The sequence below is a fragment of the Hymenobacter aranciens genome, from assembly GCF_030580865.1.
Lineage (GTDB): Bacteria > Bacteroidota > Bacteroidia > Cytophagales > Hymenobacteraceae > Hymenobacter > Hymenobacter aranciens.
Map to the genome: position 1 here is coordinate 1 of NZ_JAUQSY010000023.1, position 57,671 is coordinate 57,671.

Here is a 57,671-nt window from a genome sequence, read left to right on the forward strand (position 1 = left end):
GCCCCCGCCGGGCCGGGCCAGCACGCGGCCAGCGGAGTGCCGGGCGCGGCCGCCGGCCCCAGCAGCTGCCGGGCGGCGGAGTTGAGGTAGCTCAGCACGAGGGCGGCGGGGGCGGCAGCGTCCCCTGGGCCGGGCGTGCAGTACACCACGCCGGTAGGCAGCAGGTCGAGCAGGGCCGGCAGCAAGTCGGCTGGCAGCGAGGGCTCGGGGGGGATGGGCGCGGCGGCGGGGGGCATAAGGGGAGAGAACGAGGCCGGACAGCCGGCGGCGCAAGGTACGTTAGGATGGGAGGCCAGGGTTGCGGTGGTGGCCCCGGGCCCGGGGTTGCCTCACCGCCCGGCCCCGGCACCTCACCCCCTGACCCCCTCTCCAAAAGAGAGGGGGCACCGGTCTTGCACCTTATGGGAATCGTCAGGCTCCCCCTCTCTTTTGGAGAGGGGGTCGGGGGGTGAGGTGCCGGGGCTGGGCGGTGAGACAACCCGCCCCGCCCCGGCACCTCACCCCATGCCTTTCTCCCTCGCCGAGCTGCGCCACCGCGCGGCCGACTTCGCCCGCTCCCACGCCGACGACGGCGACGAGAAATCCCAGGACCAGAACTTCGTGCGCGACCTGCTCGACGTGTTCACCCCGCAGGGGCGGCGCCGCGTCCAGTTCCAGGTGCGCGTGAAAAAGCCCGACGGCAGCCAGGGCTACGTGGATGCGCTGTGGCCCGGCAATTACGTAAAGGTGGCTCTCGTGCTCTAGTGAGGGCTGACGGCCCCTTGCTGCGTCGCAGGGGGCGCGGCGGCCAACGTCAGCAGCCAGGCCAGTGCTGTTTCCAAGCGCCGGAATGAGCGGCACTCGGCCGACGCCAGGGCGGGGTCGAGGTGGCGCGTAAACTCGGGCTGATGCAGGGGCGGCTTATAGGCTACCTCCATATGCGTCTGCAGCCATCCTTTCACATCGCGCTTGCCTTCCGCAGGGTAGTCGCGGCGCAGGCTGTCGGGCAGCAAGGGCGTGTGCGGCGCGATGGTGGGCAGGCTGGCCACCAGCCATTCCTCGTATTCGCGGCGGGCCAGCACCACGGCCACCGGCACGGGCAGCCGGTAGGTGGCCAGCGTGGTAGCCAGGCCTTGCGCCTCGGTCACGGGGCAGGCCTGGGCGTCGTCGAGGTCGAGCAGCACGAGCACGGCGTGGCACACTCCGGCGCGGGCCTTGATGCCGACCTCAGCCGCCCGCTTGGGCAGCACCTTGCGCAGTTTGGGCATTTCGCCCACCTTAATAGGTTGCGGTACATTCCAATCGAAGCGCTGGGCGCGCTTGAGCAGCTTCTTCAGCAGCAGCGGCGCGGCGGCCTGGTCGCCATCGCCCTCTACCCAGACAAGTAAGTGGTGCATCTAGCGGGTGGGGGCAGTAGGTGACGCCGGGGCGAGCTGCCGGTGCAACCCCTCGGTACGCAGCAGCTCCCCGGCCGTGAAGAGCTGCTGCCGCACGGTTTCGACCTGGTCCTCGGCCAGGGGGCCCACGCGCGTTTCGCCCTGCTCCTTCTCCACCACCAGAAACGACTCGGGCGGCAGGTAGTCGAGCAGCTCGGGCGAGTGAGTGGTAAGCAACACCTGCCGGCGCTGGCTGGCTTCCTTGAATAGCTCGGCCAACACGGCCAGCATGCCGGGATGGATGTTGACTTCGGGCTCCTCGATTGCCAGCAGCCGCCGGTAGGTGTAGTCGCCATCCCCGAACAAGGCAGTGCTGAACTGCGCGGTGGGGTCGGACTGATATAGCGCCGCTAGGATGCCCAGCACCCGTAATGTGCCATCGGACTCCGAGCCTAGGTCGGCCTTGCGAATGCGCCCGCCTGCGTTCTTGTAGTGCAGGTAGGTTACCAGGTAGCTGCCGGCGATTTCTACCGAGAAGTCGGTGATGTCGCTCACCAGTCGGCGCAAGGTGGCCTGCACCTCGGCGGTGCTGCGGCGGGAGTGGCGCAACGAGCGCAACACAGCGGCTAGGTTCTGCCCTCCCTCATCAAAAGGCACTTCCCGTACTATTTGCTGGGGAGCCCGGAGCTGGGTAGGCTGTAGGGCATAAAACAATGCGTTGCTGACCAACTGCTGAAAGTCCCTAGCCAATTCACTGTAGAAAAGAAACTCTGGCAGTTCACTGTCTTCATCCATTTCGGTATGCGCAATCGGAAACGCATACAACTCGCCATGTAGTACCTGCGGCCCCAGCAGTAGATTGGCAGTACCTAGCCTGCGCCAGCCGCTTTGCTCATCAGCGATGTGATTCTTACCGTTGCGCTTCAAAATGGCTTTTCCATCCTGCCAATTGATGCGGTAGTGCGGCCCGTTACCGGCGTGTACCTCCAACACCTCCCGTTTCACCGTGTGCCCGAGGCGGGGGTCGGCGGCGAGGGTGAAGTCGTAGGCGATGAAGTCGGCCGGGTTGTCGCCGATGGTAGCCGTCACGCCCAGGCTCACGTCGAGGGGGCGGCCGCCGGGCGTCCAGCGGCGCAGGGCGTTGAGGCCGTTGCGGTCGAGCAGGGCCTGGTCGAGGCCGCGGGTGAGGCAGTCGCGCAGCAGCCGCAGGGCATCTACCACGTTGCTCTTGCCCGCACCGTTAGGGCCCACCAGTACCGTGAGCGGCCACAGCGGCACGTCGAGCTCCCCGATGCTGTGCAGGTTACTGATGCGGAGGCGGGTAAGGCGAAGGTCGGGTGTGGTGGCAGCCATGGCGAAGCAATGAGGGCGCAAAGTACGATACAAGCCGTCATACGGGCCGTAGCGCTATGGCGCACTGCCAGAACAGTCAGCGCTGCCCATGTGGCATGCATAACAGTCGGCTCGCGGTCGTTAGTTGCCTGGGATTATCTGTTTCTACCCCTTCCCCCCCGCCCCTACCGCCGCGCAGCAGCAGGCCGTGGCCGCCGCCGAGGCGGTGCTGGCGGCCCGGGCGCAGTTCCCCACCGAGAGCCTGGCGGCCCTCTACGACCCCGCGACCATGCCCCCGGCCCTGGCCCGCGCCCACCAGGCCCTCGATAGGGCCGTGGATAAGTGCTACCGCCCGGCCGCCTTTGCGTCGGAGCTGGCCCGGCTGGAGTTCCTGTTCGGGCTCTACCAGCAGCTGAGCGCCCCGGTGCTGGGCGCCCCGGCCCGCAAGGGGCGCAAGTAGGCACGGGGCCGGGCGCACCCGTTTGCCTGTTTCGCTAACGCTCCTTACCTTCACAGCGCTACGGCACCCCGGCCCCGCGCCGGGGCACGCCGCAGCGCCAACCTTTTTTTCTGCAAGCCTGATGAACCCCACTCCCGCGCCAGTAGTGCTACTGGTAGAAAACGACCCCGTGTGGGCCGAACTGCTCGCCACCGTGCTGCGCCAGGAAGGCGCCACCGTGCTGGGCCCCGCCGCCACCGCCGCCCAGGCCCGCGCCCTGTGCGCCGGCCCCGGCCCCGCCCCCACCCTGGCCGTGCTCGACATCGGCCTCGAAGACGGCTTGGGGCTGGGCCAGTGGCTGCGCCAGCGTGGCCCGCTGCCGCTGCTGTACCTGACGGGCCTGGAGCAGCCCGGCCTGTTTGAGCAGGCCCGGGCCACCGCCCCGCTGGCTTTTGTGGCCAAGAGCTGCCAGCCCACCGAGCTGCGGCACCACCTGGTGCTGGCCCTCGACGCGGCCCGGGGACTGGCCGCCCCCGCGCCGCTGCTGCTGCTGCCCGGCGCCACCGGCCAGGAGCGCGTGCTGGTGGCCGACATTGCGTTTGTGAAGGTGCGCGCGCGCCACTGCTGGCTGCACACGGCCACGGCCCGCTACGTGTGGGCGCAGCCGCTGGCCAAGGTGCTGGCGCTGCTGCAGCCCAACGGCTTCCGGCGGGTGCATCGGAACTACCTGCTCAACCTGGCCCACCTGCGCAGCCTCGACAAGCGCTGCCGCACCCTGGTGGCGGGCACGGCCACCCTGCCACTGGGCAACAGCTTTCGGGCGGCGCTGCTGCGCGAGCTGCCCCGGCTAGGCTAGCCCCGGGCCGGGCCCACGGCCGGGCTTGGTCGGGCAAAAGCAGGGGTTGGTGCAGTTTAGGAGGGCGTTGGTGCTGGGGGGGCTTGCGCCGGGCGGAGCGGGGCTGCACCTTTGACAATGCCGGGCCACTCAGGGCTGGGCACGCTGGCATGGTCGTCCTGGTTCTGCTTCCTGTACATTGGCCGCCAGGCCGCCCCGCGGGGCGGCCTGCGCCGGGCGAGGCATGCGTCGGCGGACGGGAGGGAAACGCCTTTGGACGGGCGGGACAGCCTTTCGGACGGGAGGGACAGCCTTTCGGACGGGAGGGAAGCGCCTTCGGACGGGCGGAACAGCCTGTCGGACCAGTGGAGCAGCCCATCAGATGGGCGGGACAAGCCCTGCCAGGCGCGGCCAGCGCTGCTGCCGGGGCCGGGCAAGCCGCACCCGCCGGGCGGGGCCGCGCCAGGCGCCACCGGGGCACCGGGTGGCGACGGCGGGGCCGGGAACCGCCGGCCCGGCTCGTCGTGCCTGACTTCTTATTTCTTACGTTTACTTTTTCGTACCATGAACCGCTTTCTGCTTACCGACTTCAGCATCTACCGGAAAGACAAAATCGGCCCGCTGGCCACCGGCTGCTGCACCAAGCTCACCGGCAACAAGTACTTTACCGCGGCGGGCACCTACGTGGCGGCCATTGAGGCGGCGCTGGCAGATTACCTGCCCGCGGCCGCCATCAAAAACCCCATTCCCGAGCAAACGGCCCTGCTGGCCCAGTACCGCAAGGCCCTGAACGCCGCCCTGACGGCCTTTGCCAAATACGCCAACGAGCAATATCCCGCCGACGAGGCCGCCCTGCTCAGCACCGGCCTGGAGCTCAGCAAGGAGCGCGAGCGGCACACCACCCTCGACCCGCCCACCAAGCGCAGCCTCACCGACGGCACCGAGGCCGACACCATCTGCGCCCGGTTTACGCGTACGCCCCACGCCGTGGCCACCGAAATCCGCTACACCGACGACCCCAGCCTGCCCTGGGAGGACTGGAAAACGGTGGTGACGACCAAAAACAGCGTGCTGCTGCGCGGCTACAAGCGCAAGACGGAGGTGTTCGTAATGTTCCGCTCGGTGGGCGGCGACACCGACGACCAGCCCTTCTCGGAGGTGCTGAGCCGCATTGTGCAGTAGGCGCTTTGTTGGCATACCGGCCGGCCCGGCTGCTCCCCCGGGGGCGGCCGGGCTTTTGCGTGGGGCGGGCGCCGCTACCGCCTGCGGGCCAGCGGCCCCGCCCGGCGGCTGGTTGTGGAGCAGCCCGCTGCCGGCCCCCCGCGCCGCGCCGCCCGGCGGCAGGGCCGCGCCCCGGCCGGCCGCACCGGGCGGGAAGATAAGCCGCCGGGGCGGGCTTTCCGCCCCGCCCTCAACCTTTGAGGTTCGACCTCAAAAGCCTTTCCGCCGGGGCCGCCCGCGGCGGAACTTTGCGCTACGGCAGTACTTCGGCCGTGTTCGTCCGGTATGCGCTTCCTCTGTTCTACGCTTCGTACAAGCGGCCTGGCCCCCTGGCTGGGGCTGTTGATTGGGCTCCTGGGCCTCGGCCCCCACGCCCAGGCCCAAACCCCCGCGTGGCTGGGGGTGGTGGGCGGCACCGCCGCCACGGGCGTGAGCTGGGCCCGGGCGACGGCCCTCGATGCCCGGGGCAATACCTTCGTCGTGGGCAGCTTCGGGGGGCAGCTCACGCTGGGCAGCACCGTGCTCACCAGCGCCGGGGGCACCGACGTGTTCGTGGCCAAGTGGGACGCCGCCACCGCCGGCTGGGCCTGGGCGGCCCGCGCCGGCGGCACCGGCAGCGATACCGGCCTGGCCGTGGCCGTGGATGGCAACGGCGACGTGGTGCTGACGGGGCTGGTGACCAACGCCGCCACCAGCGCCGCCAACCTGGCCAGCAACCCGGCACAGGCCGTGCAGGTTGGCGGGGTGCTGTTGCCCAGCGCCAGCGCCAACACCACCGCCAACCAGGACGTGCTGGTGGCCAAGTACAGCGCCGGCGGCACCTACCTGTGGGCGGCCAGCGCCGGCGGCACCGCCGACGATGGCAGCACAACCGTGGCCGTGGATGCCAGCAACAACGTGCGCCTGGCGGGCATCGTGCGCAATGCTGCCACCAGCGCCACCAACCTGGCCAGCAACCCGGCGCTGGCCGTGCAGTTTGGCGGCGTGGGCCTGAACAGCGCCAGCACCAACAGCGACAATAACCAGGATATCTTCGTGGCCGGCTACAGCGCCAGCGGCAGCTACCAGTGGGCCACCAGTGCCGGCGGGCGCAACTCCGATGGGGCCCTCGACCTAGCCGTGGATGGCAACGGCGACGTGGTGGTGGTAGGCTCAGTGGCCGACTTTAACAACGGCGGCACCTCGGGCGAGGGCGTGCGGTTTGGCACCCTCACGCCCCCCATCGCCAGCACCAGCTCCGTACTCGGCTTTGACGTGTTTGTGGCCAAGTACCGCATCGGCAGCGGGTGGCAGTGGGCCGTAACCGGGGGCGGCCAGGAAGACGACGCCGGCTACCGCCTGGCCTTGGACGGCAGCAACAACGTATTCGTGTCGGGCTACGTGACCAACGCCGCCACCAGCCGCACCAACCTGGCCAGTGGGAGCTACTACACCGTCAAGTTTGGCGGCGTGGGCCTGAACAGCGCCAGCACCAACACCGGCCCCAGTCAGGACGTGTACCTGGCCAAGTACAGCAGCAGCGGCACCTACCAGTGGGCCACCAGCGCCGGGGGCAGCGGCGACGACCACGTCCGCGGCCTGGCCGTGGACGCAGCCGGCAACGTGCTGCTGACGGGCTACGTGACCAGCAACAGCAGCGTCAAGTTTGGCGGCGTGGCCCTGGCCAACGCCAGCAGCAGCAGCTCCGCCAACCAGGACGTGTTCGTGGCCCGGTACAGCAACGGCGGCACCTACCAGTGGGCCGCCAGCGCCGGGGGCAGCGGCTACGACTCCAGCGAAGACCTGGCCGTGGACGCCACGGGTACCGCCGTGCTGGTGGGGCAGGCAGTGCCCACCGCCACCTTCGGCCCCTGCGCGCTGAGCACCCCGGCGGGCACCCCCAGCCTGTTTGTGGCCCGCTACGGGGTGCCGCCCACCCTCACGGCCGTGGCCCCGGCCGCCGAGCTGCCCGGCCAGACCGTGACGCTCACCGGCACGTACTTCGGGCCGGGCACGGCCGTCAGCTTCGGCGGGGTGGCGGCGGCCAGCGTCGGCTACGTCAGCCCTACCCGCCTCACGGCCGTGGTGCCCGCCGGGGCCACGCCCGGCAGCAGCGTGGTGGCCGTGGGCCCGGCGTGCGCAGCGGTGGGCCTGCCCGCCAGCGCCTTCGAGGTACTGCAAGTGTACCGCAGCGCCGCCGCCAGCGGCTGCCTGGCCACGGCCGGCACCCCCGTGAGCGGCACGGGTGGGGCGGGCAAGTGGGTGTACCTGCGCCTGCCCGGCACGGGCGGGGCCGTGGTGGCCGCCATCGAAGACACCCGCAACCTGGGCACCGTGACGGCCAGCCTGGCCGTGCTGGGCACCGCCACCACCGCCGCCGTGCGGGCCGACGGCCGCATCGGCCGCCGCTACCTCGACCGCAACTTTGCCCTCACGGCCACCAGCCCCAGCTTCGCCGGCAGCACCGTGCGGGTGCGCTTCTACGGCTTGAGCAGCGAGCTGGCCCGCCTGACGGCCGTGGATGCCGCCGCCACCCTGGCCGGCCTCCAGGCCAGCCAGTACGACGGCCCCAACGTGGACTGCCAGCTGAGCAACAACAGCCCCGCCGGGCAGCGCCGCCTCGTGGCCGCCCCCGCCACCGTAGTGAGCGGCGCCGACTGGTTTGCCGCCGAGGTGGCCGTGCCCGACCACTTCTCGGAGTTCTACCTCACCGGGGCCAGCAGCCCGCTGCCGGTAGAGCTCACCACGTTCACGGCCACGGCCGAGGGCCCGGCCGTGCGCCTGGCCTGGCGCACGGCCTCCGAAAAGAACAGCGCCCACTTTGAGGTGCAGCGCTCGGCCACCGGCGAAGCCTTCGAGCCGATTGGGGAAGTAGCGGCGCAGGGCACGAAAGCCACCCCTACGGACTACATCTTCCGCGACCCGCTTGCCCTCCTACCCTCCCACCCCCATACCCTCTACTACCGCCTGCGGCAGGTAGACCTGGACGGCACCGCCAGCTACTCGCCCGTGCGGGTGGTGACGGTGGGCGGCCCCGGCGAGCTCCGCCTCTATCCTAACCCCGCCAACGCCGCTGTGGCCGTGGCCGGCCTGCGCCCCGGTGCCCCGGTGCAGGTGCTCGACGCCCTGGGCCGCCCCGTGGCCCGCGCCACCGCCGAGGCCCGCGGCACGGCCCGCCTGGTGCTGCCCACTGGCCTGGCTCCCGGTGTGTATATCGTAAGGAGTGGCGCGCAGGCCCGGCGCCTGACGGTGGAGTAAGCCCCCGACCACGACGACCAGCCCGGCCGGCCCGGCTGCTCCCCTGGGGGCGGCCGGGCTTTGGCGTGCCCGGCGGCCGGGGCAAAGATGACGCATTTGTGCTATGGCACCGCCCTGGGGGCGGGGGTACCTTTGTGGGGCCGCGCGCGGCCACCGGCCGTGCCGGCCTCACATCCTTCCCTTGCTTTCTGTATGACAACATTCTTCGCCTCCCTCACCGGCGCGGCCCGCCCCGTGCTGGCCGCCCTGGCCCTGGTGCTGGCCGCCTCCGCCGCCCAGGCTCAGATGGCCACCAGCTACGCCTACACCGGCGGCGTGCAAACCTACACCGTGCCGGCCGGCATCACGGCCGTGCAGGTGACGGCCACCGGGGCCAGCGGGGGCACCCATAATACGTTCGTGGCGGGTCATCTCAACGGCGCGGTCGTGCGCGCCACCCTGACGGTGGTACCGGGCGAGGTGCTCACGGTGGTAGGCGGCCAGGGCGGCAACGGTAGCTTCACCCTCTTCAACGGGGCCGGCGGCTACAACGGCGGCACCGGCCGCAACTCGGGCGGCGGCGGCGGGGCCACCGACGTGCGCCGGGCCAGCAGCGCGGGCAGCACCGGCGACTACCTCCCCAGCCGCAACGCCCTGGTCGTGGCCGGCGGGTCGGGCGGAGCTGGTTTTGATAATCCGACCCTTTATAATGCCCTGGGCGGCGGCGGCGGCGTGCCCAACGGGGGCGACGGCCAGGGCCGGGGCACCCCCGGCCTGGGGGCTACCCAAACCGCGGCCGGCGGCGGGGGCGTGTCCGGCAGCGGGGCCACCGGCGGAACGGGAAATAATGGCGGTGCCAGATGCGCCGGCGGCGGCGGCGGCTACTACGGGGGCGGCGGCGCCGCCACCAGCACGGGCGGCAGCGGCGGCGGGGGCGGCTCGTCGTGGGTGATGCCCACCGGCAGCCGCGACATCAGCTACAGCCTGGCCCCGGCCATCGGCAACGGCAGCGTCAGCATCACGCCCGTAGCCACTACCTACGCCTACGTCGCGCCCAACGGCGGGACGCAGACCTATACCGTGCCGGCCGGCGTCACGGCCGTGCAGATAACGGCCACCGGGGCCAGCGGGGGCACGTATAGCGGCACCGCTTACAGCTCCGGGGCACAGGTGCAGGCCACCCTGGCCGTGACGCCCGGCGAGGTACTGACGGTGGTGGTGGGCAGCCAGGGGAGCAGCGGCACGAGGGTGGCTGGTGGCTACAACGGCGGCGGCATTGGTGGCGGCGGTGGGGGCGGTGCCAGCGATGTACGCCGGGCCAGCGGCAACGGGAGTACGGGCGACTACCTCACCAGCCGTAACGCGCTGGTGGTAGCTGACGGCGGTGGGGGCGGCGACATTTCGCCCCCCGCTACCGGTGGCAATGGCGGCACGCCCACTGGCGGCGCGGGCACCCCCCTCAGCAGCTTCTACGTCAACGCCGTGGGCCGCGGAGCCACTCAGACGGCCCCGGGCAGCGGCGGCGGCTGCTGCAACACCACGGGCAGCGCTGGTAGCAACGGCATCGGTGGAGCGGGCAGCGCAACTTCCGGCGGCGGCGGGGGCGGGGGCTACTACGGCGGCGGCGGGGGCGGGGGCTACTACGGCGGCGGCGGGGGCGCGGGGCCTTCTGGCGGCGGGGGCGGCTCGTCGTGGGCCACGGCGGCGGCCACCGGCGTCAGCTACAGCGTGGCCCCGGCCACCGGGGCGGGCAGCGTCAGCATCCTGCCCCTCACCACTGCCTACGCCTACACCGGCGGCCTGCAAACCTACCTCGTGCCGGCCGGCGTGACGGCCGTGCGGGTAGTGGCCACGGGCGGCGGCGGCGGCATCTACAACACCGTGACCACCCCGGCCAAAGGGGCCGTGGTGCAGGCCACGCTGCTGGTGACACCCGGCGAGGTGCTCACGCTGGCCGTGGGTGGCCGGGGCACCGACATCGCCCACAGCAGCGGCAGCAGCGGCGTCTCGGTGGCAGGGGGCTACAACGGTGGCGGCAACGGGGCCGGGTCTGGGGCGGGAGGCGGCGCCACCGACGTGCGCCGGGCCGCCAGCGTGGGCAGCACCGGCGACTACCTCCCCAGCCGCAACGCCCTGCTGGTAGCCGGCGGCGGAGGTGGGGGCCACATCAATTCGTCCATGCAGGGGGGCGATGGCGGGGCCCCACTCGGAGGCAATGGCAGGGGCTTTGGTACTTTCGGCCTGGGGGCCACGCACACCGCCCCGGGGGGCGGGGGCGTGCCCGGCAGCGGCCCCATCGGGGCTTCGGGCACCGGCGACCACAACGGCGGCGGGGGCGGCGGCTACTACGGCGGCGGGGGCGGCGGGGGCGGTAGCAGCAACGGCGGTGGGGGCGGCTCGTCGTGGGTGATGCCCACCAGCAGCACCGGCATTAGCTACAGCCTGGCTTCGGCTTCGACCAACGGCGACGTGAGCATCACCCCCGTGCCCCTGGCCGACCTGGTGGTGAGCACCGCCGGCCAGCCCGTGCCGGCCGGCCTCTACAACTCCCTCACCGTGCTCAGCGGCGGCGTGGGCACGCTGGCCGGCCCCGTGAGCGTGGTGGGCAGCACCACCGTGGCCAGCGGCGGCACGCTCCACGACGGCTGCGAGGCGCTCAGCGGCCCCGGCAGCTTCACGCTGGCGGCGGGCGGCACTCTGGGCATCTGCCACAAGTTTGGCATCAGCGCCACGGGCAGCACGGGCGCCATCCAGGTCACGGGCCCCCGCTCGTTCAGCCCCGATGCCAGCTACCTCTACACCGACGGTGCCCAGCAAACCGGTTCGGGCCTGCCGGCCACCGTGCGGGTGCTGGGGCTGGCCAACGGATTCAACCTGGCACTGACCAACAGCGTAACGGCCACGGCGGCGGCCACCTTCAGCCGGGGCGTGCTCCTCACCGGGGCCAACACCCTCACGCTCGGCCCCACGGCCACCCTCGCCGAAGACGAGGACGGTTACGTCACGGGCACGGTGCAAACCACCCGCCTGCTGGCCACGGCCGGCGCCACCGAGGCGTTTGGCGGCCTGGGCCTCACGCTCACGCCCAGCGGTGTCACCCTGCCCGGCAGCACGCTGGTCATCCGCACCACCGGCACGGCCCGCACCGGCGCCGGCAGCAGCCGCAGCGTACTGCGCTACTTCGACATCCAGCCCACCGTGACGACCGGTCTCAACGTGGCCCTGACCCTGACCGTGCCCGACAACGAGCTCAACAACATCTCGGAATCCCGCCTGCGCCTGTTCAAGAGCGAAGACGCGGGCGCCAACTGGCAGCTGCAGCCGGCCGCCACCTTCGCCACCACCAACGCCAGCGGCACCCAGCCCCGTAGCTACACCGCCAGCCTGGCCGGCGTGCGCAGCTTCTCGCTCTGGACCCTGGGCAACGCCCGCGACCCCCTGCCCGTGGAGCTCACCACCTTCACGGCCACCGCCGCCGGCCCCGCCGCCGTGCGCCTGGCCTGGGCCACGGCCTCGGAGAAGAACAGCGCCCGCTTCGAGGTGGAGCGCAGCACCACCGGCGAAGCGTTTGAGCCGATTGGCGGGGTGCAGGCCCAGGGCACCAAAGCCAGCCCCACTGCCTACGCCTTCCCAGACAAGCAGCCCCTGGCTGGCCGCAGCTACTACCGCCTGCGCCAGGTGGACCTGGACGGCACGGCCAGCTACTCGCCTGTGCGCGCCGTGACGCTGGGCGGCCCCGCCCACGCCTCCTTCACCGCCTACCCCAACCCCGCCCACGACGCTGTGACCGCCACCGGCCTGCCCGCCAACGCGGCCGTGGAGGTATTCGACGCGCTGGGCCGCGCCGTGGCCCGCGCCACCGCCGATGCCGCTGGCACCGCCCGGCTGGCGCTGCCCGCCGGGCTGGCGGCCGGTGTGTACGTGGTGCGTAGCGGTGCCCAGGCCCGGCGCCTCACGGTGGAGTAAGCCCTGGCGGAAGCCATTTGGTGGCCCACCCGTTTCCTGGGGGAGCGGGTGGGCTTTTTGCTGCTCGGCCTCAGGTAATCCAAAAGCTAGGGGTCTATCGATGGTCAGGTGGTACCTTTGACTATCTGTGACCAGCTTTGGCGGGGTGCGGGTGACCACACTTCCCTTCTTTAGCTGATGACAAACTTCCTCTCCCTGCCGGGCGGCTGGCACCGCCTGCGTGTGCTCGTGCTACTGGTTTTGCTGCCCGCCGCCGCAGCCCGCGCCCAGGGCCCGGCCGTGACCCGGGCCGGCCTGGCCCCGGCCGCCAACACCTACGCCGCCCCCCGCAACGGCGCGGTGGTCGTGCCGTTCTCGCAGCCCCTCAACGCCGCCACGGCGGGCAACATCACCATCCACAGCGTGCAGTACCGGGGGCGGCGCACGGCCACGGCCGCCACCAGCGGCAGCACCGTCACGCTCGCGCCCACCGTGCCCGCCAGCGGCTCGCCGCGGGCCGACTTCAAGCCCGGCGAGGAGGTGCAGGTGACGGTGCCCGCCACCGTGCTGAGCACCGGCGGCGCGGCGGCCCTGCCCTACGTGTACCAGTTTCGGGCGGCGGCCACGGGCGGCAATGCCGACTTCGGCACGCCCGGGCCCACGGTGGCCGTGGGCAACCAGCCCCGCTTCATCGCGCCGGCCGACCTGGACGGCGACGGCGACCTCGACCTAGTAGTTGCCAGCGCCACCGCCGACAACGTGACGGTGCGCCTCAACGACGGGGCGGGCAACTTCACGGCCCACCCCACCAACCCCACCCCGGCCACGGGCGACAACCCGCGGAGCGTGGCCGTGGGCGACATTGATGGCGACGGCGACCTCGACCTGGTAACGAGCGCCTCCGCCGGCCCCGCCGCCACCACCGTGGGCGTGTACCTCAACGATGGCACGGGCGACTTCACGCCCCACCCCATCAAGCCCAACCCCGGCTCGTTCGGCGCACCCTACAATGTGAAGCTGGGCGACATCGACGGCGACGGCGACCTCGACCTCCTCACGGCGGCTTACGCGGAGAGCATGGTGAAAGTACACCTCAACGACGGCACGGGCAATTTCTCGGCCCACCCGACTACTCCCACCCTGCCGGGGGTCGCCAATGCCTGCGCCCTCGGCCTGGGCGACATTGACGCCGACGGCGACCTCGACCTGGTAACCACGGCCTTCACGGCGGGCCGGGCCTACGTGTGGCGCAACGACGGCGCGGGCAATTTCTCGGCCCACCCCACCACCCCCGTCCTCGTCGTGGGTGGCAACCCCTACACGGCCATGCTGGGCGACATTGACGCCGACGGCGACCTCGACCTGCTGGTGGCCAACAACTCCGGCACCAGCACGGTGAGTGTGCGCCGCAACGACGGCACCGGCGGCTTCAGCGGCACCACCGAGCTGGTCGTGGGCACCACCCCTTACAACAGCGCCCTGGGCGACGTGGATGGCGACGGCGACCTCGACCTGGTGGTGGCCGTGGGCACCGCCGCGGGCGTGACGCTGCGCCTCAACGACGGCACCGGCACCTTCGTGGCCCCGACGACGCCCCCGGTGGTGACGAGCACCGTAGTCAGCGTGGCGCTGGCCGACGTGAACGGCGACGGCGCCCTCGACCTGCTGGCCGGCGCCAACAGCACCACGCTGTACGTGCGGCTCAACCTGCCGCAGCCGGTGCTGGGTAGCTTCGCGCCCGGCCGCGGGGCGGCGGGCAGCAGCGTCACCATCGTGGGCACGGGGCTGGCCAATGCCACCAGCGTGAGCTTCAATGGTACGGCCCAAACGGTTATCACCAACAGCACCGGCATGAGCCTGACCGTGGCCGTGCCCCCGGGGGCCAGCACCGGGCCGCTCACCGTGACCACGCCGGCCGGCACCAGCGCGGTCAGCAGCGCCAGCTTCGTGGTGCAGCTGGCCGTGAGCAGCACCAGCCCGGCCGCCAACGCGACGGCCGCACCCCGGGCCAGCCCGGCGGTGGGCCTCACGTTTAGCGAGCCCGTGACGGCGGCCAGCATTGTGCCCACTAAAACCACGGGCATCAAGGTGTACTCCAGTCAGGTGGGCGGGCGCAAGGCGGGCAGCTTCACGCGCAGCGGCAGCACCGTGAGCTACACCAGCAGCCTGCCCGGCAGCCGCGCCGACTTTAAGCCCGGTGAGACGGTGAGCGTGAGCGTACCCGCCACCGTGCTGAGCGCGGGCGGCGTGGCGGCTACCCGGAAAGTGTACCAGTTTACCACCGCCGTGAGCACGGCCGGGGCAGGCGTGTTCGCCCCCCCGGCCGTGGTTGCCAACGGCTCCGTCGGGGTGGGCAGCCAGCCCTACGGCGTCGTCCTGGGCGATGTGGATGGTGACGGCGACCTGGACTTACTCGCGCCCAACTACCCCAACGGCACCGTGAGCCTGCGCCTGAACGGGGGCGACGCCACGGGCAGCAACACGGGCGTGTTCACGGCCCCGGCCGTGGCTGCCAACGGCACCATCAGCGTGGGCCCCAACCCCTACAGCCTGGTGCTGGGCGATGTGGACGGCGACGGCGACCTCGACCTGCTCACCACCAATCTGAACAGCGCCAGCGTGAGCCTGCGCCTGAACGGTGGCGACGCCACGGGCTCCAACACGGGCGTGTTCGCCGCCCCGTCCGTGCCCACCAACGGCACCATCAGCGTGGGTACCAACCCCAGCAGCGTAACGCTGGGCGACGTGGACGGCGATGGCGACCTCGACCTGCTCACGGCCAACAATAACACTATGGGCACCGTGAGCCTGCGCCTGAATGGCGGCAACGCCAGCGGCAGCAACACGGGCGTTTTCGCGGCCCCCGCCGTGCCCGCCAACGGCATCGTAAGCGTGAACAGCGACCCGCGTAGCGTAACGCTGGGCGATGTGGACGGCGACGGCGACCTCGACCTGCTCACGGCTCACACCGGCACTACGGGCACGGTGAGCGTGTGCCTGAACGGGGGCGACGCCACGGGCTCCAACACGGGCGTGTTCGCCGCCCCGGCCGTGGCTGCCAATGGCACCATCGGCGTGGGCGCTAACCCCTACAGCGTAGTATTGGGCGACGTGGATGGTGATGGCGACCTCGACCTGCTCACGGCCAACAGTAACACTACGGGCACGGTGAGCCTGCGCCTGAATGGCGGCGATGCGAGTGGCAGCAACACGGGCGTGTTCACGGCCCCGGCCGTGGCCGCCAACGGTACCATCAGCGTGGACAGCGGCCCGCGTAGCGTGGCCCTGGGCGACGTGGACGGCGACGGCGACCTCGACCTCGTGACGGCCAACAGTGCCAGCGATAATGTGAGCGTGCGCCTGAACGGGGGCGACGCCACGGGCAGCAACACGGGCGTGTTCACGGCCCCCGCCGTGCCCGCCGACGGCTTCGTGAACGTGGAGGACAGCCCCCGCAGCGTCGTATTGGGCGACGTGGACGGCGACGGCGACCTCGACCTGCTCGCGGCCAACTACAGCTCCGGCACGGTGAGCGTGCGGCTGAACCTGCCGCCCAGGCCCACGCTCACCAGCCTCAGCACGGCGGCCGAGCTGCCGGGGCAGGCGGTGGTGCTCACCGGCACCAATTTCACCGCTGGCAGCACCGTGAGCTTCGAAGGCGTGGTGGCCAGCACCGTGAGCTACACTTCGGCCACCTCCCTCACGGCCGTGGTGCCGGTGGGCGCGGCACCGGGCAGCAGCGCCGTAGCGGTGACCACGGCCAGCGGCAGCGCCAGCGGCCCGGCCTTCGAGGTGCTGCAGGTGTACCGCAGCACCAGCGCCAGCGGCTGCCTCAGCACCGAGCCCCTGGTGCTGAGCGGCAGCGGCGGCGCAAACAGCTGGCGCTACCTGCGCCTGCCTGGCGCGGGCGGGGCCGTGGTGGCCGCCATCGAAGACACCCGCGACCTGGGCACCGTGGTGGCCGGCATTGCCGCTCTGGGCACCGGCACCAGCACGGCCGTGCGCCAGGACCTTCGGAGCCGCCGCTACCTCGACCGCAACTTCTACCTCACCGCTACCAACGCCAGCTTCCCCGGCCAGGCGGTGCGCGTGCGCTTCTTCGGCCTGAGCGCCGAGCTCAGCCGCCTGACGGCCGCCGACGGCAACGCCACCGCCGCCAACCTCAAGGCCTCGCAGTACAGCGGCGCCAACGAGGACTGCGACCTGAGCAACAACGACCCCGCCGCCGAGCGCCGCCTGCTGGCTGCCCCCGCCACCATCGTCAGCGGTGCCGACTGGTTCACGGCCCAACTCACCGTGGCCGACCACTTCTCCGAGTTCTACCTCACCGGCGCCAGCTCGCCGCTGCCGGTGGAGCTGCTGCGCTTCACGGCCACGGCCGAAGGCAAGGCCGCCCGCCTCAGGTGGGCCACGGCCAGCGAGAAGAATAGCGTCCGCTTCGACATCGAGCGCAGCACCGACGGGAACACGTTTGCCAGGATTGGCGAGGAGAAAGCGCAGGGCACGAAAGCCAGTCCCAGCGCCTACACCTATCTCGACTCCACCATTCCGCCCACCCACCAGCCCACCTACTACCGCCTGCGCCAGGTGGACCAGGATGGCACCGCCAGCTACTCGCCCGTGCGGGCCGTGGCCATCGGCAGCAAAGCCGGCCTCACGCTCATCCCCAACCCCGCCCGCAGCAGCGTGGCCGTGGCCGGCCTCAGCGCCGGGGCCGTCGTGGCGGTGTTCGACGCCCTGGGCCGCCCCGTAGCCCAGGCAACCGCCGAGGCCGATGGCACCGCCCGGCTGGTGCTGCCCGCCGGGCTGGCCCCGGGCGTGTACATCGTCCGTAGCGGCGCCCAGGCCCGGCGCCTGACGGTGGAGTAGGGCTTTATACTGCCTGCGCCTGACCCAGGCAGGGCGCCCCGCTTCCGGACCCGGCCACCGGCCGCCGCCCGGGGCGGCCCGCCCTGCCCCGCCCCGCCCCAAGCGGAACCGATTGGCTACCTTCGTGGCTTGTTGCCCGCCACTATTCTTCCGATGGACTTTCCCGGCTCCCTGCCCGCCGCCGTGGCCCCGCTTCCCGGCGATGTCGACCCCACCGACCTGCTGCGCGGCGTGCTCGACGTGTCGCTCACGGCCCTGCAGCTGCTGCGGCCCGTCTACGCGCCGGACGGGGCCGCCATCATCGACTTTACGCCCGAGTACACCAACCCCGCCGGGCTGCGCATGCTGGGCTACGGGCAGCAGCCCCGCGGCACGATGCTCGAGCTCTTTCCCCACACCCTGGCCAACGGCATCTTCGCCTACTACCAGCGGGCCTTCGCCGCCCCCGAGCCGCTAACCTACGAGCTGAACTACCAGACTGATGGGCTCGACAACTACTTCCGGGTGCAGGCCCGGCGCCAGGGGCCGCTGCTGCTGGTGAGCTTCACCGACACCAGCGACCAGCCCCGCTCGGCCGCCGAGCAGTTCCTGCGCGACAGTCAGGCCGCCGAGCAGGCCGCCCGCACCGAGGCCGAGCGCCAGCGCCAGCGCTTCCACGAGGTGCTGATGCAGCTGCCCGCCTACGTGGCGGTATACCACGGCCCCGACCACACGTACCAGTTCGTCAATCCGCCCTACCAGGGCATGTTTCCGGACCGCTCCTTCCCGGGCCGCACGCTGGGCGAAGCCATTCCGGAGGTTCACGGGCTGGGAGTGGGAGCGTTGTTCGACCGGGTGTATCAGACCGGGGAGCCCTTCCACATTCCCGAGCTGGAGGGCTGGTTCGACTTCAAGGGCAGCGGCGAGCCAGAACAGGTGTTTCTGAACCTGCACCTGCAGCCGCTGCGCGACGCCCAGGGCCGGGTGGACGGCGTGCTCGACTACAGCTACAACATTACCGAGCAGGTGCGGGCCCGCCGCCAAGTGGAACAGCTCAACCAGGAACTTGAAGCCCGCGTGCAGGCCCGCACGGCCGACTTGCAGGAAAGCGAGATGCAGTTCCGCACCATGGCCGACGCGGCCCCGGCCATGCTCTGGGTGACCGACCCCGCCGGCCAGTGCACCTACCTCAACGCCCAGTGGTACCAGTACACCGGCCAGACCGAAGCCGAGGCCCTGGGCCTGGGCTGGACCCGGGCCGTGCACCCCGACGACGCCGCGCTGGCCAGGCAGCAGTTTCTCGACGCCAACGCCCGACGCGTCCCGTTTCACCTCCGCTACCGCCTGCGGCGCCACGACGGGGTGTATCGCTGGGCCATCGACGCGGGCCAGCCCCGCTTTGCCGAAGACGGCCCCTACGCCGGCTTCGTGGGCACGGTCGTCGACATCCACGAGCAGCAGCTGGCCGAAGACGAGCTGCACGCCACCAATACCCGGCTCACGCGCACCAACGTGGACCTGGACAACTTCATTTACACCGCCAGCCACGACCTCAAGGCGCCCATCACCAACATCGAGGGCCTGCTGCTGGCCCTGGAGGAGGAGTTGCTCCCGGCGGCCCGTACCGGCGACGTGCCCCTGATGCTGACCATGATGCAGGACGCCGTCGACCGCTTCCGCCGCACCATCGACCACCTCACCGACCTGAGCCGCCTGCAAAAGGAGCACAGTCCCGACCGCGACACCGTGGCTCTGGCTCCGGTGGTGGAGGCCGTGCGCCTCGACCTGACGCCCCTGCTGGCCCAGACCCAGGGCCGGCTGACGGTGGACGTGCCCGCCGACCTGACGGTGACCTTCGCCGAAAAGAACCTGCGCTCGGTGGTGTATAACCTGCTCAGCAACGCCTTTAAGTACCGCCACCCCGACCGGGCGCCCGCCGTGCAGCTGCGCGCCCGGGCCACCGATGACCACGTGGTGCTGGAGGTGCAGGACAACGGCCTGGGCCTCGACCTGGGGCAGGGTGAGGAGAAGCTCTTTGCCATGTTCCAACGCCTGCACACCCACGTGGAGGGCACCGGCGTGGGCCTCTACATGGTGAAGCGCATCCTGGAAAACGCCAGCGGCCGCATCGAAGTCAGCAGCGCAGTGGGGCAGGGCTCCACCTTCCGGGTGTACTTCCGGCGCTAGGGCCGCCGGTCCGATTCCCCTATCATACCATAGCTACCCATGCCCAAGCTTCCTGCCGTGCTGCTGGTCGATGACGACCCCACCACCAACTTCCTCAACAAAAAGCTCCTGCTGCGCCTCGGCGTCACCGACAACGTGCGCGTGGCCCTCAACGGGCAGGAAGCCCTGCGTGAGGTGCAGCAGCACTGCCAGGAACAGCCGACCGGCTGTCCGGCCCTGGTGTTCCTCGACATCAACATGCCCGTCATGAACGGCATTCAGTTTCTGGAAGCCTACCAGCAGCTGCCCGCCCCGCAGCAGCAGGCGGTGGTAGTGGTGATGCTGACCACCTCCGTGAGCCCCCGCGACCAGCAGCTGATACAGACCCTGCCCGTGGCCGACTACCTCGACAAGCCTCTGAACAAAGAGCAGGTGGAGCGCGTGCTGGCGCAGCACTTCCCTGCCTAGCCCGCGCCGGCAGCCGCACCCGGGGCCGGCCGTGGCTGCCCGGGGCGCTACCGCCAGCCCGCTCCCCACCACCTGTGTGGTACCGCCTGCGGCCGGCAGGCCACCGTGGGCGACGACCGCAGCGTCTACCTCGACCAAGTTGAAATCCTTGGCAGCGGCGGAGCCGTGGTGGCAGGTGCCGTGGGCAATAGCAGCTTTGAAACCGGCCCGGCCGGGGCCCTCAACTCCCCCCACCACGGCCGCGCCCTGGACCTTCATTCCCAACGGCGGCAACGTGGGCATTGCCACTTCGGCCAGCGCCTACGCGTCCCCCGCGCCGCCCAACGGCAGCCACGTGGCCTTGTTTCAAGGTGCCGGGGGCGCCATCGAGCAAACCCTGGCCCTACCTGCGGACACCTACCAGGTGTGCAGCTGGCCCAGCGCCAGTGCTGCAGTGCGCCCTACAACCAGGCCCTGCAGGTGTACATTAACGGCGTGGCGCTGGGGGCCGCCCTCACCACCAGCGGCGCGGGCTACGTGCAGCTGCTGTCGCAGCCCTTCACGATGGCAGCGGGCGTGTATATAGTGCGCAGCGGCAGCGCCTGGTGGTGGAGTAAGGCCGGTTTATCGTCAAAACCCTCATGTAAGGCCCCCTTCGGAAACAGCGCTGTTTCCGAAGGGGGCCTTTGGGGTAGCAGCCGCCTTGCCAGCTACTATTATTCAGGCAATAGCCCCTGCCGCACTGCCATTTTAATCAGCGACGCCGTGTTGCGCGTCCGCGTCTTCTCCATGATATTTTGGCGGTGTGTTTCCACCGTGCGCTTGCTGGCGAAGAGCATGCTGGCGATTTCGGCGTTGGTGTGGCCAGCCGCCACCAGCTGCAGCACCTCCATTTCGCGCTTGCTGAGGCCCAGCAGGGCCGCCACCTCCTCGGCCGAATCGGCGGTGGCGGGGTTGGCGTGCAGACGGCCCAGCAGCGCCAGGCCCATGTCGGAGCACAGGAAAGGGCGGCCGGCCGCCACGGTGCGAATGGCGTGCACCAGCTCGGTGGTAGCCGACTGCTTCACGATGTAGCCGTGGGCCCCAAGGTCGAATGCGCGAACTACGTACTGTTCGTTGGTCAGCTCAGAGCGAGCCAGTACCCGCAGGGCGGCGTGTTGCTCGCCCAGCGTAGGCAGCAGGCCGAAAGCGTCGGGGCCGGGCAAGCTCAGGTCGAGGAGCAGCAGGGTGGGCTGTTGCAGGGCCAGCTGGTCCAGCAGCTCACTGCCGGAGGTAGCAACGCCCACTACTTCTACGCCAGCCGTAGCCGCCAGGGCACCCTGTAAAGCAGCACAGGTAGCAGCGGAACTATCGGTAAGGAGAACGCGAATCATAGGGGGTAAGCGGGGCCTCAGGCTGCCGGCTGCACCGGGTGGTGCCGGAACCGGCGGGCGTTAAGGGCTTCGAAAATACATGATGCGCAGAGCCAAATCCTGTGCCGAAGTCCAAAAACCGTATTTATCCCCGCAAATGAACGCTGCCAGCGCTTACTTCTGGTAGAAATACGTAGCAAAAATTACCGTTGTCGGGCGGCCTTTCCCGTATAGGGGAGATGCCGAAGACCGCCGCTCATCCCCGGGCGCCGGTTTTCTCCTCCTTCCTTTGTAGCCATGACCCGACTTCTGCTTGCCGACGACCACACCATCCTGCGCGATGGCATCCGGTCGCTGCTTTTGGCCGAACCTGACTTAGATATCGTGGGCGAGGCCAGCAACGGCGCCGAAGTGCTGACGCTGCTCGAAACCCACCCCGCCGACGTAGTGCTGATGGACGTGCAGATGCCCGTGCTCGACGGCTTTGCCACGATGCCCGAACTGCGCCGCCGCTTCCCCGACGTGCGCGTGCTCGTGCTCACCATGCTCGACCACGAAAACTACGTAGCTCGCATGTTTGAGGCCGGCGCGCTAGGCTACGTGCTCAAAAACGCCGCCATTGCCGAAATCACCTTCGCCATCCGCCGGGTGGCCGCCGGGCATCCGTTCCTGTGCACCGAAATCGGCATGAACATGCTCTACAAGGCCGTGGCCCAGGCCAGCGCCCTCTCGGCCGACGGCGACCCCGCCCGCGCCGGCAACGACCTCACCGCCCGTGAGCTGGAGGTACTAAAGCTTATCGCCGAAGGCCTTACCAACGGCGAAATCGCCGACCGGCTGTTCACCAGCAAGCGCACCATCGAGACGCACCGCCAGAATATCATCGGTAAAACCCACGCAAAGAACACGGCGGCTCTGATTAAGCTGGCGGTGAGCCGAGGGTTGATTTCGTAGGCTACTCTTTCACGAAATACACCGCAAACACCGTCCCGGTGCCGATTTCGCTTTGCACGGTGATGTGGCCGCCTGCATTCTCCACCATCTTCTTCACCATGTAGAGGCCAATGCCCGAGCCTTCTACGTGGTCGTGCAGGCGCTGAAACATGCCGAAGAGCTTGGTTTGCCCGCTGGCGTCGAGCCCCAGGCCGTTGTCGGCCACGGCCAGCACGGCAAAGGCGCCCTCGCAGTAGGCCCGCAGCTGCACCTGCGGCGGGCGGCTGGGGTGGCGGTATTTCAGGGCGTTGCTGAGCAGGTTGAACACCACCGAGCGCAGGTTTTTCTCCGAAAAAGCAATGCTGGGGCACTCGCTGATATCTACCTCGATGGTGCCACCGGTTTGCTGCACCAAGGGCTTCAAATCAAGAAGTACGTCGCGGATAATGGCCTCCAGCTCGATTGGTTCCAGAGGCTGGCCGTCTTCCTTTTGCAGCTTCGAGATGTCGGTGAGCTGGCTGATGGTTTTCTGGAAGCGGTCCACCGAGTCCTGCATCATGTGCAGGATGGGCGCCACGTCGGCGCTGAAGGTGTGCACCGGCGGCAGCTCGGAGATGAGGGCGTGCAGCAGGCCTTCGATGTTGGTGATGGGCGCCCGCAGGTCGTGCGAGGCGGTGTAGATAAAGTTGTCGAGGTCGACGTTGGCGCGGGTGAGTTGGGCGTTGTTGTCCTGCAGCTGGCGCTGGGTGAGGGCAATGCGCTCCTGGGTCATCTTGTGCTCGTGGATGTCGGTGCAGGTGCCAATCCACTGAATGATTTCGCCGTGCTCGTTGCGCGAGGGCAGGGCGCGGCCCAGCATCCAGCGGTACTCGCCGGCCTGGTTTTTAAAGCGATACTCGACCTCAAAAAAGTCGCCGGTTTGCAGGCATTCTTTCCAGCGCTCGGCGGCGGCGGGCGCATCGGCGGGGTGCAGTTGGGCGCTCCAGCCGCCGTCGGCGCCGATGGCGTTTTCGGGGCCGATGAAGTCGAACCAGCGGCGGTTGAGGTAGGTGTTGCGGCCGGCGGGGTTGGCCGTCCAGGCTATCTGCGGAATGCCTTCGAGCAGGCGCTGGGCCTCGGCGGCGGCCTGCTCCATCTCGCGGCGGGCGGTTTGCTGGGCGCGCAGCTCCTCGTTTTTGTGCTCGATGAGGGCATTCTGGGCCTCCACGCGGGCCTTGATTACCTTGATTTCGCGCTGGGCCGAGAGGTCCGTCAGAATGACGGCCAGCACCGGCGACTCGTGAAACTCCAGCACGTTCATCGACAGCGAAAACGGCGTGAGCTTACCTTGGCGCGTGCGCAAGGGCATCTCGCCCTTGCTCTTGCCGGCCCAGCCTTTGGCCAGCAGCGCCGTCCAGTACGCCGCAAACTCCGCGGGCACAAACTGCTCAAAGGCCAGCCCGATTACGTCTTCCAGCGGCACTTCCAGCAGGCTGGCCAGGCAGGCGTTGCAGTAGAGCACGGTGGCGTCGTCGCTGAGCAGCATGGCGCCCTCGTTCATCTGCTCGATGAGGGTGCGGTAGCCCTGGTCGGCGCCTTCGAGGGTGAAGATGCGCGGGCCCTCGGCGCCCTGCACGGCCAGCGCATCCACGGCCCCGGTCCGGATGGCCTCAATCAGCTCCTCGGCCTCGTGCAGGCGCTGCCGGAGTTCTTCGATTTCGCGGGCCGCAGCGGCCCCGGCGGGGGTCGGCGATGGGCTCATAGCTCAAAATCAGGACGAAGGGGCAGGTCGAGGGCAGCCAGCGTCCGCTCGCGGTTCGACAAATCGCCGATGAGGCGGCGCACCGGCAGCGGCTGCTTGCGCACCAGCGTGGGCGCGGCAATAATCTGCTCTGACTTCGCCAGCTCGGGCTGCTGATAGATGTCCACGATGGTCAGCTCGTAGCGCCCCGGTAGATACTGTTCGCAGATATCCTTGAGGTTACGCACGGCCCGCGTCGAGTTGGGCGTGGCCCCCGTGATGAATAGGTGCAGCACGTAGTGGCCCGCCAGCGGCCCCGCGTTTTCGTCAAATTCCGTTCTGGCGTCCATCTCCTTTCGTTAGTTGTCAGTTGCTCGTTGTCAATTGTTAGTCGTCGGTTGCCAAGCGTTGAAATTTCCAAAAGAACTAACAACGAGCAACAAACAATGGACAACTAACTGCGCGGCCGGATATCAAGCCCTACCAGTACGCGCTCCTCGTTGGAAAGGTCGCCGATGATTTTGCGGATGGGCTCGGGCACCTTGCGCACCAGCGTGGGGATGGCCAGAATCTGGTCGCCCTCGGCCAGCTGCGGGTGTTTCAGCAGGTCAATTACTTCAATCTGGTAGCGGCCCTTGAGGTGCTCCTCGCAGTATTTCTTGAGGTTGGCCAGGGCCGTGATGGACTTGGTGGTCTGGCCGGCAACGTACAGGCGGAGCTCCCAGGTTTCTTCTTCGGTGGTGGTTATTGACATAGCGGGGGAAGCGGGGAGCGAAGAGGCTTCAGAACGTCCGTCAAAGAACGTCATCCTGAGCGACGAAGGAGCGAAAGGACCTTGCCCGCTTCGTTGTGATAGCAATTTCAATCAGTAATAATTACTGTCGCAAACGGCGTGGGCGAGGTCCTTTCGCTCCTTCGTCGCTCAGGATGACGTTCTGTTTTTACGTTACGTAGTTACTCACCCAGCCGCTGCCGGGCCTGAGTTTCAAGGTCGATGCGGCGCAGCTCGTCTTCCACCGATTCGAACTCGGTGCGCAGGTTGGCGATGGTGCCTTCGAGCACGCGGCGGCGGCGTTCGAGCTCGCGGTCCTGGCGTTCGTGCTCCTGTTGCTGGGTCAGGGCTTCGAGTTCGTCGCGCAGCTGCTGGGCGCGGCGGCCGGCCCCAGTGACGATGCCCGTGGGCCCGAGCACCACGTCGAGCAGCCTGATGCCCTCGTTGGTGACGAGGAACTCGCGCACCTGATTGGAGTGCGCCATGCCGCGCGACTTGAGGATGCTCAGGCCGCGGTTGCGCTCGCCGATGCCCTCCAAATCGCGCACCGTAATCCAGGTATCGACCAGCGACGACACGCCTTCCTCGGTCATTTCCTGCTGGGCGTTGCGCCCGCTGATGAGCGAAGTCATGAGGGCCGTGATGCCGTTTACCTTCAGAAAATCAATAAGCCGCGTGAGCATGCTGCGTACTTCGCTGATGCTGCCCACCGAAATCAGGTTGCTGATGGGGTCGATAACGACGGCGTCGGGCCGGTCGTCGGCGATGATTCTGTGGATGGTGACGAGGTGCTGCTCCAGGCCGTTGAGCGTAGGCCGCGACGCCTCGATGCGCAGCAGACCGCTGGCCAGATATTCGCGCAGGTCGAGGCCCACCGACTGCATGTTGCGCACCAGCTGCGGTGGCGATTCCTCGAACGCGAAATACAGACAGCGCTTGCCCTGCCGACACATTTCGGCGGCAAACGACACGGCCAGCGTGGTTTTGGCGGTGCCGGCGGTGCCGGTCAGCAGGATGCTGCTGCCTTCGAAAAAGCCCTTGCGGCCAAACATGGCATCGAGCCCCGGCACGCCCGACGACACGATGTTGTCGGACACGGTGTGCTCCAGCTTGAGGCTCGTGACGGGCAGCACCGAGAAGCCGTCTTCGGTGATGAGGTAAGGGTATTCGTTGGTGCCGTGGGTGGTGCCGCGGTACTTCACGATGCGCAGGCGGCGGGTGGTAATCTGGTCGATAACGCGGTTGTCGAGCAGGATGACGCAGTCCGACACGTACTCCTCCAGGCCCTGGCGGGTGAGCGAGCCCTCGCCGCGCTCGGCGGTGATGACGGTGGTTACGCCCCGGTCCTTGAGCCAGCGAAACAGCCGCCGGATTTCGGAGCGCAGCACGCCCTGGTTGGGGAAGCCGGAGAACAGCGCCTCGATGGTATCGAGCACCACGCGCTTGGCGCCGATGCTGTCGATGGCGTGGCCGAGGCGGATAAAGAGGCCCTCCAAATCGTACTCGCCGGTTTCCTCAATCTCGGAGCGGTCGACGTGCACGTGGTCGAGGCGGAGCTTGCCGGCGGCTTGCAGCGCGGGCAGGTCGAAACCCAGCGAGGCTACGTTGGCGGCCAGCTCGTCGGCGGTTTCCTCGAAGGCCATGAACACGCCAGGGTCGCCGAAGTCCTGCACGCCGCGCACCAGGAATTCCATTGCCATCAGCGTTTTGCCGCAGCCGGCGCTGCCGCACACCAGCGTGGGGCGGCCCAGCGGCAGCCCGCCCTCGGTTATCTCATCGAGGCCATCGATGCCCGTGGGGGCCTTGGGCAAACGCGGTAATGGAGTAACAACAGCAGGCGCGGCAGTGGACATAGTAAGGCAATTTTCCCGAAAGTTAGCCAGATTTCAGGCAAGTAGCGCCCGCCATAGCCCTACCGCAGCAGCCCGCCCAGCGCGCTGATGCTAAGCGCCACGATGGCCGTGTTAAAGCTGAATGAAATGAGGCTGTGCAGCAGCGCCGTGCGGCGCGGCAGCCGCCCGCTGATGCTCACGTCGGCCGTTTGGGCGGCCATGCCGATGGTGAAGGCGAAGTAGGCAAAATCGAGGTAGTCGGGCTCGAAATCCTGGCCCGGAAAGTCGATGCCCCGCGCGTCCTGCCCGCCGGGCCCGGAGTCGTCGTAGTACTGGTGGGCGTAGCGTAGCGTGAACACGGTGTGCACCAGCAGCCAGGCTTCCACCACGGCCCCGATGCTAAGGCCCACGCGCCAGGCCGTTTCGGCGGGTGCCAGGTCGTGGACGGTGCGCGAGAGGGCCAGCACGGCCAGCAGGCTGGCCAGCGAGGCCCCCAGGATGAATGCTGAGGCCAGCGCCCGGCTGTTGTCTTCGGCGGTGGCAATGCGGCGGATGTGGCCGGCATCGGCGGTGGCCACCAGGGCGGCGATGAGCAGCAGCGTGCTGCCGGCGTACACGTCCCAGGCGGCCACGAGGCGGCCCAGCGTGCCCAGGCTGGCCGGGGCCAGCCCCCAGGCGAGGGCGCCCAATGCCAGCCCCACCAGTAAACGATGGGTGGGCGTGAGGCGGCCGAGGTGATGGAGGATGGAGGATTTCACGAAGGAAAGGTAGCGGCGAATGGAGGGAATGTGTTATTTGCGGCGGCCCAACTATACAAAGGTTAGGTGTTAGGTGTTAGGTGTTAGGTGTTAGGTGATGTACGAAAACCCAATACCAAACACCCAATACCAAACACCCAATACCAAACACCCAATACCAAACACCCAATACCAAACACCCAATACCCAACACCCAATACCAAACACCCAATACCAAACACCAACCCCAACTACCAAACGCCAGTATCCCCCCTATGACCTCCTCCCCCCTCTCCTCCCTATACCGCCCCTCCCTCTCGCTCGTCACCGACCTCTACCAGCTCACGATGGCCTACGGCTACTGGCAGCAGGGTTTGCAGGACCGCGAATCCGTCTTCCACCTTTACTTCCGCAAAGCCCCCTTTCAGGGCGGCTATGCGGTGGCGGCGGGCCTGGCCCTGGCCGTGGACTGGCTCGAAAACCTGCGCTTCTCGGACGACGACCTGGCTTACCTCGGTAGTTTGCGCGGCAGCAAGGGCGGCGTGCTGTTCCCGACGGAATTTCTCGATTACCTGCGCGACCTGAAATTCACCTGCGACGTGGATGCCGTGGCCGAAGGCACCGTCATCTTCGGCAACGAGCCGATTATGCGCATCCAGGGGCCGCTGCTACAGGCCCAGTTGCTGGAAACGGCCCTGCTCACGCTCGTCAATTTTCAGACCCTCATCACCACCAAATCCGCCCGCATCCGCGAGGCGGCGGGGCCGGCCGACCAGATTCTGGAGTTCGGGCTGCGGCGGGCGCAGGGGTTTGATGGCGGGCTGGGGGCCAGCCGGGCCGCCTACCTCGGCGGGGCCGATGCCACCAGCAATGTGCTGGCCGGCCAGCTCTACGGCATCCCGGTGAAGGGCACGCACGCCCACAGCTGGGTGATGGCTTTCGGGGATGAGCGGGCGGCGTTTGCGGCGTATGCGAAGGCGTTTCCGGATGACTCGGTGTTCCTGGTAGACACGTATGACACGCTGGAGGGCGTGCGCCTGGCCATCGACGTGGCGCGGGAGATGCGCGCCGCCGGGCACGAGCTGGGCGGCATCCGCCTCGATTCGGGCGACCTCGCTTACCTCAGCATTCAGGCCCGGGCCTTGCTCGATGAGGCGGGCTTTCCGAAGGTGCGCATCGTGGCCAGCAATGATTTGGAGGAAAACCTCATCACCAGCCTCAAGCAGCAGGGCGCCCGCATCGACACCTGGGGCGTGGGCACCCAGCTCGTGACGGCCTACAACCAAGCGGCCCTCGGCGGGGTGTACAAGCTGGCCGCCCTGCGCAAGGCCGACGACTCGGGCTGGGACTTCACCATCAAGCTCTCCGAGCAGGTGGCCAAGACGAGCATTCCCGGCATCCTGCAGGTGCGCCGCTACCTCGACGACCACGGCCACCCCCGCGCCGACATGCTCTACAACACCGCCGCCCCCCTCCCCGACCGCCTCACCCTCGTCGACCCGCTCGATGCCACCCGCCGCCGCCCCGTGCGCCCCGAGGCCGAGTTTGTGGAGCTGCTGGAGCCCATTTTCCGCCGGGGTCAGCGCGTGAAAGACCTGCCCACCCTGGCCGAGAGCCGTGCCCACGCCCAGCGCCAAGTGCAGAGCCTCGACCCCGGCATCCGCCGCTTCCTCAACCCCCACACCTACCCCGTGGGCCTGGAGCTGACCTTGCACGACTACCGCACCGAGCTGATTTTGCAGCACCGGCCGCAGAAGCCGGCGTAAGCGACGAGGCATCATAAAAAAAGCCTCTGCCGGTAGCGGCAGAGGCTTTTCTATTTTGCAGCGGGCCAGCTATTCCACCAGCAAACGCCGGCTGGTGCTAGCCGCCCCGGCGTGTAGCTGCACCAGGTAGAGGCCGGCCGCCAGCCCGCGCACATCCAGTTCGGTGGTGGTGCCGGTGGCGGGCAGGGTGCGCGTGAGCACGGGCTGGCCCAGGGCGTTGAGCAGCTGCAGCTGCACGGCTGCCGCGCCGCCGATGGCGGGCACCCGCAGCCGGCAGCTGCCGTGGGCTGGGTTAGGCGTCAGCTCCACCGCGCTGAGTTGGGCGGCGGCGGTGGCCGTCAGCACCACTTGCTGCGGGGCCGAGGCGGGCGAGCTACAGCCGGGCGCGGTGGTGACGACGACCGTGTAGCTGCCGTTTTGGGCGGCGCTCGTCACCACGTAGGTGCTGCCGGTGGCCCCGGCAATGGGTAGGCCGTTGTAGTACCACTGGTTGCCAGTGGAGGTGCTGCTAGTGAGCGTGCCCGCCGGAGCCTGCGTGATGGTAGGCTGGGGTGGGGCCGAACATACCTGGGCGAAGCTCAGGCCCATGATATTCAGCACCGGGTCGGTCAGCGTTTTGTCCACGGTGATGCTTTGCACCAGCTTGCGCACGTTGGCGGGGTCGATGGTCAGGGTGACTTCGAAAAGCGTGGGGTGGGTGCCGTTGTTTTCGATGGTGTAATTAGGACTGGTGCCCCGGTTGACGCGGCTGCCCACGTGCAGGGCCGGAGTAGCCCCGGTGTTGCTATACCAATCGGGCACTACCACGCCGCCGATGACCTGAGCGGTGCCGTCCGTAAACCGGATGATAAACGATTTATCGGCCCCGCCCGAGCCGTTGCCCTCGGTGGCCAGCACCTTGATGGTGGGCGTGGCCTGTGGCGTCAGGAGCGCGAGCGTGCCGGCCCCGGCCCCGTCGATGCGCAGCGAGTTGGGCTGGCTGCTGCTGGCCAGCTGAAACGTGAGGCCGGGCGTCGAGATGCTGCGGATGAGGCCCCCGGTGGGCAGCGCCCGCGCAGGCCGACGCCCCGCCGGGTTCACAAACGACGAATCGGCGAAGCACCACTGCACGATGGGAATGCCCCGGTCGACGCTGGCCGTGGTGGAGGCCGTGACCGCGCCCACCCCGTTGGCAATGACGTCGGCGTTGTAGCCCGTCACGGCCGCGGGGGCGTAGGTGGTTTGGGCCAGCCCAAGGGCAGGTAGCAGCGCCAGGGCCAGGCCCGGCAGTACGCGAGAAAGAGCTGTAGAGGTAAGCGGCATAGGTAAAAGGTTAAAATGGGAAAAGCGCCCGCCAAGGTACGGCCGCCACTGTCATTTTTCAATGAAGTTGTTTCGGCTACCAAGGCTGCCCGAACGCCGCCGGGGGTTCTCGTAGCCTACCCGGGGCACCCAAGACACGGCACACAGGAACCCTGGCGGGGCGCGGAGGCACGAAACCGCTCTGGGGGGTATGGGCCGACACAGGCAGCGCTTCGTCAAATGCTACCCGGCCGGCCGCTCCGGCAGCCGCTCATTGCGCCCTAGCGCCAGCAGCCAGTCTTCGCCCCAGCGGGTGAGGCGGTACACCCGGCGCGGGCCCTCGTAGGCCCAGCGCAGCAGCCCTACGGCCACCAGCTGGCCGTGGGCGCGGCTGCCCGCCACCCGCCCGATGCCGGCGGCGCGGGCCAGGTCGGCGGCCGTCTGGGCTTCGTGCTCCAGGTATTGCAGCAGCATTTTGCCCTGGCTGTGGCGGCCGCGCCGGTTGCGCACGGGGTCGAGCACCTTGAGGGCGGCCGAGAGGCGCTTCATCACCTGCGCGGGGGCGTAGGGGTCGGCCACGGGCGGCGGCAGGTCGCGCCGGGCAATGCGGTCGGCAAGGCCATCGAGCAGCGGCTCGATGCTGGAAGTAGCGGGCGTAGCCATTGGCCGGAAGGGGCTTAGGGTGAATACCGCCCGCTAAAGTAGGGGCTACGCCGCATAGTTGGCTAGCAATAGTTGCCCGCTGGGACTTGATTAGAGCGGTTTGTATCGTACTTGGTTTTCGTTGTTCCCTGTTGCAAGGTTTTTGAAACGTTCTACTTTTCCAGTGTCTTCTGTTTAGGAAGTTTTGCAACGTTCTGCATTTCCACTGTCTTCTGTTTAGGAAGTTTTGAAACGTTCTGTATTTCCAGTGTCTTCTGTTTATGATTTTTTGAAACGTTCTGTATTTCTACTGTCTTCTGAAAAATTGCAGATGTGCAGTAACACGTAATCATTGTTCCAATTTAGCGCAGTTTTGTAGCGTAGCACTTGCCAACAACCATCCGGCAAAGAAGGTAAGCGCACGGCCACAAACCAGCCGCAAAGCGGCGGCACGTTGGTAGCCTAGTCAGCCCTCAACGACCAGAGCCGCAAAGCGGCGGCACCAACGCCTGGTTAGTGCCGCCGCTTTGCGGCTCTGGCTACGTCAATTATTGCCTGCTACCAACGTGTCGCCGCTTTGCGGCTGGTTTACACTTTTTACTCGTAGCGCAATTCCCCCATAGCCACGCGCAGCGTCACGCCCGGCCCAGCCGTGAGGCGGCCGGCCACCTGGGCCTCGTAGCCGCTGGCTTGCAGCGAGGCCACTACGGCGGCGGCGCTGGCCTCTTCGGTCACGAGCAGCATGCCGGTGCCCATGTTCCAGTAGAGGTAAGCATCCTCGGCCGAAATATTGCCCAACTCGCAGAGGCGCTGCATGGCCGGCAGGGGCGCAAAGAGGTTGTCGAGCACCGCGCCCACGTTGTTTTTGAGCACCCGCTTGAAGTTGTCGGCCACGCCGCCGCCCGTGATGTGGGCCACGCCGTGCAGCGGCAGGCCCGCATCGAGCAGCGCCGCCACGCCGGGCGAGTAGATGAGCGAAGGCGCGAGCATGGCGTCGCCCCAGGTTTTGGGTTGAGTTAAAAGTGAAGAGTTAAAAGTCAAAAGCGCGTTGTCGTTTCCTTTTAACTCTTCACTTTTAACTTTTAACTCCCCGAAGGGGGCCTCATGCCAGTTCTCGCCAAACAGCTGTTGCAGGGTGCGCCGCGCCAGCGAGAAGCCGTTGGAGCGGAACGAGGGCGAGCGCAGCGCCACCACGGCGTGGCCGGGCCGGGCGGTTTTGCCGCTCAGCGGCTGGGCCAGGCTGGGGTGCAGCACGCCGATGGCCGTGGAGCACCAGTTGAAGTTCATGCGCGCCCCCGGCCAGCCGCCGATGCGGTTGCCGAGCTCGGCGATTTCGCCGCCGGTGATGGCGATTTTGGAGAACTGGCAGGCATCGTGCAGGCCGCGCATCAGCTCGTCCACCACGTCGTAGCTCAGGCGGTTCACGTCGATGATGTTCGACAGGTTGGTGGGCACGAAGCCGGCGGCGATGAGGTCGTCGGCGGTCATGGCCACGAGGTCGTAGCCCAGGGTATCGTATTTGTCGAGGCGCTCGGCCACTTCGATTTTGGTGCCGATGCCGTCGGAGCTGATGCCGAGGCGCTCCTGCCCGAAGCGGATTTCATTCGAGAAGCCGCCGTCGAGGTCCTGGGCGGGCTCGCCGGGCAGCCCGGCGCGGGTAGCGAAGGTTTTTTTCGACCAATTGTAGGCGTTGCGCGAGGCCGCGTTGCCTTCGTCGATGGAGTAGTTGGCGGGGAGGTTGTTCATGGAAATTGAGAGAACGGCTATTAGAGCCGGGAGAACGAAGCTCCCCTCCTTGGAAAGGAGGGGATGTGAGGCGCGCTGAGCGCCGAACGGGGGTGGTTCGCCCGCTCGCGCCGGTTGGGCTTTCGAAAACTAAAATCAGGAGAAAGAATTACTGCCTTGTTCTATCGGCGCGGACGGGCGAACCACCCCCGTTCGCGCCTCTTCGGCGCTCACATCCCCTCCTTTCCAAGGAGGGGAGTTTGTCGTTCTACCATCAATGCTCCGTCGGCGCGGGCGCTTTCGCGCTCACCGACTTCTTATCCTTCTTCTTGTCGCCCCGGTGGCTGGCGCGCTCCTCCTGAATGTGGCGCAGGTAGTGCGTCACATCGCCCGTCGGGTACTTGCCCGAGAAGCAGGCGAAGCAGGAGCCGCCGTGGCCGCGCTCCTCGGCGAAGAGCTGCTGCAAATCGGCCAGGTCCTGGTAAATAACTTTGTCGGCCTCGATGTAGCGGCAGATTTCGTCCTCCGTGTAGTTGGCCGCGATGAGCTCGGTGCTCATGGCCATGTCGATGCCGTAGATGCAGGGCGACACGATGGGCGGCGCGCTCGAAATGAAGTACACTTCCTCGGCCCCCGCCTCGCGCAGCAGCCGCACGATGCGCCGCGAGGTGGTGCCGCGCACGATGCTGTCGTCCACCACGGCCACCTTCTTGCCCTCCACAAACTCGCGGATGGGGTTGAGCTTTTTCTTCACCACGTCCTCGCGCCCGGCCTGCGTGGGCACGATGAACGAGCGGCCCATGTGGTTATTCTTCACCAACGCCCGGCGGTACGGCACCCCGATGGCCTCGGCCAGACCGGAAGCCGAGAAGTAGCCCGACGAGGGCACGTCAATCACCATATCCGGCTTGAGCCCGGCATCGACCACTTTGCGGGCCAGGATTTTGCCTAGGCGCACCCGCTCCCGCGCCACCAAGCGGCCGTGGATTACGGAGTCTTCGCGGGCGAAGTAAATCTGCTCGAACACGCAGAAGTTCTTGGGCACGGCCGGGATGTTCTTGCGGTGCACCTGGTAGTCGTTGTCGATGAAAATGGCCTGCCCTGGCCCCACGTCCTCCACAAAGTCGAAGTCGAGGTAGTCGAAGCAGGTGCTTTCCGACACGAAGGCGTAGGTAGGCCCGTCGGGCGTGTCGCGCCGCCCCAGCGCCAGCGGCCGGATGCCCAGCGGGTCGTTAAACGCCAGCAGCCCGTGCCCGGCAATCATGGTGATGGTGGCGTAGGCGCCCTTCACGATGTGCTGCGTCGTCTCCACGGCGTCAAAAATATCGACCACCGAAAGGTGATTCAAGTCTTTCACGCGCAGCTCCGAGGCGAAGGTGTACATGATAAGCTCCAGGTCGTTGGTGGTTTTGGGCAGCACGTGGTACTCGTCGTGCAGGCGCTTGGCCACGTCGCGAAAGTTGATGACGTTGCCGTTGTGCACCATCGCCAGCCCGAAGGGATAGCTGGTGGTGAAGGGCTGGGCCAAATCGGAGTCATTGGCACCCTGCGTGGTGTAGCGCACGTGCCCGATGCCGGAGTTGCCCTTGAGCTTTTTCACCGACTTGGGCCGGAACACGTCATTCACCAGCCCCTGCCCCTTGCAGAGGTGAAAGGCGTCGTCGAAGGTGGCGATGCCGGCGGCATCCTGCCCCCGGTGCTGCAGGGCAGTGAGGCCCACAATGATGTCGGCTGCTACCTGGTCAGGGCCGTGAAAACCTACTATTCCGCACATGGGAAGGGAGTTAAAAGTTAAAAGTGGAGAGTTAAAAGTTGGGGAGGGAACTGAGAGCTTTTCAACTTTTAACTCTCAACTTTTAACTCTTATCAGTTCCGCCAGCGTTTCCGCGTACAGCTCATGCTCTACTGCCAGCCCGCGCCGCTCCACTTCGGCCAGCGTTTCGGCTCCGCGTAAATCTACCGTCCGCTGCGCCAGGATGGGGCCGGTATCAAGCCCCTCATCCACGAGATGGACGGTGATTTTGGTTTCGGCAAGGTGGTTGTCGAATGCCCACTCGTAAGCGTGCAGCCCCTGGTGCTGGTGCGTATCGGCGGGATGAATGTTGAGAATGCGCCCCGCAAACGGCTGAATAAAGGCCGGCGATAGAATGCGCATGTAGCCCGCCAGCACCACAAAATCGGGCTGGTATTGCTGGAGCAGCGCGGCGGCTTCAGTGTCAAACTCAGCCCGCTTGCGGCCCTGGCTGGGCAGCGCGGCGGTGGGGCAGCCCAGCGCGGCGGCGGCGGCGAGGCCGGGCGCGTCGGGCTTGTTGCTGAAAACGACGGCTACTTCGGCGAGGTCTTGCAGCACGCCGCCTTGTATGGCTTTTACCAGGGCCAACATGTTGGAGCCCCGGCCGGAGAGGAGGATGGCTAGGCGCGCAACCCCACCCCCAGCCCCTCCCCTTTGGGAGAGGGGAGCCTGACGAGTTTCTTCCAGCGAAGTGTGGTCGTGCATGGCTGCGGTTTGAGTGCTCAATTTACGACAGCTTGCGTGAGCACCGGCGCGGGGCGCTGGGCAATATCGGGCCGCACGTACTTATCCTGAAAGTCGATTTGGGCGGCGGCCGCGTAGGCGCGGGCCGTGGCCAGCTCCAAATCAGCGCCGTGGCCCACGGCCACCAGCACCCGGCCGCCGCTCGTCACGATTTGGCCAGTCTCGCCCGCTTTCACGCCGCCGAAATACACGGTGGTATCGGCGGGCAGCTTGTCGAGGCCCGCGATGGGAAAGCCGGTCGGAAACTTCGCCGCCGGGTAGCCGCCCGAGGCCAGCACCACGCCCACGAAGGCGCCGGGGCGCTGCCGCACGGTGGTCTGGTTGAGGGTGCCATTCAGCGTAGCTTCGATGAGCTCCAGCAGGGAGCTTTCGAGAGCCGGCAGCAGCACCTCGGCCTCGGGGTCGCCGAGGCGCACGTTGTATTCCAGCAGCTTCGGGCCGCCGGGCGTGAGCATGATGCCGAAGTACAGGAAGCCCTTGAAATCAAACTGCTCGGTTTGCAGGCCGCGCAACGTAGGGTCCACGATGTCGCGGCGGATGGCGGCCAGCACGTTGCCATCGGCGAAGGGCACGGGGCAGTAGGCGCCCATGCCGCCGGTGTTGGGGCCTCGGTCGTCGGCCAGCAGCTGCTTGTGGTCCTGCGAAGTCGAGAGCAGGCGGATGGCGGTGCCATCGGTGACGGCAATGATGCTGATTTCGGGGCCGAGCAGCTTTTCTTCGAGCAGGAAGGAAAACCAGCCTTCGTGCAGGCTCTGCAACTCATCCAAAGCCGACTCGGCCTCGGCTACCGACGAACATACGTACACGCCCTTGCCGGCGGCCAGACCGTCGTATTTGATGACGACTTCGCCACCCAGCTCAACCGCTTTGGCGCGGGCCTCAGCCATGCGGTCGCTGCGGTAGGGCCAGGCCTGGGCCGTGGCCACGCCGTGGCGGCGCATGAAATCCTTACTCCACACCTTGGAGCTTTCCAGCGTGGCGCCCGCCCGGCCGGGACCGAACACTCTAATATCAGAACCGGCGAAGAAATCGACTACCCCGGCCGCCAGCGGAGCCTCGGGGCCTACCACAATCAGCGGCGCGGCTTTTTCCCGCGCAAAGGCTTGCAGCTGGACGAAGTCGAGCGGGTTGATTTCGGGGTGGCTGTTCGGGATGCCGGCGTTGCCGGGCACCACGAACACGGTGGCCCCGTCGCGGGTCAGCTTGTCGTAGAGGGCGTGCTCGCGGGCCCCGGCGCCGAGAAGAATAATTTTCATTTTTAGCTGTTAGCTTATAAAACGCGCAGCTCTTCGTCAGCCGCCCGCAGCTTGGCCTTGGTGGCCTGGATGTCCTTGCTCAGCCGCTCGCGCAGGCGGGGGATGTTCAGGGCGCGCAATGCCGCCTGGGCGGCGTTGTCGGGGCGCACCACGGTCAGGTTGGGCGTGCCGCTGGGCATGATGACGGAGGAGTTCAGGTTCATGGCCAGCTCAGCGTAGTCCTTCCACGGCGGGCAGCTGATGACGGGCACGTTCACGTTGGCCGCCAGGGCGCCGCCGAGGCCGTTGCTCAGGCCGGCCACGGCGATGAGCACGCCGGGCTCGAGGCTGTTGTTCCAGATTTCGGCCATGCCGGCAATGGCTTCGCCGTTTTTGTGGGCCGAGGTGACGCGCAGCTGGGTGAAGATGCCGTAGCCCTCGAACTGCTGGCGGATTTTCTCGCAGTGGTCCTTGTCGGCGGGCGAGCCCATCACGATGTTTACCCAGGCATCCTTCAGCAGGCCGGCAGCTACCAGATTGGCCAGCAGGCGGGCGCGGGTGTCGTGGCGGCCGGTGAGGGGCGCGTCGGGGCCTTCGGTTTCGGCCGTGGGCAGAGGCTGGCCCACAATGCGCTGGTAGATGTCGAGGTAGCGGCGGCTGGCTTCCTGGGCCACCTGCGGGGTGAGGCCGCGCGGGTACTGGCCGTCTTTTTTGTTGGCAATGAGCCACTGGCGCACGTATTCCTTGTCCATCTGCGCGGCCGTGAGGGGGTTCTCGGCGTAGTCCTCGGCGCTCCAGAAGCGCGAGGAGTCGGGCGTGTGGATTTCATCGATGAGAATCAGCTGCCCGTTGAGCAGGCCGAACTCGTACTTGGTATCCACGAGGATAATGCCCTTCTCGGCCAGCAAATCGGAGCCGACCTTGAACAGCGCCAGCGACTTCTCCTTCATCTGGTCGTAGAGCTCCTGGGTCACCCAGCCTTCGCTCACCAGGTTTTCGGGCGTGATTTCGCGGTCCGATTCCTCCTTGGTGGTGGGCGTGACGATGGGCTCGGGGAACTTCTGGTGCTTGGTCAACCCGTCGGGCACGCTCACACCCGAGAAGGCGCGCTGGCCCTGCTCGTAGCCGCGCAGCATCGAGCCGGTGATGTAGTTGCGCACAATCATCTCCACCTTGATGGGCTCAGCCTCCTTCACCAGCATAGCGTTGGCATCCACAAGCTTGATGACGTGGTTGGGGATGATGCTCTTCGTTTTGTCGAACCAGAAATTGGCCAGGCCGTTTAGCACCGCGCCCTTGTGGGGGATGGCGGTTTCGAGCACCGAGTCGAAGGCCGAGAGGCGGTCGGTGACAATGATGAGCCGGTCGCCGCTGGGGGCACGGAGGCTGTCGCGGACTTTGCCGCGGTGCAGCAACGGGAGTTGGGGGGAGGCGAAGTGAGTGAGGGTGTTCATAAAGGTTGGTTATTTTCTCGCAGGGTTTCGCAGGGTTAGGCGCAGGGTTTCGCAGGGTAGTTCTAAACAAAAGAAAACTCTGCGAAACCCTGCGCCTAACCCTGCGAAACCCTGCGAGAAATCTCATTAGAAAGTAACGTTGAGCCTTGAAGATGCTCGACAATATTCTGAAAAATCTGCAGCCCCTCCCCTTCCTCGCTCAGCCAGCCAGCCCGGCGGCGGCGCGCCCAGTCGGGGTGGTTGTAAGCCGAGAGAAAGGCCTCCGGGTGCGGCATCAAGCCGAACACCTGCCCCGTCGGGTCCGTCAATCCCGCGCAGTTCAAATCCGCGCCATTAGGATTAAAGGGGTAAGTCGAAGTGCCGTCGCCGTTGGCATCGATATACGAAAGGCAGTTCAGCCCGCTGGCTTCGATGGCCTGACGCACGAGGTCATTCGGCACTACCAGGCGGCCTTCGCCGTGGCGCACGGGCACTTCCAGCTTATCAATTCCTTTCAGAAAAGGCGTGTTTGACAGCGGATTAACCCGCAGAGTTACCCAGCGGTCCTCGTAGCGGCCGGAGGCGTTGTGCGTCAGCGTCACCTCAGGCGTAACGTCGCCGCCGAGGTTGGGCAGCAAACCCAGCTTCACCAGCACCTGGAAGCCGTTGCAGATGCCGAGGACAAACTTGCCGTCGGCGATGAACCGCTTGATGTCATCGAGCAGGGTGCGGCCGGCGGCGCTGGTCTGGCGGTAGCGCAGCTTGTTTGCCAGCACCACGCCCGAGCCCAGGTCGTCGCCGAACGAGAAGCCGCCGGGGAAGTTCAGAATATCGAAGTCGTGAATGCTGACCTGCCCGTGCAGCACCTGGTTGAGGTGCACGATGGTGGGCTCGGCCCCGGCCAGGCGGTAGGCCGCCGCGAATTCCTCTTCGCAGTTGATGCCGAAACCGGTTAAAATAAGCGCTTGAACCATTTTCAATTAACAGTTAACAATGAGCAATTAACAATCGGGACGCAGGGCAATTGTTCATTGCGCATTGTTCATTGTCAATTGATTTACGCCCAGCAGCTGGTTCACGGCCCCGTGCGACCATGTGAAGCGCAGGTCGTCGGTGCCAGCTTCGATAACGACGCGGCCGGCGTGGCGCACCTGCAGGCGGCCGCTGCCGGTGACCCGGCCCAAGCGCGTGGCGCGCTCGCCCAGGATGCTTTCGAACGCCACCACGTCCTCCGGGGCCACCGTGGCCACGAAGCGCGAGTGCGACTCCGAGAACAGCTGCGTGGCCAGCGGCAACTCTGTTTCCGGCAGCTCGATTTCGGCCCCGCAGCCGTAGCCGAAGGTGGCCTCGGCCAGCGCCACGGCGAGGCCGCCGTCGCTCAGGTCGTGACAGGATTGAATGAGTTGCTGGTCGTTGGCTTCGCCCACGAGCGTGTATAGTTCCTTGGCCTTAGCGAAATTAACCTTCGGCACGTTGGCGCCCAGCGCGCCGCAAAGCTGGTAGAATTCAGAGCCGCCCAGCTCATCATAAGTTTCGCCGAGCAGGTACACCACGTCGCCTTCCTGCTTGAAATCGGAGGTTACGGCGCGGCGCACGTCGTCCATTTTGGCCGTCATCGAGTAGAGCACGGTGGGCGGGACCGAAATCTTCACGCCGTCGGCCTTGAAGTCGTTTTTCATCGAGTCCTTGCCGCTGGTGAGCGGGATGCAGTAGGCGGCCGTGGCGTCGCGCAGGGCTTCGCACATGCGCACCAGCTGGGCCAGCTTGTACTTGCCGTCGGGGTTTGACGTGGGGTCGTACACCGAGTCGGGCACGCAGAAATTGTCGTTCACCGACCAGAAATTACCGTCCCCCGGCGTGAGGTTAGGCAGCTTGCCGCCCACGGCAATAATCTGCCGCACCGCCTCATCAAAGGCCCCGGCCGACATGTGGTAGGCGTCCAAATCGCCGAAGCGTGGCAGGATGCCGTTGCTCACGGCCACGCCCTCGTAGCTCTCAAAATTGAAGCGCACTACGGCCGCATCCTGCGGGGCCTGGCCGGTGGCGCCCATGAGCGGCTTCACGATGGTGCGGCCCTTCACCTCGTGGTCGTACTGGCGAATCACCGACTCGCGCGAGCAGATATTGAGCGAGCCCAGCAGCAGCGCCAGCGTGGCCGAATAGTCTTCGATGGGCGCGATTTCCGGCTCCGTGGCAGCCGGCCGCTGCCACTCGGCTTCCAGCACTTTGCGTGGCACGCCGTCGTGCAGGAAATCCAGCGCCAGCTTTGCTACTGGTTGCCCGTCAAACTTTACTTCCAACTGACCGTCATTGGTAAAGTATCCGATATCAGTTAATTCCACTTCCATTTCGGCGGCCAGCGCAAACAGCGCGGCCTGCCGCGCGGGCTCCACTACCAGCGTAAACCGCTCCTGCGACTCACTCACGAAAATCTCCCAGGGCCGCAAGCCGGGGTATTTCAGCGGTACTTTTTCCAGCTCCACCACCGCGCCCCCGCTGATGCCCGCCAACTCGCCCACGGACGATGAGAGGCCGCCCGCGCCGTTGTCGGTACTACACTTGAGCAGCCCCTGCCGGGCCGCGAGCAGCAGAAAATCCATCGCCAGCTTCTGGGTGATGGGGGAGCCGATTTGCACGGCCGTAGCGGGCGCGGTTTCGTCCAGCTCAATGCTCGAAAACGTCGCGCCGTGAATGCCGTCCTTGCCCACCCGGCCGCCGGCCATGATGATGCGGTCGCCGGCATCGATGAGCTTTTCCCAGGAATCCTTGCCCGCAAACTGCATCGGCATCACCGCGCCGGTACCGCAGTACACCAGCGGCTTACCGCGGTACCGGTCGTCGAACACGATGGCCCCGTTCACCGTGGGCACGCCCGACTTATTACCGCCGTCCTCGATGCCCTTACGCACCCCTTCCAGGATGCGGCGCGGGTGCAATTGGCCCGTCAGCAGCGGCCCATCATACTCGGGGTTGCCGAAGCACAGCACGTTGGTATTAAACAGCAGGCGCGCGCCGCCAATACCGGTCGCCAGCGGGTCGCGGTTGTTGCCGAGAATGCCGGTGATGGCCCCACCATAAGGGTCGATGGCCGAGGGCGAATTGTGCGTCTCCACCTTCCAAACGAACAGCGAGTCGGCGTTAATCCGCACCGCCCCGGCGTTGTCGCTGAACACCTTAATCAGCCAGTCGTTGCCGTTGGCACGGAGTTGGCGGTCCACCTCGGCGGTGGCGTCCTTGATGTATGTTTTGAAGAGCCCGTCAATCTGCTTTTCCGCGCCCGTTTCCAGGTCTTTGTACTTGATGAGGGCCGCAAATTCCTTGTGCTTGCAGTGCTCCGACCAGGTCTGGGCGATGATTTCCAGCTCGCAGTCGGTCGGGTCGGCGGGCAGGCCGGCGGCCTGGCGCTCGGCCTGGGTTTCGGCCGCTGCGAAGTAGGCGCGCACCGCCTGCATCTCCTCCAGGTTCAGGGCGTAAATGTTGTCCTTCGACAGCTTCACCAGCTCCGCATCGCTGAGGCCGGTGAGGGAAATGATTTCCGTCACGGCCTCGGCGCCGCCGCCGGGGCGGGGGGTATAGTCGCGCAGGCCGTCGGCCACGCGGCCGGTTTCGAGCCAGTTAATGAGCTTGTTGCCCAGCAACTCCTCGGCCAGGCGGCGCAGGTCGTCGGCGGGCAGCTCGTTTTCGAGCAGGTAGAGCTTTTTGCTGAAAATATGCTGGGTGTGCACGTCCAGCGGCTCGTTCAGGAAGTCGGCCAGGGCATTCTGCGCCGAGGTACCTTCGTCGTCGGTCACGCCGGGGCGTCGGGCCACCAGGATGTAGCTGGCGAAGCCGGCCGCCGCCGTGGGCAGCCCCAGCTGCACGTCGTGCAGCACCGGGTCGGCCAGGCATTGCTGGGCAAAGTCCAGCACCTGGGCCTCGCTCAGCGGGTAGCGCACGGTGTAGGCGGCCAGGCTGCGCACGCGGCCGGTGCGCAGGCCGAGGTGGCGCTGGGCAGCCTCGGCCAGGCGCTGGCCGTCGCCGTCGTGCTGGCCGGGTTTCAGGGAAAGAAGGAGGGTGTTGTCAGTCATCAAATTTGTATTCAAGCTCTAATCAGAACTGTCATGCTGAACGCAGTGAAGCATCTCGCCTGCGTGACTAAACCTAACGTTCTGGAATACTGCTGCACGCGAGATGCTTCACTGCGTTCAGCATGACAGTTCATTATTAAAATGCTTTCTCCGGCCGGCTGCCGGGTTTCACCACCGCCAAGCCGGCGGCGCACATCGGACAAGCTTCCGGCTGGTACGTGGCCGCCTGCACCGACAGCAGCGCAAAGTGGGGAAAATCGAGCCCGCCCTGCCCGCCCGTGCGGTCAATCAGCGAGGCCACGGCCAGCACCTCGGCGCCAGCGGCGCGCAGCACGCGGGCCACCTCCAGGGTGCTTTTGCCGGTCGTCACCACGTCTTCGGCAATGATGATTTTCTCGCCCGGCTCGATACTGAAACCACGCCGTAAGGTCATCTGCCCGTCCGCGTCGCGCTCGGTAAAGATGCCGGGTACGCCCAGCTGCCGGGCCAGCTCGTAGCCAATCACCACGCCGCCCATGGCCGGGCCCACCACCGTGTCCGGCTGCAGCCCGACGGCCTGAATCTTCCGGGCTAGTTCGGCGGCGGCGGCGGCGGCCAGCTCCGGCTTGCGCAGGAAGCGGGCGCACTGCACGTAGGTATCGGAGTGCAGGCCGGAGGAGAGACGAAAGTGGCCGCTCAGCAGGGCGTCTTCCTGGCGCAGCTGCTGCTCCAGGGTGGTGGCGGAGTCGATGGCGGAAATGGAATCTATCATGTTAACTTTTGTCATGCTGAACGCAGTGAAGTATCTCGCGTGGTGTACTAATTAATTTACTGCTGCACGCAAGATGCTTCACTGCGTTCAGCATGACAGGTTCTTTTATTTAATTGCTTCCACCAAGCGGTGTGTATTAATCTGCTCCATTAATTCCTTCGCCGCCGCGCCCGCATCCGCCGCCTGCCAGATGCTGCGCGAAGCGTTAATCAAAACCCCGCTGCCATCGGCCCGCAGGCCAGCTTGCAGCGTGGCCGCCAGGTCCCCGCCCTGCGCGCCGATGCCGGGCACCAGAAACCACTGCTCCGGACAGGCGGCGCGCACGCGGGCCATGGCGGCTGGTTCGGTGGCGCCCACTACGAGGCCGATAGTGGATTCCGCCAGTTCCTCATCAAGTCGCCGGGCGATACGGGCGGCGCAGTCGCTGAGGTTGCCGCCGCGGGTTAGGGCCGCGTCCTGCAGGCCGTACTGGGGTTTGTTAGAAGTTTTGGCGAGCGAGAAAACCAGCTTGCCGGGCCGGGCGAAGGGCCGGATGGCGTCGTCGCCCATGTAGGGGTTCACGGTCACCGCGTCGGCGCCGATAATATCGTAGGCAAAGTCGGCGTAGCGCTCGGCGGTGTTGGCGATGTCGCCAAACTTGCCATCCAGAATCACCGGAATGTCGGCGGGAATGCTTGCCACGGTTTCTTTCAGCAAGGCCACGCCGTTTTCGCGGCTCAGAAAAAACGCCAGATTGGGCTTGAAGGCGGCGGCGTAGGCGGCCGTTTCGGCTACAACTTCGCGCAGGCGCCGGGCGGCGCGGGCGTCGTCGCCGGTGGGGTCGAGGCCCACGCAGAGCAGCGAATTGGTGGTTTGAATGCGCGTGAGGAGCTTTTGCATACGTCTGAAACTAAGCTTTTACACTAATCTGCACTTCCTGCGCCAAGCGGGGCGCGAGGCCGGGACTGAGCCATTCGCCGCTGGCCACCTGCACGGCCTGGGCGCCCACGCGCAGGTAGTCCTGCACGTGCCGCAGCGTGAAAATACCGCCCGTGCCGAAAATCGGCAGGTGCAGCCGCTCATCCTGGGCCAGCTCCCACACGCAGCGCAGGGCCAACGGCCGTAGCGCCTCGCCTGAGAGGCCGCCCACCAACGGCGCAGCCGTAGGGTCGGCGGGCAGGTGCAATACTTTAAGGGTGTTGGTGGCAGCCAGCGCGGTAGCGCCGCCCTCCTGCGCGGCCAACGCCAGGGCGCGGATGTGGTCGGGCCACGGCGGCAGCTTCACGATAACGGCTGCGTCGGTGCGCAATTCATTGCGCACGGCCTCGGTGGCTTCGCGCACGAAGCGCGGGGTAATTTCGGTGCTCGTGGGGCGGTTGCCGGCGCTGATGTACACCTCCAGGCCGGCAATCTGGTCGCCGGCTTCGCGCTGGAGGTAGCGCGCAATTTTGCGGAAGCCCGGCACACCCGGCGCGGTGATGCTCACGAAGATGGGTACGCCGAAGCGGCGCAGGCGCGGCAGGTGCTCCTGCACCAGCAGCTCCGCGCCCTCGGTGCGGATGTCGGTGCGGTTGAGCAGCGTCAGGTCGGCCACCTGCAGGATGCCTTCGTCGCCGGGCAGGCCGGCGTGGGGCTCCATGGTCACGGTTTTGGTGAAGATGGCGCCGAGCTGTTCGTAGCCGGGGCCGTCGAGCTCCCAGGGCGTGGCGGTGAGGCACACGGGGTTAGCAAGGGTGAGGGAGCCGAGTTGCATAAAGGGGAAGTTGGGGGAGAAGAAAGGAGCGCGGGAGGCAGCGATAAAACCTAAACAGGTATAAAAACAAAAGCGCCCGGTGGGTGCCGGGCGCTTTGTCTCATAGCTCCTTAGATTACGTTGTCGCGGTTAATCAGGAACGGTACGCACTCGCGGATGTCCGTCTGGCCGAGGATGAACTGGGCTACGCGAGCCATGCCCACACCAGCACCCGAGTGCAGTTTCACTTCGTGCTCCTCGTGGAAGCTCAGGTACCACTCGAAGTCTTCCAGCTTCATGCCCTGGCGGATGAGGCCTTCCAGCATCGAGCTGGTTTCCAGCTTGTGGCGCAGCTTGGCACCGTCGAACTCACGCTCGGCCGAACCAGCCGACTCGCCCGACAGCGGCAGCAGCAGGTCGCTGCTGTTTACCACGCGGGGGTCGTCGTCGTTGTTGCGCATGTTGAAGAACTTGATGTCGGCCGGGTAGTGGGTGATGAAGATGGGGCCTTCCAGCTCGGTCAGGCGGCCTTCTTCGGCGGCACCCAGGTCGTCGCCCCACACCAGGTCGGGGAAGCCTTCGGGCTTCAGCCGCTCGATGGCGTCGGCGTAGGTCATGCGCTTGAAGGTCAGGTCTACCAGGTCTTCGGCTTTGCGGCCGAACAACTCGAGTTCCTTGGCGCATTTGGTAGCCACTTCATTAGCAGCGGTGCGCACGATGCCGGACAGGTGGCCCAGCAGTTCGTCGAGGCCGCCGAGGTGCTCGATTTCGAACAGCGTGAACTGCGCCAGGCGGCGGTTGTCGGCGGTCAGCTCCTTGCGGAAGCTCTGGATTTCGCCGCACACGCGGCCGCCTTCGATGGCCTGGGTCAGCATCTCGATGTAGAGCTGGTTCGACTGCGGCAGGAACATTTTCTGGCCGTCGTACCAGTCGAGGGTGAAGAGGGTGTCGGTGTTTTCGCAAGCGCCGGTCACGCCCACAATGTGGGGCATGTTGTGCACGGTCACGAAACCTTCCTGCTCGCAGTATTTGCGGGCGCCGCGCATCATGGCGTCCCATACTTTAATCACCGCCATGCGCTTGGGGTCGGTGCTGAGGTTGCGGTTGCCGGTGTGGGCGTGGGCCGGAGCGGTGAGGGTGGCGGTTTCCATTAGTTAGATGGTGGTTTAAAGAGGTTATTGAGTTAAAAAAGTTGGAATCGAACGGGCAAGGCGTGGCCAGGCCCAGGAAAAATCGGGCAGAAAAAAAGCCGTTTCGGGGCGAAACGGCTACACTAACAGCGGTGGCACGGCGGCCGGGTTAGGCACAAAAAAACCGTTTCGGAAAACCGGAACGGCGATGGGGCAAAAACCAGAAAAAGCAACAAAACCAACGGCGGCCAACGCCTTCCGGCGTTTCTGCGGGGCCGTCTCCGGCGTCCCGCACTTCATCAAGGGGTGTTGATTTAGCTGAAGCACGATGCAAAATTACGACACGTTTTTACTGCTCCAAACCCTCCCCTATTGTTAATTTTTTTTTACTGCTCTCCGCTACAAAATTTTGGTGTGAGTTTTCGGCTAATTCCTTTCAGAACGACGCTTTTCACACATTACGGGCTTGAAAATCTTTTTTTAAGAAATTCTCACCCATTGCGGCGCACTGGTTTCAAGCCGTAACTTTGGCTCTTTATTCCGCAAGTGTACCGGCGTGGTACTTTTGGTGGAAAGCGTTAAAAATGCTCAGCCCGCGTTGCCTTCAGAGGTAGTTCGGGCTTTTTTCGTGGCCGGTGATGGCAGTTGCCCGGTAGTAGCAGCAGGTATTAGCGCAGGCGGCCAACGGGTTAAAGCTATGAATTCAGGAACTATTCATACATTGCCAGCCGATGGCCTGCTTGTCGCAGATGCCAGCTGTTATGCTACTTAGCAGCTGATTACTGTCACCTTATTTTTCACCACTTTTCTCACCACAACTCTATGCAAGTTCTTTTACGGTTCTTCGCTCTCCTATTCGTGGCGCTCTGCCTGGGCTTCGGCCAGCAGGCGCAGGCCACGCACATCCAGGGTGGCGACCTGACCTACACTTCGCTCGGCGGCAACTAGTACCGCGTGGTATTGAAGATGTACCGCGACTGCTCGGGCGCGACGCTGCCTGCGTCGATGACGCTCTTGGTCAAAAACGGCTGCAACGGCACCACGCAGGGCAGCTATCCGATGAACCCGGTGCCCAATTCCATCACGGTAGGCACGCAGTATTGCGCTACTGCTAGCGGCCTCTGTGCTCCTAGTGGGCCAGATAACTTCGAAAGCAACACATACGCCACCAGTGCCATCACCGTCACCCCGGGCCAGTAGCTGCTGAGCACCGAAATCTGCTGCCGCCCCAGCACCGCCAATCTGGTGGGCCAAGCTACCTTCCGCTACGAAGCAGCGCTAAATAATCAGATAACGACGGGCAGCACGATGCAAACCATCGTCAATAGCTCCCCGGTGTCGCCGAGCAACCCGGCTTTCTTCATTCCCTGGAAGCAAGCCTCCCTCCTTAGCAACACCGCTTTCGATGCCGATGGCGACTCGCTGGTGTACTCGCTTGACCAACCGATTTCGGCCTGTGGCAATGTGTATGTATCCTATAAACCTTATCCCAGTTTTACGCAGGTTCAACTGAGTCCCAACTGCTATCTGCTCCCTGGTTCGACACTCCCGGCTATGTTCTCGGCTACGAATCCCGTTGTCGTGCGTGGCGATATTACTGGCAATTGCCCCAGCCGCACCCTGGTACCCAGCCCCAATGGCTTTGCCTTCGACGCCACTACCGGTGCTTTGCTGGTAGACCCCTCCCGCTATGTGGCAAATTCACCTTCGGCCGATGGCGAAAACAAATACGTAGTGGTGGTGAAAATCACTGAATACCGCAAAATTAGCGGCAGCTACGTGGTAGTAGGCAGCACCCGCCGCGACCTATTCGTAACCGTATACGACTGCGGTACTAACCAGATGCTCACCCTCACCCGCACCATAGGCGTGCAGGTAGGCACCTCGCAGGTGCAACAGCCTATCGGCATGCCCATCCCGGTGCTGGCCGGCGAGCCCATCAGCGTAAACCTGACGGCCACCGACCGCAACCCCGGCCAAACCCTGACGCTCTCGCTGATGCACAACAACGTGCCGGGCGTGACGCTGCAGAACCCCGGGTCGGGTGTGGCCCGCCTCAACTTCACACCGCCGCTCAGACTGCCCAACGGCCTTTACCGCGTGCCAGTGACGGTGGAAGACAACGCCTGCCCCCTCAGGGGCAACGAAACCCAGTTGCTGACTTTCCGTGTGCACCGCACGCTGGCCACCCGCGCCGCTACCACCATTGCCGCCTACCCCACGCCCTTCACCAGCGAAGTGCAGTTTCAGCTGACCAAGTCCGGCGTGCAGCAGCTCGGCGTGTACGACCAGCTGGGCCGCCTCGTCACGACGCTCCGCAGCCAGGCCGACGGCTCGGTGCGCTGGCAGCCCGGCACCGAGCTGCCAGCGGGCCTCTATTTTGCCCGCTCGGGCGATGGTAGCCAGCTGATTCGCCTGCTGCGTAGCGACACGAAGTAAGCTGACTTCAATTTATGAAAAATGCCCCGCTGGCTTGGCCAGCGGGGCATTTTTTGTTTTAGCGCGATGGGCTGAAGATGGCTCAGCTAGTGGGGCCGTTGTCCACGCGCGATTCGATAGTGCTCTGGATAGTGGTGGAGACAGCCGACAGCAGGTCGAGGCCCGTGGCAGCTTCAATGGCGTTGACGGTGGTTCGGTAGCCGGCCCAGGAGGTGCTCACCGACTGGTTGTTGGGCATGTTGATGGCGATGACGCGGGTGCTGGTGGTCACGCGGCTCACGTCGCTGCTGCCGTTGGGCAGCACTACAATTACCTTCCAGCAATTGGCGGGCACCGTGACTTTGCCGCTGGCGATGGTGGTTTTGTAGCCATTGAGGCCGGTGCCGCCGGTGCCGTAGCTCCCGCAGATGATGTAGAGCTCGTTGCCGGCATCGATGAGCGTGCGGCAGTAATTTTCGAGCCCGGCCCAGCCGCGCTGGTTCACGTTGGCGGCCTGCGGAATCATGTTGGTCATGAGAAAGGTAGCCGAGTTGTCGGCCACCGAGCCGGTGCGGTCGGCCGAGGGGCAATTGTGGCCACGGTCGAAGCCCGAGCCGGTGTAGCTGCTGCTGGTGGCGCGGAACCAGCCACTGGGCAGCGTAGCATCGGCGGCAAAGTTGTCTTGGCGCGGGGTGCTGCCTACCCAGGCGCTGCTCAGGTGCCAGCTCACCCAGTTTGGGATGCCGCGGTCGCGGTGATACGAGGCCGAGTATTGGGTTTTGGACAGCAGGTAGTTGGTGTAGTTAGTGGCATTAGTGGTGGCCCCACTGGGGTTGCCCAGCGCCAAGTGGCTGTCGCGGGTGGCCGTCGCAGCCTGCGTGTTGACGGCGGCGGTAGGAGTTGTGGGCACATTTTGCTCGTCTTTCGAGCACGATACGGCCAGGGCCAGGAGTGCCGCCAGGCTAGCCGCACAGGTAAAAGTAAACTTCATAAAGCGGGGGATTGGGGGAATAGTGGTGCAGAATTGCCCGGCAAAATTCCTCACTCCGTGCCCGAAAACGACACGGTTAATGTTATCAAAAAATCAAGCCCGATAACCGTCGGCTAGCTATTAAAATTCAATGGTAATGTTCAGCTTATTCATGGCAGATAATAGTCAACGTAGTACGGCGCTACCGTCGATGCCAAAATTTTATACCCTCTTCCCGAAGGCCACAGTGGCCTTTTTCGCGCTTACGCGCCTATTCACAACCGCTTACCCTTGCATTGCGAGAAACTTCGCTTACCTTGGGGCCACGGATAACCGTATATTGTTTTCTGGCCGCTGGTGACGTGCACCTGCCCTGCTGACAAGGCCGTTACCTCAGCTTTATGGTCCCATTTGCAAGCTTATTTCTTCACTTCACCTTTTTCACTTCCACATGAATACTTTTTTACGCTTCTCCTCCATTCTGCTGCTGGGAGCTGGCCTGCTGGCCAACCAGCCGGCCTTTGCCACACACGCCCAGGGCGGCGACCTGACGTACACCTCGCTGGGTAACAACCAATACCGCGTGGTGGTGCACCACTTCCGCGACTGCTCGGGCATTCCGGCACCCACCACGCTGCAGCTCACCTGTAAATCGAGTGGCTGCACCTCGACGACAGGCGTAGTGACGGCCGTGATGAACCGTCAGGGCGCCACGCTCTACGGCAACCAGTATTGCGCCACGCTCACAGGCATTTGCACCACCAACGGCCCGGCCAACTACGAAACCAACACCTTCGTGGCCACCGTGACGCTGCCGCCCGCCGCCGAGTGGGTGCTGAGCACCGAGGAGTGCTGCCGCCCCAGCACCGCCAACCTAGTGGGTCAGGCGACGTTCCGCTTCGAGGCCGTGCTGCGTAACCAAATCAGCGCCGGTGGCACCACCCAAACCATCGTTAACACCTCGCCGGTGTCGAGCAACCTGCCGGTGTTTTTCATTCCCTGGAAGCAGACTTCGCTGTTGAGCAACAGTGCTTTCGATGCCGACGGCGACTCGCTGGTGTACTCGCTCGACCGGCCGCTGGAAGGCTGCGGCACGTACACGGCCTACGCGCCGTATCCGGGTTCGCTTTGCACGCAGGCCGTGCTGAGCACCAGCCCGGCCTGCATGCTTAGCTGCCCGCCAAGCAGCCCGGCCACGTATTCGGCCACGCTGCCGGTAGCCGTTACCAACGATACTATCGGCCTGTGTCCCAATAAAACAGTCACGCCGCGCTTCGATTTTGACACCAACAGTGGCGCGCTGCGCGTGGAGCCGGCTTATTTTGACTCGGTGGCGGCTTCGTCGGCCGGCAAGAATAAGTACGTAGTGGTGGTGAAAATCACGGAGTACCGTAAGATTGGCGGTAGCTACGTGGTGGTGGGCACGGCCCGCCGCGACCTCTTCCTGACGGTGTATGACTGCGGGCGTAACGTCCCACCCACGTTCCTGCGCACGGCGGCCATGCAGGTGAGCACCAGCACCATCACTCAGTCACTCAACACCGTGATTCCTATTCGGGCCGGTGAGCCTGCTACGCTGACCCTCACGGCTACCGACCGCAACCCAAACCAGGTAATTTCGATGTCGCTCGACTACAACACCGTGCCTGGTGCCCGCCTGGTAGCGGCCGGCTCCGGGACCGCCCGCCTCACCTTCACGCCCCCGCTAACCTTGCGCGATGGCCTGTACCGTGTAGCTGTGACGGCCGAAGACAATGCCTGCCCACTGAAAGGCAACGAAACTCAAACCCTTGCTTTCCGGGTGTATCGCTCACCTTTGGCCACGCGGCCGACGGCTGGCAGCGCCATCCTGGCCTACCCTACGCCCTTCACCAGCGAAGTGCAGTTTACGCTCAGCCAGCCCGGCGTGCAGCAGCTCACCATCTGCGACCAGCTGGGCCGCGTAGTGGGCCACGTGAACAGTTCGGTCGACGGCTCGGTGCGCTGGCAGCCCGGCGCCGAGGTGCCGGCCGGCCTTTACCTGGCCCGCGCTGCTAATGGCACGCAAACCGTGCGCCTGCTTCGCGCTAACTAAGCACAAGTCTCTATAACAGCAAAAATCCCCGCTGGCATGCCAGCGGGGATTTTTATTATAAATATCGGGCTAAAAAATGTCGAACCAGAATTGATAATAAACACCAGTTTAGCTGGCTATAGCTCATGCAGCACAAGCAATTGGGCAGAATATGGTTTCCCCTTGCAGGCAGAAGACAGATAGTTGCTTGCAGCCTGCCCACCAGAGCCAGTGTACCAGCTCCGGGTGGCCAAGTAGTCATTATTAGCGGCCAGCTACCATCAGTCGTTGCGAAGCCAGCTGCTTGCCAGCGGCATCACGCATCACCACATGGTAGAGGCCGCTGGCCAGGTTAGTGGTGTTGACTGTGGTTTCCACCTCGGTCACAAGCTGCTGGCGCACTAGCTGGCCCATTTCGGAATATACTTCAGCCTTAGCGGCGGAGGTGAGGCCAGCGTAGCTCAGCGTGACGGCCTCGGTGGCGGGGTTCGGGTACAGCTGGAGTATGGCTGCCACAGCAGTCGGGCCTACTTTCAAGGCCACCACCGGCGAGAAAGCTTGCTTGTCGTCATTATCTACTTGGCGCAGGCGGTAGTAGAGCGTCGTCACGTTTTGTGTGGCGGCAGCAGCGTCGCGCAACATGTATTGCTGCGGGGTGCTGCTGTTGCCAGCGGCGGCCACCACGCCAATGGCGCGGAACGACGCTTCGCTACCCGTTGAGCGCTCCACCACAAAGTGGCTGCTGTTTTTTTCCGAAGCGGTGGCCCAGCTGAGCTCGGCGCGGCCGTTGCTCCAGCGGACCGTGAAGGCCGTCAGCTCGACGGGTAGCGGGGCAGGCGGCGTCACGAGCAGCGGGAAATCGCCGGTGCGGTCGTCGGCAAAGGCGTAATACACACGGGTGCTCGACAGGGCCGTGAGGCCGCTGGCAATGGTCAGCTGCACTGAGCTGAAGTCGCGGGTAGTGTTGAAAAACACTTCCTGGCGGCCGTCGGGCAGCAGGCGCAGCGACAGCAGTTCGCGGCCCACGCGGCTTTCCAGCAGGTTGCCGCCGGCATCGTAGGTCGAGATAGTCATGTTATCGAGTACGCTGATGTCGAGCAGGCCCGAACCACCTACTACCATCCCGGCCCGGTTGCCGGCGCTGCCCGTGCCGTTCAGCTGCAGGCGCAGGCTCTGCTCGCCGCCCAGCGACAGCGGCAGGTTCATTTCAGCATACGAATTGGGGTCGGTCGAAGCGTTGGCGGCGTTCTGCGGATTCACTACCGAGCAGTTCACGCAGAGCAATCCATTGGTCGAAGTCTCGTAGTGCCCAGCGGGGCTCCCAAAATTGGAAAGCACATTGGTGTTGCCCTCAAATGCCCTTGGCTCAACACCAAAGCCGTAGTAAATGCGCAGATTATCGAGAGCCGAGAGCAGCCCTATGCGCTCTACCCGAACTTCATTAAAGGCATAGCTGGTAGGGAAGCTCACCTGCGCCTGCCCATCGGGCAGCACCGACAATTGCAGCAGGTCGCCGCCGACGTGCGACTCCTGCGGCACGCCGTTCAGCAGCGTCGTGATGCGCAGGCCCGCCAGCACGCTGGCATCGAGCAGCCCGGCGCTACCCAGCATAAAACCAGCGTAGTAACCCGCCGGCGAGGTGCCTTCCAGCCTGGTAGTTAGAGTGGCCGGGCAAGCTACCGTCAACAGGCTGCTGAAGCTGGCATAGTTCGACAAATCGTTATCCACGGCCCGCTCAGGGTTGCTCACATCCGTATTCACGCACACGCCGCTCGAGCCAGTGCCCGCCGTGCTGTATTGGTTGCCAGTGGCGCTGCCAAAGCGGGAAATGTAGCCCGCCACCTGCGGCTGCACCCGCGAGGGCACGGCGTAAGCATAATGCACACGCATGGCGTACGTAAGGTTTAATAAGCTACCCATCTCAATTTCAATCTGATTGAAGGGCAGGCTAGCTGTAATTTCTAATTGGGTAGGCGTATCACGGTCCATTAGCGCCGCCTTCACTACCGACGGCGACACGATGCGGCTTTCCTGCAGTTGCAGCGAAGTGCCGGCCTGCAGGTAAGTGCGAATTACTACTACCCCAATTACCTGAAGCCCACCCAGCAAGCCCAGGCTGCCATTCGATACTACCACGCCGGCGCGGTCGCCAGCGTTGCCGGTGCCGCTTAGCCCCAACCGCAGCTTTACCGACGAAGCCACCGACGAGTAGAGGGTTGCGTAGTTATTTAGGTCGGCATCGGCAGCACGGCTGCCGCGGTACACGCCACCACCGCAAAGCGCTGGAATAGTGCAATCGGCACTCGACTGAAACTGGCTGGTAGTGGAGTAAAAAACCGCCGCCGAGGCCTGCGGCGGAGCCGCTATTCCAAGCCCCGAGAGTAATAATAGAGCCAGCACCCACAGGCGCTGATGATATAGCGAAGTAATAGTTGCGGGTTTCATGACAAGCTTTTTTAAATGCGGCACCTTTGCCAGTGGCACAGGTATCAATAGCCCGGCCAAGCTCGTAAAATATCTTTAAAATTCTGTTATTCACAATATTAAAAACACAAACCAAATTTACATCTGTCCCAAATCTGGAATTTCTTCCCAAATTGGGACCATTTGCTACTTTGGCTAAAAATCAGTTTTAGTCTTCGTTTGCAGCTTTGCATTTCCATTGCTCATTTAGGGCCCCGGCTGGCCCCTATTGCGGATATATTTCCGCGATAACGTCGTTAGCGTTTGGCTTGCTTACTTATACCGGCTGCAAGCACATAGCATTAATTTATACAATAAAATAATTAATATGACCTCACCTTTTCAAATTTTTGTAGTCGAGGATAATGAGTGGTATGGCGAGCTGCTGGTCCACCGCCTCAGCCAAAACTCTGACCACGTCGTGCGGCGCTTCACCACGGCCGCTGAATGCCTCGAACACCTCGGCGACCGGCCCGACCTTATCACGCTTGATTATTCATTGCCCGATGCCAAAGGCGAGCAGCTGATGCGCCAGATTCAGGCCCGGCTGCCGGGCGTGGCCGTGATAGTGATTTCGGGTCAGGAAGACGTAAGCACGGCCGTAACCCTTTTGCGGGAAGGAGCTTATGACTACCTCGTGAAGAATGACGACACCCTGCCCCGGCTCTGGAATATTGTGGGTAAAGTGGAGCAGCAGGTGCGCCTGCGCCGCGAAAACGAGTTGCTGCGCCAGCAAATCGGGGCGCGCTACGCGCCGGCGCAGGCTATTCTGGGCGAACACCCGTCGGTCAAACAGTTACACGGACTGATTGCCAAAGCCGCCCGCACCAGCATCACAGTCAGTATTTCGGGCGAAACGGGCACGGGTAAGGAGTTGGTGGCACGGGCCATCCACTTCCAATCGACGCGCGCCAAACGGCCCTTTATAGCCGTGAACATGGCTGCTATTCCGCGCGAATTGCTCGAAAGTGAGCTATTTGGCTACGAGAAGGGAGCCTTCACGGGGGCAGCAGCCCGCCGCATCGGCCGGCTGGAAGAAGCCAACGGCGGCACTTTGTTTCTGGACGAAATTGCGGACCTCGACCTGGCCCTGCAGGCCAAGCTGCTGCGCGTGCTGCAGGAGCGCGAAGTGACGCGCATCGGCGGCAACCAGCCCGTACCCTTCGATGTGCGGCTGGTGGTGGCTACGCACCGCGACCTGCTGGCCGAAGTGCAGGCCGGCCGCTTCCGCGAAGACCTGTATTACCGCCTGTTGGGCCTGCCCATTACGGTGCCGCCGCTGCGGCAGCGCGGGCAGGATGTGCTGCTGCTGGCCGATTCGTTTGTGCGCGAGTTCTGCGCACAGAACAACCTGGCGTCGTGTCGCCTGAGCGACGAAGCCCGCAGGATGTTACTCGCGCACCCGTTTCCGGGCAATGTGCGCGAGCTGAAGGCCGTGGTGGAACTGGCCGCAGTGCTGGCCGACGGCGAAATTATTCAGGCGGAGCAGTTGCCGCTGCGGCAAAACCTCACGGCAACGCCGCCTCTGCACATGATGTCGCTGAAAGTGCAGACCACTGCCATCATTCAGAAATGCCTTCTGGAGATGAAGGGTGACGTGCTGGCTACGGCCGCGCGGCTGGACATCGGTAAGTCAACTATCTACCGCATGCTTAAGGACAAAGAAATTATAGCGGAGCCAAGTAACTAGCAAAAGGCATTTTTTTGTACTTATCTTTTCGCGGTAGTTTAAACAGCCTGGTTGTTCGATGCGTCGCTCCCGCCCTCACTCCCCTATTCGAAAATCTGGCCGCCCGCTGGGCCCAGCGGGTAAGAGTGCCCCTGCCCGCTCGGTAGGCAGCGCGCGCGCCAGCCAGCCGGGCAGTGCGAGAGCAGCATTTTTAGCCGCCGATGTCGTGGACGAAGTACCGCTGCTATTATTTAGCTACGACCTGCAGCACCAGCGCCTGCTACAGTGCAACAGCCGGGCAGTTAACACTATTGGCTACACCAAAGAGGAGCTGCTGGCCATGGGCGCGGATATTCTGCCCTGCCTGATACACCAGGACGAGTTGAAGCGCATCGAACACAGCAACCTCGACCTGCTGCTGGCTGGGTGGCGCAGCCTGACGTGGGCCTGCCGCCTGCGACACCGCGACGGCAGCTGGCGCTGGATGCGCCTGCGGGTGCGCGCCAGCCTCACCGGACCCACAGGCCAAGTGCAGCAGGTAACGGGCAGCGCTGAGGATATTACCCGGCACCGCGCCGCCGTGGCCGAGCTGCGCCACAACCGTCATTTTCTGCGGCAGATTGTTGATATTGTTCCCAATTTACTGTACGTATTCGAACTGCGCGAAATGCGCAACCTGTATTGTAACTCGCGGGTAGAAAAACTGTTGGGCTATACCGAAGCCGAAATTCAGGCGCACGGCGGGCAGGTACTCCAACACCTGCTGCCCCCGGAGGAAGCCGAGCGTTTTCGGGAAAACCTGGCCGAAGCCGCGCAGTTGCCCGACCACGAATCCTGCGCCATTGAGTATTCTGTTTACCATCGGGATGGCTCGTTGCGTTGGTTTTATGCCACGCACACCCCGTTTGAGCGCGGCCCTGCCGGCGAAGTGCTCACCGTTATTGGGGTGGCCGAAGACGTGACGGAGCGGCGGGAAACAGCCGAGCGCAGCCGCCTCGACCTGGAGCGGCTGGCTGAGCAGCACCGGCTGTTTCGGGAGGTTATCGACGCAATTCCGCACCCGGTCTACCTCAAGGATGGCAATGGCAACTACCTGCTGGCCAATCGTGCCATTGCCGAAATGTATGGCTCGACTCCGGAGGAGATGGTGCGCCGCGGGCGCGATGGCCTGACTGGCACTCCGCAGGATATTGAGCGCTACACCACCCAGGACCGCCAGGTGCTGGCGACGCATCAGGACCTCAACGTGGAGGAAACCTACACCATGCCAGACGGCAACGTTCTGTGGTTTAACACGCTGAAACGCCTCTTCGTGCTGGCCGATGGTACCGAGCAGGTGCTGGGCGTCGACAGCAATATTACCGAGCTGAAGACCACGCAGCTGAAGCTGCAGGCCGCCAAGGAAGAAGCCGAGCAGAATGTGCAGGCCAAACAGGATTTTCTGGCCAATATGAGCCACGAAATCCGGACGCCGCTGCACGGCATTATCGGGCTGGCGGGCGTGCTGGCCAAGACCTCGCTCAGCAGCAGTCAGCTCGACTACCTGCGCCTGCTCAGCGACTCGGCCGAGCACCTGCTCACGGTGCTCAATGACGTGCTGACAACGGCCCGTCTCGGCGCGGGCAAGCTGCGAGCCGAAGAAACCCTATTCACTCCCAAGCAGTTGCTACTGGGCTGCGCGGCCCTGCTGCGCCCCCGCGCCCGCGAGAAAAATCTGCGCTTGCGGGTAGAGGTGCCGCCGCTGCTGCCTGTGCTGGGTGATGCGCACCGCCTGCGCCAAGTGCTGCTCAACCTGGTTAGCAACGCCATCAAGTTCACCGAAGAAGGCGAAATAAAGATTCGCTGTGAGCGGCAGCCCGCCCCGGCCGACACGCCATCCGAGGAAATATGGCTAAAATTCAGCGTACTGGACACAGGCATTGGCGTAGCCCCAGAAGTAGCCGACAAGATATTTGAGCCATTTACCCAAGCTACCGCCAGCACCGACCGCGAGTACGGCGGCTCGGGCCTGGGGCTGAGCATTTCGAAAGGCCTGGTGGAGCTGATGGGCGGCAAACTCACGATGCAATCGACGCCGGGTCAGGGCAGCGAATTCAGCTTTGTGCTGCCCTTGACGGCCGAAGCCGGCGCCGAACCGGAAGCTCCCGCCGAGCCCACCGGCGCGCCCACCCCCACCGATGGGCCCGCCCTGACCGAGGGCGGCCGCGTGCTGCTGGTCGAAGACAACCTGGTGAATAGCTTATTGGCCGAAACTCTGCTCCGCAACTGGGGTTGGCAGGTCACGGCGGCTTTCAGCGGCGCGGCGGCCGTTGAGCTGTTTGCCGACCGCGAATTTGACGTGGTGCTGATGGATATTCAGATGCCCGGCATGGACGGCGAAACCGCCGCCCGCCACCTGCGCGAGCACCCCAATGCCGAGCGCGCCGCCACGCCCATCATTGCCCTCACCGCCCGCACCATGCCCGGCGAGGCCGAGCGCTTGCTTTCGACCGGTTTTAACGGCTACCTTGCCAAGCCTTACAAGGAGGAGCAGCTCCTCGACGTTCTACGGTCCGTGCTGAGCTCGCACGCGGCCGAGCCCTTACCCACTTACCAAACCACCAGTATGCCATCTTCTACCCTCTCCCTCTACGACCTGAGCAACGTGCGTCAGCTCGTCCGCCACGATGAG

Annotated in this window: 42 protein-coding genes (1 of these 42 running past the window's edge); 18 read left to right on the forward strand and 24 right to left on the reverse strand. The window is 65.4% G+C overall.

Annotation, left to right across the window (positions count from 1 at the left end; genetic code table 11):
- A partial coding sequence (locus Q5H93_RS22950) for a hypothetical protein (protein ID WP_305009070.1) occupies positions 1-236 on the reverse strand: 236 nt, incomplete at its 3' end.
- Between the two features lie 268 nt (positions 237-504).
- Between Q5H93_RS22950 and Q5H93_RS22955 the strand changes: the two genes are divergently transcribed.
- A complete protein-coding gene (locus Q5H93_RS22955; protein WP_305009071.1) occupies positions 505-744 on the forward strand; it encodes a hypothetical protein in 240 nt (79 codons plus the stop codon).
- Here Q5H93_RS22955 and Q5H93_RS22960 read toward each other — a convergent pair.
- Positions 741-1,376 carry a DUF4276 family protein gene (locus tag Q5H93_RS22960; protein WP_305009072.1) on the reverse strand — a complete coding sequence of 212 codons (636 nt, stop codon included), beginning with the start codon at positions 1,374-1,376 and terminating at the stop codon, positions 741-743. The two genes, Q5H93_RS22955 and Q5H93_RS22960, sit on opposite strands and share 4 nt — an antisense overlap.
- A complete protein-coding gene (locus Q5H93_RS22965; protein WP_305009073.1) occupies positions 1,377-2,708 on the reverse strand; it encodes an AAA family ATPase in 1,332 nt (443 codons plus the stop codon).
- Positions 2,709-2,832: 124 nt separating this feature from the next.
- Between Q5H93_RS22965 and Q5H93_RS22970 the strand changes: the two genes are divergently transcribed.
- The 9 genes from Q5H93_RS22970 (at position 2,833) to Q5H93_RS23010 (ending at position 19,825) form a co-directional block, all read left to right on the forward strand.
- Entirely contained in the window at positions 2,833-3,147 is a 315-nt protein-coding gene (locus Q5H93_RS22970; protein WP_305009074.1) for a type IIL restriction-modification enzyme MmeI, read from the forward strand.
- A 121-nt stretch (positions 3,148-3,268) separates the two neighbouring features.
- Entirely contained in the window at positions 3,269-3,982 is a 714-nt protein-coding gene (locus Q5H93_RS22975) for a response regulator transcription factor (protein ID WP_305009075.1), read from the forward strand.
- Positions 3,983-4,525: 543 nt separating this feature from the next.
- Complete coding sequence (locus tag Q5H93_RS22980) at positions 4,526-5,143, forward strand: hypothetical protein (protein WP_305009076.1); 618 nt, start codon at positions 4,526-4,528, stop codon at positions 5,141-5,143.
- Between the two features lie 114 nt (positions 5,144-5,257).
- Positions 5,258-5,383, forward strand: a complete 126-nt coding sequence (locus Q5H93_RS22985) for a hypothetical protein (protein WP_305009077.1) — start codon at positions 5,258-5,260, stop codon at positions 5,381-5,383.
- A gap of 84 nt (positions 5,384-5,467) precedes the next feature.
- The gene (locus Q5H93_RS22990) at positions 5,468-8,419 is read left to right on the forward strand and encodes an IPT/TIG domain-containing protein (RefSeq protein ID WP_305009078.1); all 2,952 of its coding nucleotides are present in this window, start codon (positions 5,468-5,470) and stop codon (positions 8,417-8,419) included.
- Positions 8,420-8,611: 192 nt separating this feature from the next.
- On the forward strand, positions 8,612-12,364 hold the full coding sequence (locus Q5H93_RS22995) for a T9SS type A sorting domain-containing protein (protein ID WP_305009079.1): 3,753 nt from the start codon (positions 8,612-8,614) through the stop codon (positions 12,362-12,364).
- Between the two features lie 177 nt (positions 12,365-12,541).
- On the forward strand, positions 12,542-17,212 hold the full coding sequence (locus Q5H93_RS23000; RefSeq protein WP_305009080.1) for a T9SS type A sorting domain-containing protein: 4,671 nt from the start codon (positions 12,542-12,544) through the stop codon (positions 17,210-17,212).
- Positions 17,213-17,365: 153 nt separating this feature from the next.
- The gene (locus Q5H93_RS23005; protein ID WP_305009081.1) at positions 17,366-19,378 is read left to right on the forward strand and encodes a PAS domain-containing sensor histidine kinase; all 2,013 of its coding nucleotides are present in this window, start codon (positions 17,366-17,368) and stop codon (positions 19,376-19,378) included.
- A 39-nt stretch (positions 19,379-19,417) separates the two neighbouring features.
- On the forward strand, positions 19,418-19,825 hold the full coding sequence (locus Q5H93_RS23010; protein ID WP_305009082.1) for a response regulator: 408 nt from the start codon (positions 19,418-19,420) through the stop codon (positions 19,823-19,825).
- A gap of 695 nt (positions 19,826-20,520) precedes the next feature.
- Here the strand turns inward: Q5H93_RS23010 and Q5H93_RS23015 are convergent.
- Complete coding sequence (locus Q5H93_RS23015; protein WP_305009083.1) at positions 20,521-21,177, reverse strand: LuxR C-terminal-related transcriptional regulator; 657 nt, start codon at positions 21,175-21,177, stop codon at positions 20,521-20,523.
- Positions 21,178-21,453: 276 nt separating this feature from the next.
- On the opposite strand from Q5H93_RS23015, the gene Q5H93_RS23020 reads away from it, so the two are divergent.
- The gene (locus tag Q5H93_RS23020) at positions 21,454-22,110 is read left to right on the forward strand and encodes a response regulator (RefSeq protein ID WP_305009084.1); all 657 of its coding nucleotides are present in this window, start codon (positions 21,454-21,456) and stop codon (positions 22,108-22,110) included.
- A gap of 1 nt (position 22,111) precedes the next feature.
- Here Q5H93_RS23020 and Q5H93_RS23025 read toward each other — a convergent pair whose 3' ends face one another.
- The 5 genes from Q5H93_RS23025 to Q5H93_RS23045 all read right to left on the reverse strand — a co-directional run bounded on the left by Q5H93_RS23025 (position 22,112) and on the right by Q5H93_RS23045 (position 27,171).
- Entirely contained in the window at positions 22,112-23,830 is a 1,719-nt protein-coding gene (locus Q5H93_RS23025) for a sensor histidine kinase (RefSeq protein ID WP_305009086.1), read from the reverse strand.
- Entirely contained in the window at positions 23,827-24,159 is a 333-nt protein-coding gene (locus tag Q5H93_RS23030; RefSeq protein ID WP_305009087.1) for a circadian clock KaiB family protein, read from the reverse strand. Before Q5H93_RS23030 ends, Q5H93_RS23025 begins: the two co-directional genes overlap by 4 nt.
- A gap of 104 nt (positions 24,160-24,263) precedes the next feature.
- Positions 24,264-24,563, reverse strand: coding sequence for a circadian clock KaiB family protein (locus tag Q5H93_RS23035; RefSeq protein WP_305009088.1), 300 nt, complete (start codon positions 24,561-24,563; stop codon positions 24,264-24,266).
- Between the two features lie 200 nt (positions 24,564-24,763).
- Positions 24,764-26,392, reverse strand: coding sequence for a circadian clock protein KaiC (gene kaiC / locus Q5H93_RS23040; protein ID WP_305009089.1), 1,629 nt, complete (start codon positions 26,390-26,392; stop codon positions 24,764-24,766).
- A 101-nt stretch (positions 26,393-26,493) separates the two neighbouring features.
- Complete coding sequence (locus tag Q5H93_RS23045) at positions 26,494-27,171, reverse strand: DUF1345 domain-containing protein (protein ID WP_305009090.1); 678 nt, start codon at positions 27,169-27,171, stop codon at positions 26,494-26,496.
- 254 nt (positions 27,172-27,425) lie between these two features.
- Between Q5H93_RS23045 and Q5H93_RS23050 the strand changes: the two genes are divergently transcribed.
- Positions 27,426-28,916 carry a nicotinate phosphoribosyltransferase gene (locus Q5H93_RS23050; protein ID WP_305009091.1) on the forward strand — a complete coding sequence of 497 codons (1,491 nt, stop codon included), beginning with the start codon at positions 27,426-27,428 and terminating at the stop codon, positions 28,914-28,916.
- A gap of 69 nt (positions 28,917-28,985) precedes the next feature.
- Here the strand turns inward: Q5H93_RS23050 and Q5H93_RS23055 are convergent, their stop codons facing one another.
- From Q5H93_RS23055 to Q5H93_RS23115, 13 genes are all read right to left on the reverse strand, one after another.
- On the reverse strand, positions 28,986-30,218 hold the full coding sequence (locus tag Q5H93_RS23055; protein ID WP_305009092.1) for a T9SS type A sorting domain-containing protein: 1,233 nt from the start codon (positions 30,216-30,218) through the stop codon (positions 28,986-28,988).
- A gap of 222 nt (positions 30,219-30,440) precedes the next feature.
- Positions 30,441-30,860 (reverse strand): helix-turn-helix domain-containing protein, encoded by a 420-nt coding sequence (locus Q5H93_RS23060; protein ID WP_305009093.1) that lies wholly within the window; start codon positions 30,858-30,860, stop codon positions 30,441-30,443.
- 576 nt (positions 30,861-31,436) lie between these two features.
- Positions 31,437-32,585, reverse strand: a complete 1,149-nt coding sequence (locus Q5H93_RS23065; RefSeq protein ID WP_305009094.1) for an AIR synthase-related protein — start codon at positions 32,583-32,585, stop codon at positions 31,437-31,439.
- A gap of 253 nt (positions 32,586-32,838) precedes the next feature.
- The gene (gene purF / locus Q5H93_RS23070) at positions 32,839-34,338 is read right to left on the reverse strand and encodes an amidophosphoribosyltransferase (RefSeq protein ID WP_305009095.1); all 1,500 of its coding nucleotides are present in this window, start codon (positions 34,336-34,338) and stop codon (positions 32,839-32,841) included.
- Between the two features lie 75 nt (positions 34,339-34,413).
- A complete protein-coding gene (purN, locus tag Q5H93_RS23075; RefSeq protein WP_305009096.1) occupies positions 34,414-35,061 on the reverse strand; it encodes a phosphoribosylglycinamide formyltransferase in 648 nt (215 codons plus the stop codon).
- 17 nt (positions 35,062-35,078) lie between these two features.
- Positions 35,079-36,356 (reverse strand): phosphoribosylamine--glycine ligase, encoded by a 1,278-nt coding sequence (gene purD / locus Q5H93_RS23080; RefSeq protein ID WP_305009097.1) that lies wholly within the window; start codon positions 36,354-36,356, stop codon positions 35,079-35,081.
- Positions 36,357-36,370: 14 nt separating this feature from the next.
- The gene (purC, locus tag Q5H93_RS23085; RefSeq protein ID WP_305009098.1) at positions 36,371-37,789 is read right to left on the reverse strand and encodes a phosphoribosylaminoimidazolesuccinocarboxamide synthase; all 1,419 of its coding nucleotides are present in this window, start codon (positions 37,787-37,789) and stop codon (positions 36,371-36,373) included.
- Positions 37,790-37,884: 95 nt separating this feature from the next.
- Positions 37,885-38,742 (reverse strand): phosphoribosylformylglycinamidine synthase subunit PurQ, encoded by an 858-nt coding sequence (locus tag Q5H93_RS23090; protein ID WP_305009099.1) that lies wholly within the window; start codon positions 38,740-38,742, stop codon positions 37,885-37,887.
- Positions 38,743-38,796: 54 nt separating this feature from the next.
- The gene (locus Q5H93_RS23095; protein WP_305009100.1) at positions 38,797-41,835 is read right to left on the reverse strand and encodes a phosphoribosylformylglycinamidine synthase subunit PurL; all 3,039 of its coding nucleotides are present in this window, start codon (positions 41,833-41,835) and stop codon (positions 38,797-38,799) included.
- Positions 41,836-41,971: 136 nt separating this feature from the next.
- Positions 41,972-42,601, reverse strand: a complete 630-nt coding sequence (gene pyrE, locus Q5H93_RS23100; RefSeq protein ID WP_305009101.1) for an orotate phosphoribosyltransferase — start codon at positions 42,599-42,601, stop codon at positions 41,972-41,974.
- A 90-nt stretch (positions 42,602-42,691) separates the two neighbouring features.
- Positions 42,692-43,465: an orotidine-5'-phosphate decarboxylase gene (gene pyrF / locus Q5H93_RS23105; RefSeq protein ID WP_305009102.1), complete on the reverse strand. Its 774-nt coding sequence runs from the start codon at positions 43,463-43,465 to the stop codon at positions 42,692-42,694.
- A 10-nt stretch (positions 43,466-43,475) separates the two neighbouring features.
- Positions 43,476-44,318 carry a dihydroorotate dehydrogenase gene (locus tag Q5H93_RS23110; RefSeq protein WP_305009103.1) on the reverse strand — a complete coding sequence of 281 codons (843 nt, stop codon included), beginning with the start codon at positions 44,316-44,318 and terminating at the stop codon, positions 43,476-43,478.
- Positions 44,319-44,428: 110 nt separating this feature from the next.
- Positions 44,429-45,448 carry an amino acid--tRNA ligase-related protein gene (locus tag Q5H93_RS23115; RefSeq protein ID WP_305009104.1) on the reverse strand — a complete coding sequence of 340 codons (1,020 nt, stop codon included), beginning with the start codon at positions 45,446-45,448 and terminating at the stop codon, positions 44,429-44,431.
- An 801-nt stretch (positions 45,449-46,249) separates the two neighbouring features.
- On the opposite strand from Q5H93_RS23115, the gene Q5H93_RS23120 reads away from it, so the two are divergent.
- From Q5H93_RS23120 to Q5H93_RS23130, 3 genes are read left to right on the forward strand one after another with little or no spacing between them, the layout of a single operon-like run.
- Complete coding sequence (locus tag Q5H93_RS23120) at positions 46,250-46,375, forward strand: hypothetical protein (RefSeq protein ID WP_305009105.1); 126 nt, start codon at positions 46,250-46,252, stop codon at positions 46,373-46,375.
- Between the two features lie 6 nt (positions 46,376-46,381).
- Positions 46,382-46,627, forward strand: coding sequence for a hypothetical protein (locus Q5H93_RS23125; RefSeq protein WP_305009106.1), 246 nt, complete (start codon positions 46,382-46,384; stop codon positions 46,625-46,627).
- Positions 46,628-46,672: 45 nt separating this feature from the next.
- Positions 46,673-47,866 carry a T9SS type A sorting domain-containing protein gene (locus Q5H93_RS23130; RefSeq protein WP_305009107.1) on the forward strand — a complete coding sequence of 398 codons (1,194 nt, stop codon included), beginning with the start codon at positions 46,673-46,675 and terminating at the stop codon, positions 47,864-47,866.
- 82 nt (positions 47,867-47,948) lie between these two features.
- On the opposite strand, the gene Q5H93_RS23135 is transcribed toward Q5H93_RS23130, so the two are convergent.
- Complete coding sequence (locus tag Q5H93_RS23135) at positions 47,949-48,836, reverse strand: DNA/RNA non-specific endonuclease (protein ID WP_305009108.1); 888 nt, start codon at positions 48,834-48,836, stop codon at positions 47,949-47,951.
- A gap of 430 nt (positions 48,837-49,266) precedes the next feature.
- Between Q5H93_RS23135 and Q5H93_RS23140 the strand changes: the two genes are divergently transcribed.
- Positions 49,267-50,889, forward strand: a complete 1,623-nt coding sequence (locus tag Q5H93_RS23140) for a T9SS type A sorting domain-containing protein (protein ID WP_305009109.1) — start codon at positions 49,267-49,269, stop codon at positions 50,887-50,889.
- A gap of 243 nt (positions 50,890-51,132) precedes the next feature.
- Here Q5H93_RS23140 and Q5H93_RS23145 read toward each other — a convergent pair whose 3' ends face one another.
- Positions 51,133-53,313: a T9SS type A sorting domain-containing protein gene (locus Q5H93_RS23145; protein WP_305009111.1), complete on the reverse strand. Its 2,181-nt coding sequence runs from the start codon at positions 53,311-53,313 to the stop codon at positions 51,133-51,135.
- A 346-nt stretch (positions 53,314-53,659) separates the two neighbouring features.
- Between Q5H93_RS23145 and Q5H93_RS23150 the strand changes: the two genes are divergently transcribed.
- Together Q5H93_RS23150 and Q5H93_RS23155 are read left to right on the forward strand one after the other, a co-directional pair.
- Complete coding sequence (locus tag Q5H93_RS23150) at positions 53,660-55,021, forward strand: sigma-54-dependent transcriptional regulator (RefSeq protein WP_305009112.1); 1,362 nt, start codon at positions 53,660-53,662, stop codon at positions 55,019-55,021.
- Positions 55,022-55,226: 205 nt separating this feature from the next.
- Positions 55,227-57,671, forward strand: partial view of a PAS domain-containing hybrid sensor histidine kinase/response regulator gene (locus Q5H93_RS23155; RefSeq protein WP_305009113.1) — the 5' portion only. 297 nt of this gene lie beyond the right edge of the window; the window shows 2,445 of its 2,742 coding nt (coding positions 1-2,445); it begins with the start codon at positions 55,227-55,229; the stop codon falls past the right edge of the window.

Excerpts from the sequence above, each read along its gene's own strand:
- Q5H93_RS22955 (WP_305009071.1), top strand. The coding sequence starts at position 505 with ATGCCTTTCTCCCTCGCCGAGCTGCGCCACCGCGCGGCCGACTTCGCC.
- Q5H93_RS22960 (WP_305009072.1), bottom strand. The coding sequence starts at position 1,376 with ATGCACCACTTACTTGTCTGGGTAGAGGGCGATGGCGACCAGGCCGCC.
- Q5H93_RS22965 (WP_305009073.1), bottom strand. The coding sequence starts at position 2,708 with ATGGCTGCCACCACACCCGACCTTCGCCTTACCCGCCTCCGCATCAGT.
- Q5H93_RS22975 (WP_305009075.1), top strand. The coding sequence starts at position 3,269 with ATGAACCCCACTCCCGCGCCAGTAGTGCTACTGGTAGAAAACGACCCC.
- Q5H93_RS22980 (WP_305009076.1), top strand. The coding sequence starts at position 4,526 with ATGAACCGCTTTCTGCTTACCGACTTCAGCATCTACCGGAAAGACAAA.
- Q5H93_RS22990 (WP_305009078.1), top strand. The coding sequence starts at position 5,468 with ATGCGCTTCCTCTGTTCTACGCTTCGTACAAGCGGCCTGGCCCCCTGG.
- Q5H93_RS22995 (WP_305009079.1), top strand. The coding sequence starts at position 8,612 with ATGACAACATTCTTCGCCTCCCTCACCGGCGCGGCCCGCCCCGTGCTG.
- Q5H93_RS23000 (WP_305009080.1), top strand. The coding sequence starts at position 12,542 with ATGACAAACTTCCTCTCCCTGCCGGGCGGCTGGCACCGCCTGCGTGTG.
- Q5H93_RS23005 (WP_305009081.1), top strand. The coding sequence starts at position 17,366 with ATGGACTTTCCCGGCTCCCTGCCCGCCGCCGTGGCCCCGCTTCCCGGC.
- Q5H93_RS23010 (WP_305009082.1), top strand. The coding sequence starts at position 19,418 with ATGCCCAAGCTTCCTGCCGTGCTGCTGGTCGATGACGACCCCACCACC.
- Q5H93_RS23015 (WP_305009083.1), bottom strand. The coding sequence starts at position 21,177 with ATGATTCGCGTTCTCCTTACCGATAGTTCCGCTGCTACCTGTGCTGCT.
- Q5H93_RS23020 (WP_305009084.1), top strand. The coding sequence starts at position 21,454 with ATGACCCGACTTCTGCTTGCCGACGACCACACCATCCTGCGCGATGGC.
- Q5H93_RS23025 (WP_305009086.1), bottom strand. The coding sequence starts at position 23,830 with ATGAGCCCATCGCCGACCCCCGCCGGGGCCGCTGCGGCCCGCGAAATC.
- Q5H93_RS23030 (WP_305009087.1), bottom strand. The coding sequence starts at position 24,159 with ATGGACGCCAGAACGGAATTTGACGAAAACGCGGGGCCGCTGGCGGGC.
- Q5H93_RS23035 (WP_305009088.1), bottom strand. The coding sequence starts at position 24,563 with ATGTCAATAACCACCACCGAAGAAGAAACCTGGGAGCTCCGCCTGTAC.
- Q5H93_RS23050 (WP_305009091.1), top strand. The coding sequence starts at position 27,426 with ATGACCTCCTCCCCCCTCTCCTCCCTATACCGCCCCTCCCTCTCGCTC.
- Q5H93_RS23055 (WP_305009092.1), bottom strand. The coding sequence starts at position 30,218 with ATGCCGCTTACCTCTACAGCTCTTTCTCGCGTACTGCCGGGCCTGGCC.
- Q5H93_RS23060 (WP_305009093.1), bottom strand. The coding sequence starts at position 30,860 with ATGGCTACGCCCGCTACTTCCAGCATCGAGCCGCTGCTCGATGGCCTT.
- Q5H93_RS23065 (WP_305009094.1), bottom strand. The coding sequence starts at position 32,585 with ATGAACAACCTCCCCGCCAACTACTCCATCGACGAAGGCAACGCGGCC.
- purF (WP_305009095.1), bottom strand. The coding sequence starts at position 34,338 with ATGTGCGGAATAGTAGGTTTTCACGGCCCTGACCAGGTAGCAGCCGAC.
- purN (WP_305009096.1), bottom strand. The coding sequence starts at position 35,061 with ATGCACGACCACACTTCGCTGGAAGAAACTCGTCAGGCTCCCCTCTCC.
- purD (WP_305009097.1), bottom strand. The coding sequence starts at position 36,356 with ATGAAAATTATTCTTCTCGGCGCCGGGGCCCGCGAGCACGCCCTCTAC.
- purC (WP_305009098.1), bottom strand. The coding sequence starts at position 37,789 with ATGAACACCCTCACTCACTTCGCCTCCCCCCAACTCCCGTTGCTGCAC.
- Q5H93_RS23090 (WP_305009099.1), bottom strand. The coding sequence starts at position 38,742 with ATGGTTCAAGCGCTTATTTTAACCGGTTTCGGCATCAACTGCGAAGAG.
- Q5H93_RS23095 (WP_305009100.1), bottom strand. The coding sequence starts at position 41,835 with ATGACTGACAACACCCTCCTTCTTTCCCTGAAACCCGGCCAGCACGAC.
- pyrE (WP_305009101.1), bottom strand. The coding sequence starts at position 42,601 with ATGACAAAAGTTAACATGATAGATTCCATTTCCGCCATCGACTCCGCC.
- pyrF (WP_305009102.1), bottom strand. The coding sequence starts at position 43,465 with ATGCAAAAGCTCCTCACGCGCATTCAAACCACCAATTCGCTGCTCTGC.
- Q5H93_RS23110 (WP_305009103.1), bottom strand. The coding sequence starts at position 44,318 with ATGCAACTCGGCTCCCTCACCCTTGCTAACCCCGTGTGCCTCACCGCC.
- Q5H93_RS23115 (WP_305009104.1), bottom strand. The coding sequence starts at position 45,448 with ATGGAAACCGCCACCCTCACCGCTCCGGCCCACGCCCACACCGGCAAC.
- Q5H93_RS23120 (WP_305009105.1), top strand. The coding sequence starts at position 46,250 with ATGCAAGTTCTTTTACGGTTCTTCGCTCTCCTATTCGTGGCGCTCTGC.
- Q5H93_RS23135 (WP_305009108.1), bottom strand. The coding sequence starts at position 48,836 with ATGAAGTTTACTTTTACCTGTGCGGCTAGCCTGGCGGCACTCCTGGCC.
- Q5H93_RS23140 (WP_305009109.1), top strand. The coding sequence starts at position 49,267 with ATGAATACTTTTTTACGCTTCTCCTCCATTCTGCTGCTGGGAGCTGGC.
- Q5H93_RS23145 (WP_305009111.1), bottom strand. The coding sequence starts at position 53,313 with ATGAAACCCGCAACTATTACTTCGCTATATCATCAGCGCCTGTGGGTG.
- Q5H93_RS23150 (WP_305009112.1), top strand. The coding sequence starts at position 53,660 with ATGACCTCACCTTTTCAAATTTTTGTAGTCGAGGATAATGAGTGGTAT.